This is a genomic window from Desulfurella amilsii, from assembly GCF_002119425.1.
GTDB lineage: Bacteria > Campylobacterota_A > Desulfurellia > Desulfurellales > Desulfurellaceae > Desulfurella > Desulfurella amilsii.
In genome coordinates this window covers 1-50,344 of sequence record NZ_MDSU01000010.1, presented here as the reverse complement: position 1 = coordinate 50,344, position 50,344 = coordinate 1, and the positions used below count along the sequence as shown (strand labels likewise).

At 32.1% G+C, this 50,344-nt stretch carries 52 protein-coding genes; 30 read left to right on the top strand and 22 right to left on the bottom strand.

What is annotated here, in order from left to right; genetic code table 11:
* Window positions 1–1,333: TolC family protein (locus tag DESAMIL20_RS02315; protein ID WP_143340228.1), on the bottom strand; the 1,333-nt coding region annotated here is incomplete at its 3' end.
* 316 nt (window positions 1,334–1,649) lie between these two features.
* On the opposite strand from DESAMIL20_RS02315, the gene DESAMIL20_RS02310 reads away from it, so the two are divergent.
* From DESAMIL20_RS02310 to DESAMIL20_RS02280, 7 genes are all read left to right on the top strand, one after another.
* Window positions 1,650–2,861, top strand: coding sequence for an SAM-dependent methyltransferase (locus DESAMIL20_RS02310; protein ID WP_158090483.1), 1,212 nt, complete (start codon window positions 1,650–1,652; stop codon window positions 2,859–2,861).
* 204 nt (window positions 2,862–3,065) lie between these two features.
* Window positions 3,066–3,836 (top strand): NRDE family protein, encoded by a 771-nt coding sequence (locus tag DESAMIL20_RS02305; protein ID WP_086033197.1) that lies wholly within the window; start codon window positions 3,066–3,068, stop codon window positions 3,834–3,836.
* Between the two features lie 123 nt (window positions 3,837–3,959).
* Window positions 3,960–4,628, top strand: a complete 669-nt coding sequence (locus tag DESAMIL20_RS02300) for a YggS family pyridoxal phosphate-dependent enzyme (RefSeq protein ID WP_086033196.1) — start codon at window positions 3,960–3,962, stop codon at window positions 4,626–4,628.
* Window positions 4,612–6,684 (top strand): flagellar biosynthesis protein FlhA, encoded by a 2,073-nt coding sequence (gene flhA, locus DESAMIL20_RS02295; RefSeq protein WP_204218551.1) that lies wholly within the window; start codon window positions 4,612–4,614, stop codon window positions 6,682–6,684. Before DESAMIL20_RS02300 ends, flhA begins: the two co-directional genes overlap by 17 nt.
* On the top strand, window positions 6,681–7,868 hold the full coding sequence (flhF, locus tag DESAMIL20_RS02290; protein ID WP_086033195.1) for a flagellar biosynthesis GTPase FlhF: 1,188 nt from the start codon (window positions 6,681–6,683) through the stop codon (window positions 7,866–7,868). Before flhA ends, flhF begins: the two co-directional genes overlap by 4 nt.
* The gene (locus DESAMIL20_RS02285; RefSeq protein ID WP_086033194.1) at window positions 7,861–8,709 is read left to right on the top strand and encodes a MinD/ParA family protein; all 849 of its coding nucleotides are present in this window, start codon (window positions 7,861–7,863) and stop codon (window positions 8,707–8,709) included. Before flhF ends, DESAMIL20_RS02285 begins: the two co-directional genes overlap by 8 nt.
* 5 nt (window positions 8,710–8,714) lie before the next feature.
* Window positions 8,715–9,374 (top strand): cytochrome c biogenesis CcdA family protein, encoded by a 660-nt coding sequence (locus DESAMIL20_RS02280; RefSeq protein WP_158090482.1) that lies wholly within the window; start codon window positions 8,715–8,717, stop codon window positions 9,372–9,374.
* On the opposite strand, the gene DESAMIL20_RS02275 is transcribed toward DESAMIL20_RS02280, so the two are convergent.
* Complete coding sequence (locus DESAMIL20_RS02275) at window positions 9,338–10,510, bottom strand: BaiN/RdsA family NAD(P)/FAD-dependent oxidoreductase (RefSeq protein ID WP_086033192.1); 1,173 nt, start codon at window positions 10,508–10,510, stop codon at window positions 9,338–9,340. The two genes, DESAMIL20_RS02280 and DESAMIL20_RS02275, sit on opposite strands and share 37 nt — an antisense overlap.
* Window positions 10,503–11,327, bottom strand: coding sequence for a menaquinone biosynthesis family protein (locus DESAMIL20_RS02270; protein ID WP_086033191.1), 825 nt, complete (start codon window positions 11,325–11,327; stop codon window positions 10,503–10,505). Before DESAMIL20_RS02270 ends, DESAMIL20_RS02275 begins: the two co-directional genes overlap by 8 nt.
* A gap of 78 nt (window positions 11,328–11,405) precedes the next feature.
* Between DESAMIL20_RS02270 and DESAMIL20_RS02265 the strand changes: the two genes are divergently transcribed.
* Window positions 11,406–12,443, top strand: a complete 1,038-nt coding sequence (locus DESAMIL20_RS02265; RefSeq protein WP_158090481.1) for a hypothetical protein — start codon at window positions 11,406–11,408, stop codon at window positions 12,441–12,443.
* 2 nt (window positions 12,444–12,445) lie between these two features.
* A complete protein-coding gene (locus DESAMIL20_RS02260) occupies window positions 12,446–12,976 on the top strand; it encodes a GTP-binding protein (protein ID WP_086033189.1) in 531 nt (176 codons plus the stop codon).
* Here the strand turns inward: DESAMIL20_RS02260 and DESAMIL20_RS02255 are convergent.
* The 9 genes from DESAMIL20_RS02255 to DESAMIL20_RS02215 all read right to left on the bottom strand — a co-directional run bounded on the left by DESAMIL20_RS02255 (window position 12,973) and on the right by DESAMIL20_RS02215 (window position 23,007).
* Window positions 12,973–14,010, bottom strand: coding sequence for a hypothetical protein (locus DESAMIL20_RS02255; RefSeq protein ID WP_086033188.1), 1,038 nt, complete (start codon window positions 14,008–14,010; stop codon window positions 12,973–12,975). The two genes, DESAMIL20_RS02260 and DESAMIL20_RS02255, sit on opposite strands and share 4 nt — an antisense overlap.
* A gap of 10 nt (window positions 14,011–14,020) precedes the next feature.
* A complete protein-coding gene (locus tag DESAMIL20_RS02250; protein WP_086033187.1) occupies window positions 14,021–14,386 on the bottom strand; it encodes a roadblock/LC7 domain-containing protein in 366 nt (121 codons plus the stop codon).
* Window positions 14,387–14,473: 87 nt separating this feature from the next.
* Complete coding sequence (locus DESAMIL20_RS02245) at window positions 14,474–16,090, bottom strand: SPL family radical SAM protein (RefSeq protein WP_086033186.1); 1,617 nt, start codon at window positions 16,088–16,090, stop codon at window positions 14,474–14,476.
* Window positions 16,090–16,581, bottom strand: a complete 492-nt coding sequence (locus DESAMIL20_RS02240) for a LolA family protein (protein WP_143340222.1) — start codon at window positions 16,579–16,581, stop codon at window positions 16,090–16,092. Before DESAMIL20_RS02240 ends, DESAMIL20_RS02245 begins: the two co-directional genes overlap by 1 nt.
* Entirely contained in the window at window positions 16,532–17,443 is a 912-nt protein-coding gene (locus DESAMIL20_RS02235) for a dihydroorotate dehydrogenase (RefSeq protein WP_086033184.1), read from the bottom strand. Before DESAMIL20_RS02235 ends, DESAMIL20_RS02240 begins: the two co-directional genes overlap by 50 nt.
* Window positions 17,437–18,147, bottom strand: coding sequence for a dihydroorotate dehydrogenase electron transfer subunit (locus DESAMIL20_RS02230; protein ID WP_086033183.1), 711 nt, complete (start codon window positions 18,145–18,147; stop codon window positions 17,437–17,439). The genes DESAMIL20_RS02235 and DESAMIL20_RS02230 overlap by 7 nt, the downstream gene beginning before the upstream one ends.
* A 2-nt stretch (window positions 18,148–18,149) precedes the next feature.
* Window positions 18,150–18,620 carry a transcription elongation factor GreA gene (gene greA / locus DESAMIL20_RS02225; protein WP_086033182.1) on the bottom strand — a complete coding sequence of 157 codons (471 nt, stop codon included), beginning with the start codon at window positions 18,618–18,620 and terminating at the stop codon, window positions 18,150–18,152.
* Window positions 18,613–21,813 (bottom strand): carbamoyl-phosphate synthase large subunit, encoded by a 3,201-nt coding sequence (gene carB, locus DESAMIL20_RS02220; protein WP_086033181.1) that lies wholly within the window; start codon window positions 21,811–21,813, stop codon window positions 18,613–18,615. The genes greA and carB overlap by 8 nt, the downstream gene beginning before the upstream one ends.
* Before the next feature lie 51 nt (window positions 21,814–21,864).
* On the bottom strand, window positions 21,865–23,007 hold the full coding sequence (locus tag DESAMIL20_RS02215) for an amidohydrolase family protein (protein ID WP_086033180.1): 1,143 nt from the start codon (window positions 23,005–23,007) through the stop codon (window positions 21,865–21,867).
* A 110-nt stretch (window positions 23,008–23,117) separates the two neighbouring features.
* Here DESAMIL20_RS02215 and DESAMIL20_RS02210 point away from each other — a divergent pair, with 110 nt between their 5' ends.
* Together DESAMIL20_RS02210 and DESAMIL20_RS02205 are read left to right on the top strand one after the other, a co-directional pair.
* Complete coding sequence (locus tag DESAMIL20_RS02210) at window positions 23,118–24,137, top strand: molybdopterin-binding protein (protein WP_086033199.1); 1,020 nt, start codon at window positions 23,118–23,120, stop codon at window positions 24,135–24,137.
* A 1-nt stretch (window position 24,138) separates the two neighbouring features.
* On the top strand, window positions 24,139–25,308 hold the full coding sequence (locus tag DESAMIL20_RS02205) for a molybdopterin molybdotransferase MoeA (RefSeq protein WP_086033179.1): 1,170 nt from the start codon (window positions 24,139–24,141) through the stop codon (window positions 25,306–25,308).
* 2 nt (window positions 25,309–25,310) lie between these two features.
* Here DESAMIL20_RS02205 and DESAMIL20_RS02200 read toward each other — a convergent pair whose 3' ends face one another.
* On the bottom strand, window positions 25,311–25,616 hold the full coding sequence (locus tag DESAMIL20_RS02200; protein WP_086033178.1) for a hypothetical protein: 306 nt from the start codon (window positions 25,614–25,616) through the stop codon (window positions 25,311–25,313).
* Between the two features lie 147 nt (window positions 25,617–25,763).
* Between DESAMIL20_RS02200 and DESAMIL20_RS02195 the strand changes: the two genes are divergently transcribed.
* Genes DESAMIL20_RS02195 through DESAMIL20_RS02165 form a run of 7 tightly spaced genes read left to right on the top strand, consistent with a single transcriptional unit; the run spans window position 25,764 to window position 32,065 of the window.
* Entirely contained in the window at window positions 25,764–26,306 is a 543-nt protein-coding gene (locus tag DESAMIL20_RS02195) for a SurA N-terminal domain-containing protein (protein WP_158090480.1), read from the top strand.
* A gap of 2 nt (window positions 26,307–26,308) precedes the next feature.
* Window positions 26,309–27,421 carry a glycoside hydrolase family 18 protein gene (locus DESAMIL20_RS02190; RefSeq protein WP_086033176.1) on the top strand — a complete coding sequence of 371 codons (1,113 nt, stop codon included), beginning with the start codon at window positions 26,309–26,311 and terminating at the stop codon, window positions 27,419–27,421.
* Between the two features lie 37 nt (window positions 27,422–27,458).
* Window positions 27,459–28,247: a flagellar hook-basal body protein gene (locus tag DESAMIL20_RS02185; protein WP_086033175.1), complete on the top strand. Its 789-nt coding sequence runs from the start codon at window positions 27,459–27,461 to the stop codon at window positions 28,245–28,247.
* A gap of 18 nt (window positions 28,248–28,265) precedes the next feature.
* The gene (flgG, locus tag DESAMIL20_RS02180) at window positions 28,266–29,054 is read left to right on the top strand and encodes a flagellar basal-body rod protein FlgG (RefSeq protein ID WP_086033174.1); all 789 of its coding nucleotides are present in this window, start codon (window positions 28,266–28,268) and stop codon (window positions 29,052–29,054) included.
* A complete protein-coding gene (gene flgA / locus DESAMIL20_RS02175) occupies window positions 28,993–29,898 on the top strand; it encodes a flagellar basal body P-ring formation chaperone FlgA (protein WP_158090479.1) in 906 nt (301 codons plus the stop codon). Before flgG ends, flgA begins: the two co-directional genes overlap by 62 nt.
* Entirely contained in the window at window positions 29,895–30,452 is a 558-nt protein-coding gene (locus tag DESAMIL20_RS02170) for a UbiX family flavin prenyltransferase (RefSeq protein WP_086033172.1), read from the top strand. Before flgA ends, DESAMIL20_RS02170 begins: the two co-directional genes overlap by 4 nt.
* Window positions 30,443–32,065 carry an ABC1 kinase family protein gene (locus DESAMIL20_RS02165; protein ID WP_086033171.1) on the top strand — a complete coding sequence of 541 codons (1,623 nt, stop codon included), beginning with the start codon at window positions 30,443–30,445 and terminating at the stop codon, window positions 32,063–32,065. Before DESAMIL20_RS02170 ends, DESAMIL20_RS02165 begins: the two co-directional genes overlap by 10 nt.
* Here the strand turns inward: DESAMIL20_RS02165 and DESAMIL20_RS02160 are convergent.
* From DESAMIL20_RS02160 to DESAMIL20_RS02120, 9 genes are read right to left on the bottom strand one after another with little or no spacing between them, the layout of a single operon-like run.
* Window positions 32,058–33,239 carry an HD-GYP domain-containing protein gene (locus DESAMIL20_RS02160; RefSeq protein ID WP_086033170.1) on the bottom strand — a complete coding sequence of 394 codons (1,182 nt, stop codon included), beginning with the start codon at window positions 33,237–33,239 and terminating at the stop codon, window positions 32,058–32,060. The two genes, DESAMIL20_RS02165 and DESAMIL20_RS02160, sit on opposite strands and share 8 nt — an antisense overlap.
* Before the next feature lie 6 nt (window positions 33,240–33,245).
* The gene (locus DESAMIL20_RS02155; RefSeq protein ID WP_086033169.1) at window positions 33,246–33,638 is read right to left on the bottom strand and encodes a PadR family transcriptional regulator; all 393 of its coding nucleotides are present in this window, start codon (window positions 33,636–33,638) and stop codon (window positions 33,246–33,248) included.
* Window positions 33,622–34,335 (bottom strand): tRNA pseudouridine(55) synthase TruB, encoded by a 714-nt coding sequence (gene truB, locus DESAMIL20_RS02150; RefSeq protein ID WP_086033168.1) that lies wholly within the window; start codon window positions 34,333–34,335, stop codon window positions 33,622–33,624. The genes DESAMIL20_RS02155 and truB overlap by 17 nt, the downstream gene beginning before the upstream one ends.
* Window positions 34,332–35,291, bottom strand: a complete 960-nt coding sequence (locus DESAMIL20_RS02145; protein ID WP_086033167.1) for a DHH family phosphoesterase — start codon at window positions 35,289–35,291, stop codon at window positions 34,332–34,334. Before DESAMIL20_RS02145 ends, truB begins: the two co-directional genes overlap by 4 nt.
* The gene (rbfA, locus tag DESAMIL20_RS02140; protein ID WP_086033166.1) at window positions 35,284–35,640 is read right to left on the bottom strand and encodes a 30S ribosome-binding factor RbfA; all 357 of its coding nucleotides are present in this window, start codon (window positions 35,638–35,640) and stop codon (window positions 35,284–35,286) included. The genes DESAMIL20_RS02145 and rbfA overlap by 8 nt, the downstream gene beginning before the upstream one ends.
* Window positions 35,637–35,927 (bottom strand): DUF503 domain-containing protein, encoded by a 291-nt coding sequence (locus tag DESAMIL20_RS02135; protein WP_086033165.1) that lies wholly within the window; start codon window positions 35,925–35,927, stop codon window positions 35,637–35,639. The genes rbfA and DESAMIL20_RS02135 overlap by 4 nt, the downstream gene beginning before the upstream one ends.
* Entirely contained in the window at window positions 35,928–38,033 is a 2,106-nt protein-coding gene (gene infB / locus DESAMIL20_RS02130; protein ID WP_086033164.1) for a translation initiation factor IF-2, read from the bottom strand.
* Between the two features lie 14 nt (window positions 38,034–38,047).
* On the bottom strand, window positions 38,048–39,301 hold the full coding sequence (gene nusA, locus DESAMIL20_RS02125) for a transcription termination factor NusA (RefSeq protein WP_158090478.1): 1,254 nt from the start codon (window positions 39,299–39,301) through the stop codon (window positions 38,048–38,050).
* A gap of 11 nt (window positions 39,302–39,312) precedes the next feature.
* Window positions 39,313–39,765 (bottom strand): ribosome maturation factor RimP, encoded by a 453-nt coding sequence (locus tag DESAMIL20_RS02120; protein ID WP_158090477.1) that lies wholly within the window; start codon window positions 39,763–39,765, stop codon window positions 39,313–39,315.
* A gap of 191 nt (window positions 39,766–39,956) precedes the next feature.
* Here DESAMIL20_RS02120 and DESAMIL20_RS02115 point away from each other — a divergent pair, with 191 nt between their 5' ends.
* The 12 genes from DESAMIL20_RS02115 to DESAMIL20_RS02060 all read left to right on the top strand — a co-directional run.
* On the top strand, window positions 39,957–40,757 hold the full coding sequence (locus DESAMIL20_RS02115; RefSeq protein WP_086033161.1) for a tetratricopeptide repeat protein: 801 nt from the start codon (window positions 39,957–39,959) through the stop codon (window positions 40,755–40,757).
* Window positions 40,757–42,166 carry a cysteine--tRNA ligase gene (gene cysS, locus DESAMIL20_RS02110; RefSeq protein WP_086033160.1) on the top strand — a complete coding sequence of 470 codons (1,410 nt, stop codon included), beginning with the start codon at window positions 40,757–40,759 and terminating at the stop codon, window positions 42,164–42,166. Before DESAMIL20_RS02115 ends, cysS begins: the two co-directional genes overlap by 1 nt.
* Entirely contained in the window at window positions 42,148–42,987 is an 840-nt protein-coding gene (locus tag DESAMIL20_RS02105; RefSeq protein WP_086033159.1) for a sigma-70 family RNA polymerase sigma factor, read from the top strand. The genes cysS and DESAMIL20_RS02105 overlap by 19 nt, the downstream gene beginning before the upstream one ends.
* A gap of 1 nt (window position 42,988) precedes the next feature.
* On the top strand, window positions 42,989–43,624 hold the full coding sequence (locus DESAMIL20_RS02100; protein WP_086033158.1) for a J domain-containing protein: 636 nt from the start codon (window positions 42,989–42,991) through the stop codon (window positions 43,622–43,624).
* The gene (locus DESAMIL20_RS02095) at window positions 43,569–44,036 is read left to right on the top strand and encodes a DUF2062 domain-containing protein (RefSeq protein ID WP_158090476.1); all 468 of its coding nucleotides are present in this window, start codon (window positions 43,569–43,571) and stop codon (window positions 44,034–44,036) included. Before DESAMIL20_RS02100 ends, DESAMIL20_RS02095 begins: the two co-directional genes overlap by 56 nt.
* Window positions 44,033–44,731 (top strand): UDP-2,3-diacylglucosamine diphosphatase, encoded by a 699-nt coding sequence (locus DESAMIL20_RS02090; RefSeq protein WP_086033156.1) that lies wholly within the window; start codon window positions 44,033–44,035, stop codon window positions 44,729–44,731. The genes DESAMIL20_RS02095 and DESAMIL20_RS02090 overlap by 4 nt, the downstream gene beginning before the upstream one ends.
* Complete coding sequence (locus tag DESAMIL20_RS02085; protein WP_086033155.1) at window positions 44,718–45,284, top strand: 50S ribosomal protein L11 methyltransferase; 567 nt, start codon at window positions 44,718–44,720, stop codon at window positions 45,282–45,284. Before DESAMIL20_RS02090 ends, DESAMIL20_RS02085 begins: the two co-directional genes overlap by 14 nt.
* Window positions 45,266–47,266, top strand: coding sequence for an NAD-dependent DNA ligase LigA (gene ligA, locus DESAMIL20_RS02080; RefSeq protein ID WP_086033154.1), 2,001 nt, complete (start codon window positions 45,266–45,268; stop codon window positions 47,264–47,266). Before DESAMIL20_RS02085 ends, ligA begins: the two co-directional genes overlap by 19 nt.
* Window positions 47,250–47,468 carry a hypothetical protein gene (locus DESAMIL20_RS02075; RefSeq protein WP_086033153.1) on the top strand — a complete coding sequence of 73 codons (219 nt, stop codon included), beginning with the start codon at window positions 47,250–47,252 and terminating at the stop codon, window positions 47,466–47,468. Before ligA ends, DESAMIL20_RS02075 begins: the two co-directional genes overlap by 17 nt.
* Window positions 47,469–47,474: 6 nt before the next feature.
* The gene (locus DESAMIL20_RS02070) at window positions 47,475–48,203 is read left to right on the top strand and encodes a sigma-70 family RNA polymerase sigma factor (protein ID WP_086033152.1); all 729 of its coding nucleotides are present in this window, start codon (window positions 47,475–47,477) and stop codon (window positions 48,201–48,203) included.
* A gap of 42 nt (window positions 48,204–48,245) precedes the next feature.
* Complete coding sequence (locus DESAMIL20_RS02065; protein WP_239393363.1) at window positions 48,246–49,643, top strand: amino acid permease; 1,398 nt, start codon at window positions 48,246–48,248, stop codon at window positions 49,641–49,643.
* A 69-nt stretch (window positions 49,644–49,712) separates the two neighbouring features.
* Window positions 49,713–50,344: TolC family protein (locus DESAMIL20_RS02060; protein WP_143340227.1), on the top strand; the 632-nt coding region annotated here is incomplete at its 3' end.

The window sequence follows — 50,344 nt, the reverse complement described above, 5'->3', positions numbered from 1 at the left end:
ATTTAAACCTAATCAAATAATCAAACTCATCTGACTTTCCAACAGCATTTGCAAGGTTTTCTAGCGCTATGCAGTACCCATATATAGCTCCATAGTAGTTAGACTCAGATTGAGTAAGAAGTGTTCTTGCATCAAGTATGTCTGTGGATGTTGCAAGTTGGTTTAGATAGCGCTCATTGGTTAGCTTATAGTTTTCATTTGCTTCTTTTAGGGCAGTTTGGGATACTGAGATATTGTGGTATGCTACTTCAGCTTGATCGTATGCGTTTAGTATTTGAGTTTTGGACTGTGTTTTTAGATTAGCCAGTTCATTTTCTAGGGCAATCTGTTGTAGCTTTGCGGCTTGTACATCATTTTTTGTTTTACCCCAGTCAAATATATCCCAGTTTGCAATTATGTTTAGGCTATAGATGGAGTTATCGGCGTATGGGTTATTGTTCATATCGAGGTTTTGACCATTGCGGTTGTAGTTTGCCTTTAATTGTACCTGAGGATAATAGCTAGACTCTACCATACCTACTTGAGCTTTGGCTTTGTTAATTGCAAATGATAGTGCTTTAATATCTGGACGGTTGTCTGTTTGAGCATAAAGTGAGTCAAGGGGTGTTTTTAAGTTAACAACATCCGCTACCTGATCAAATGTATGTGTTTTATCAATGGGCTCGTTGAGCAATTGGTTTAGCTGAGCTATAGCGTTTGTTAAGTTAGCATAAGCTTGTTTTAGCTCTTGCTTTGCATTTGAGTAGGCTACTTGTGATTTTAGTAAGTCTACTTTTGGGATAAGACCTTGTTTATAGAAACTTTCTGCGTCTTTTAAGTGTGATTCATACTGGGCAACAGCAAGCTGCCTAGTTTCTAGTATCTTTTGGTTATATAGGACGTTGAAGTAAGCATTTTTTGCATTTGTTATAATTTGGTTTCTTATTACTTCTAGGTTTGCCTGAGAGAATGATTCATTGTACTTTGCATACTTGTACTTGTTCAACAGATAAAAGCCTGTAAATAAAGGCTGTGTTATTGTAACATTCCACTGATAGTTATTAACAGAGCCCATAATCAATTTATTGCCGTTTGCAATCTGGTATGGTGGCTGATCAAGTCTTGTATATGAGTAATTTGTAGATAGGTTTGGCAAAAAGTTTTTAAAAGCACTTTGCTTTGACTCTTTTGAAGACTCATAGAGCGATTCGTACTGCTTTATCTGATAGTTGTTGTTTGAGCTTAAAGACTGCACTTCGCTTAAAGATAAAGCGTAAGAAGTATTTGCAAATAAAGCTAAGACCGATATGGAAAACAGGGTTTTTCTAAGGTGCATGAAAGAACCTCCCTTCATTTTGGTTATTATAATATCACTTATTATTTTGTCAATATATTAATTAATCATTTTTAGGATTTAAGCATTATTAAGAGTTTTTGTGTACCTTTATTAAGCTTTTTCAAGCTAGGCAATTAGCTAAAAAACATACAAGAACGTAAAAAAAAGCAACTTTTAAAAAATGCATCTTTAATAATACTCTTGAAAAATCTTATTTTGGCATACATTATAGACAATAGAAATAAGGTGTGTAAAGAGCTCTTAAATTTTTAGTACTTAAAAAATCTTTTGAATCAAACAAAAGTTTTTGTTTGATTGATCAGGAGGCTTTATCGTGAACACTACAAGAGAGTTTCAAAAATTTATTGAACAGGCTCTTGAAGAAGCAAGCAAGGAAGTTTCTTCACAGATTACCTATTGGGATGGCACAACCAAACATTTTGGGAGTGAACCGCACAAAATAAGTATAAAAATAAATGCTAAAAATGTACTTGAAGATTTATTTAGTGACTTGAGCTTGGGTTTTGGAGAGCACTACGTAAGCCAGAATATTGAAGTAACTGGAAATTTAAAGGATTTGCTGTATCTTGAAAATTTCATAAAAAAGAACAATATAAGGGTACCTGCAAAAACAAAACTTGCCATTGCAGTAAATAAGCTTTCAAATATAAATTCAAAAAAGGGCGCTAAAAAAAATATATCTTACCATTATGACTTGGGCAACGATTTTTTTGGTTTGTTTTTGGATAAAAGCTATACGTATTCTTGCGCTTACTTTAAAACTCCAGATGATAGTTTAGAGACTGCACAAAACAATAAATATGAACTTATATGCAGAAAGATCTACTTAAAAGACAATGATAAAGTTGTAGATGTTGGTTGTGGTTTTGGTGGTTTTTTGATATATGCAGCAAAGAGAAACAATATAAAAGGCTTAGGCTGCACTATATCTAAAAACCAGTATGAATTTGCAAAACAAAGAATAAAAGAGGAAGGCTTAAGCGATAAAATAGAAGTTGTTTATGAAGACTACAGGAACCTAACAGGGACTTTCAACAAATTTGTTTCAATAGGAGCATATGAGCATATTGGGAAAAATTATGCTGATGTGTTTTTTAGCAAACTCAAGGCCATTCTAGAGTCAGGTGCGCTTGGGCTTTTGCATACAATTGGGCATAATGAGCCACTGCCTACTGATCCATGGACGCTTAAGTATATATTTCCCGGCGGATACTTGCCTTCTTTAGAAGAATTGGTTAAAAGACTAAGGAAGAAAAAGTTTTATATTATCGATATAGAAAACCTAAGGCCTCACTACGCCAAAACAATTGAACACTGGATAGAGCATTTTGAAAAAAATATAGGCAAAGTCAAACAGACGTTCGACGAAAAGTTTATTAGAATGTGGAGGTTGTATTTAAATGGTGCCTACGCTTCCTTTAAGTGGGGTGATACTCAACTTTATCAGATAGTCTTTTCAAAAGGCCAAATTCAAATACCTTTATACAGAGGCCAAATATACAATAATTGGAAAGCAAATGTATGAAAAAGATTGTTTATTTGGTTAGAGCCATGTCCATGTTAAGCGTCAGAAAAAAAAGTTTTTGCGTTGAGTTTGCAAAAAATTTTATAGATTACTGCCAAAGAAAGCGCAACTAGACTTATAATAAAACAGTGGGCAGCGGTTTTTTTAGTTATTTGAGCTTATTTGTTTTCAATTGTTATATAAATTTATAGGGTTAAGATACGTATGTGTTTAGTTGTGTTTGCCTTAAACAAAAACCCCAAATACAAACTTATATTAGCAGGCAATAGGGACGAATACTACGCAAGAAAGAGTTTGCCATTTAAGTGGTATAAATCTGAAACTGATGAGTTGCTATCTCCAAGGGATTTGCTTGCACTAGGCAGCTTTTTTGGTATAACAAAAAATGGTAAATTGGTTTTTTTAACAAACTATAGAAATCCTGATTTATTTAAAACTAGCGCACCTTCTAGAGGGCGTATTGTATGGGACTATTTAACTGCTAATGTTGACCCAAAAAGATTTATTAGGAGTACAAATCCTGTTTTATATAATCCATTTAATTTAGTATTTGGCAGTATCGATTGCCTTTACTACTTTTCTAACATTCAAAATCAACTTATGCGAATAAAAAGTGGCTTGCATACCCTAAGTAATAGTTTACTGGATATATCGTGGCCTAAAACAAAGAAAGCCAAAGCTGCATTTGAAAATGACATTCTCTACGCGCAAGACAAAAAATTAATGATAAAACAACTATTTAAAATTTTATACGACGATACAGTATTTGAAGATAGTCTCCCATCTACAGGAATTGATTTAATGCAAGAAAAAATGCTCTCGTCTATATTTGTAAAAAGCAAGAATTACGGTACACAAACTTCTTATGTTTTGCTTATAGACTACAATAATAATGCTGTAGTTATTGAAAAGAACCATATCCTTCAAACAAACAATGAGTTTCATTTCTGTATTAGCCCAAAAGGTGTGACTTGAAAACCGCACCTTTCTGTGGTGAGTAGTAGTGTTCATCGTTTTAATCTTTTTTTTGTTACCCATTGATTCATAAATAATTGACTTATTTTAAAGCAAAAGTATAATCGTAAAAAGGAGTTTTTTATGGAAAATATTTGCAAAAACTTAAAAAAAATAAAGAGCGAAATAGAAAGTTTAAATCCTGATGTCAAATTAATGGCAGTATCAAAAAATTTTAATCTTAGCGTTGTAAAAAAAGCATATGAATGCGGCCAGCGTATCTTTGGTGAAAATAGGATGCAAGAGGCGATTGCAAAAATAGAATTAGCAAAGCAAGATAATTTAGATATCCAGTGGCATTTAATAGGTCATCTGCAATTAAATAAAGCAAAAAAGGCTGCAATGTATTTTGACTATATTGATAGTATGGATAGCTTAGAACTTGCAGATAAACTAAATAATTATGCATTTTCACAAAACAAAATTATAAATATAATGCTTGAAGTTAACATTGCAAATGATCCTAAAAAATTCGGTTTTTTTAAAAATGATGTTTTAGAGGCTACAAGAAGTATAGTTAATTTGAAGAATTTAAAATTGCACGGACTTATGTGTATTGGTCCTCAAGCTGATGAGGTTGAAATCAGAAAAGCTTTTAGAGATATGAAATCGTTGTTTGAAGATTTAAAGAAAAGCTTTTGCCCTGATTTAGCCGAGCTATCAATGGGTATGAGTGATGACTATAAAATCGCTATACAAGAAGGTTCAACTATAATACGTATTGGACGGGGAATTTTTGGAGAAAGAACTTAGTTTAATGGGTCAAATTACTCGCTTTAGCGATTTTCTTATACTAATTGCAGTAATTATAATACTTACGGTTTTAATTGTTCCACTGCCGCCTTTTTTGCTTGATTTTTTTATAACAATTTCGTTTGCTTCTGCACTATTGATATTTTTTGTTAGCATTTATACACAAAGACCACTTGATATATCCACATTTCCTACAATACTTTTGACTGTCACCTTATTTAGACTATCGCTTAGTATTGCAACCACAAGAGCAATTTTGCTACATGGTGCTCAAAGCGCTGACGCAGCAGGTAAATTTATAAAAACTTTCGGTTATTTTGTTGTTGGCGGGAGCTATATTGTCGGCTTTATAATATTTATTATCTTAGTAATAATAAACTTTGTTGTAATAACAAAAGGTGCTGGCAGAGTAGCTGAAGTTGCTGCGCGCTTTACGCTTGATGCTATGCCTGGAAAGCAAATGAGTATAGATGCTGATTTGAATTCTGGCATTCTTACTGAAGTAGAGGCCAAAAAACGCAGGCAAGAAATTACAAAAGAAGCAGATTTTTATGGTGCCATGGATGGTGCAAGCAAGTTTGTAAGAGGCGATGCAATTGCAGGCCTTTTAATAACTTTTATTAACATAATTGGCGGAATAATAATTGGTGTTCTGCAGCACAACATGAATCTATCAGAGGCAGCAAGCAGGTACACGGTGCTTACAATTGGCGATGGCCTTGTGGTACAGTTGCCTGCGCTTATCATATCAACAGCAGCTGGTATTGTTATTACAAAAAGCTCAAGCGAAGAAAGTCTTGCGCCAGACCTAATAAATCAACTTACAAAACAATATAAAGCACTATATCTATCTGCTGCAATACTGGGGATTTTGGCTTTGATTCCAGGCATGCCACATATTAGTTTAATCTTTTTAGCACTGATTTTTGCATATTTGGCATACTCTATTTCTCAAAAGAAAATTCAAGAAAAACTTGAAGAAGAAAAAAACATCCAAGAACAGGCAAAGGCGCCAATTGTTGAAGAAAATATCGAAGAAGCTATGAAAATTAATGTACTTGAACTTGAGATAGGCTATGGCTTGATACATCTAACAGAAGAAGCCGAAGGCGGTAATCTGCTCAATAGAATAAAATTAATGCGGAAGCAACTGGCGTTAGATATTGGCGTAATAATTTCCTCTATCAGGATAAGGGACAATCTCACATTAGATAAAAATGAATATATTTTTTTAATAAAAGGCATTGAAGTTGGTAGATATAAAATTGAACCAGATAGACTCCTTGCTATGTCACCTGCTCCATTAAAACAAATAGAAGGCATTTCTACAAAAGAACCAGCGTTTGGTTTGCAGGCAATATGGATTGAAAAAGAAAAGAAGAATGAAGCAATAGTAGCAGGATACACAGTAGTGGATCCTGTAACGGTAATTATCACGCATATAACCGAGCTTATTAAAAGAAACATTTACGACATATTTACCAGACAAGATGCAAACAAACTGCTTGAAAATCTAAAAGGTGATTACCCCAAAGTTATAGAAGAGTTAGGACAGTATTTATCGCTTGGACAAGTACATAGGATATTAAAAAATCTGCTTAAGGAACAGGTGCCTATTAGAGATTTATTAACAATTTTTGAAACGCTTGCCGACTGGGCACCGCACACTAAGGATTTGGATTTACTAACAGAACATGTAAGAAGTGCCCTAGCCTATCATATTACAAACAAATACAAAAATGAAAACAATGTGTTAAATGTAATACTATTGGGCTCTAGTGTAGAAGGCGTGTTAACTGCAAACATTAAAGAAGAAAATGGTTATTCATATATGAATCTTCCACCAAATATTGGTGATAAGCTTATGCAATCCACACAAAATCAAATTGCAAGAGCCGCAGAAAATGGGATTGAGCCTATAATTGTGACCTCACCAAGAGTCAGAAGGCATTTTAAAGCTTTTCTTGATAAATTCTTCCCAAGGATTATTGTTTTGTCTTACTCAGAAATTGCCAATAATGTAGAAATTAAGACGATAGACACAATTGAATTATGATAATAAAAACATTCGAGGCAAACAATCTTCAAGAAGCTATTAAAAAAATAAAAAAAGAGCTAGGCGAAGAAGCTGTAATTTTATCTACAAGAAAAGTGCGTAAAGGTTCATTTTTTTCTTTTTTTAAAAGAGAGGTTATTGAAGTTACAGCTGCTATCGAGCATCCAGAAAGTACCAAAAAAAAAGATTTTGCTAATTTAATCGAGTCCAAACAAAACGACCAATCCAAACAAGACCTTGAAAAAAAGATACAAGATTTAGAAAATCTGTTAAAAAATGCTACAAAAAATCCCTTACAAGAAGTGGTAGAAAGTATTAAAAGTGACCTAGACAACCTAAAAAGCAGCCTATCATACATGGCAAAAAAAGAAGGTGAGATTGATATTTACAATTTGCCCATTTCTGTTCAAAAGTATTTTAATTTTATGAATGAAAAAGGTATAAACAAAAAATATTCTTTTAAAATATCCAAAGCTCTTTATGATAATTTGTATGCCGAAAAACTCAAAGATGACAACTACACTATTGATTACCTAAGCGTTCTTTTGTCCCAGTTTTTTAAGACAGTAGAGCCAACTGAACAAATAGTCGTATTAACAGGTCCAACCGGTGTGGGCAAAACAACAACTATAGCAAAACTTGCAGCAATAGAAAAGTTAAAAAACAAAAAAAAAGTAAGCATCATAACTACTGACACTTACCGCATAGGCGCCGTTGATCAACTACTTACCTATTCAAAAATTATGGAAATACCTATGCAGGTATGTCTTGGAAGAGATGATTTACAAAAAGCCATAAATGAATTTAGTGGTTATGACAAAATTTTTATTGATACAGTTGGTCGAAGTCAAAAAGATATTAAGCGTCTTGAAGAATCATTTAGTTTATTTAATGATCAAAATGGTATGCATATCAGTTTAGTTTTAGCTTTAAATACTAAAGAAGAAGACTGTATGGAAATTTATGGTAAATTTTCTAGACTCAAGATTGATAGTTTGTTACTTACTAAATTAGACGAAACAAATACACCTGGCACAATGCTTAATTTTGCTGTTAAAACAAAAAAACCCATTTCTTACATTAGTTTTGGACAAGATGTGCCAGATGATCTCGTAAAAGCAGACCCTTTTGGTATATCTTCATTTATTATCAAAAAAGCAAAAATAGAGGGTGAAAATGAATGATCAGGCTAAAAAGTTGAGAGAATTGGTGGATACTAACAAAAAAAACCAAAAAGTCATAGCTGTCTCTAGCGGCAAAGGCGGTGTAGGAAAAACAAGTATAACTTCAAATATGGCTGTTGCGTTAAGCAATATCAACAAAAAAGTAATACTGCTTGATGGCGATTTAGGCCTTGCAAATGTAGATATTGTTTTAGGCGTAAAAACAAATTACAGCATAATTGATGTAATAAATAAATCAAAAAGATTAGAAGAAATTATAGTGGATTATAACCAAAATCTAAAAATTATACCAGCTGGTAGTGGCATAGAAGACATATCAAATGTTTCAGAAAATGACTTAATTGATTTGATGGATAAACTTAATGAACTAGCAAGCCAAACAGACGTGTTGTTGATAGACACAGGCGCTGGAATATCAAAAAAAGTCATGACATTGCTTAAAAATGCGATAGATATAGTTATTGTGGCTACACCTGAGCCTACTTCAATTGCCGATGCTTATGCAACAATTAAGATATTAACTCTAAACTACAAACGCAAAGATATAAAAATGTTTATAAATATGGCAAAAGATAAACAAGAGGCACAAAATGTTTTTAATAACATGAATAATATATGTGAGAAATTCTTAAATACAAAACTTGAAATGGCAAGCTATAGTGTGTTTGATAAAACTCTACCAAACTCAATTAAAAGCCAAAAACCAATTATTCAGTACTATCCAGACTCAAGTTTTTCTATTTCTATAAAAAGGCTTATAAATTACTTTTTCTCTCAAAATATTAAACTTATTGACAATCCAATCAAAATGTTTTTTAATAATCTATTTGGGAGGATGTGATGTATTTGAGTGCCTTTTTGGGTGGTATTTTATCTTTTATTAGTCCATGCATTTTACCATTAATACCAATTTATATTTCATATATTTCTGGTGTTACCATAAAAGAGCTTAAAAACTCCAAGGACAAAAATGTATACAAAAAGGCTATTATAAACTCTATAGCATTTGTATTGGGCTTTAGCGTAATTTTTACACTAATGGGAACAAGTGCAAGCTACATTGGCACTTTAATAGTTACAAATAAGATTTTGCTGGCAAAAATCTCGGGTATTTTAATAATAATATTTGGAATTTTTTATATATTAAAAATCGACTTTATTTACAAATTTTTGCGCATTGATGTAAAAATAAAAAGTGTTAATCTGTTAACATCTTTTGTAATTGGTATTTTATTCGCATTTGGCTGGAGCCCCTGCGTGGGTCCAATTTTATCATCAATACTTGTAATTGCAGCAAATACTGCTAGCCTCTCAGAAGGCGCAATGTTACTTTTTATATACTCACTGGGTCTTGGCATACCGTTTCTTTTGGCTTCTGTATTTATGGGCTTCTTTGTAAACTCATTCAATTTTTTAAAGACAAATTTAGTTACTTATATTATGAGCGTATTTTTAATATCAGTAGGTTTTTATATGTTTTTTAATGGCAGGCTTCCAAGTTTTTGAGAAACAAGATAACCTGTAGAAAATGCTGCTTGTATATTAAATCCGCCAATTGTACCAGCAATATCTAACACTTCACCGCAGAAATACAAACCCTTAACCAGCTTTGAAGCACAGGATTTTGGATCAACTTCTCTCAAAGATACTCCACCTTTTGTTACAAAAGCTCTTTCGAAACCACATAATTCTACAGTAACTTTATAATTAAATATCAAGTTCAATAATAAATTCAAATCTTTTTTGGAGACTTCTAATATTTTTTTCTTGATAAATGGTATTTTTTCTGACATATTTTCTGCGAACCTTTTTGGTAAATATTTTTTAATGATAGATTTTAAATTCTTATTTTCATCATTTAGATCTTTTAGCAAATGTTCCTTATCATTTCCTAAAAAATTGATATAAATTTTATCACCATTTTTTGTGTAACATGATAAATCTAAAATAGTTGGGCCACTCAAACCAAAATGGGTAAATAATAAATTTCCACTAAATATTTTATTTTTGTATTTAATTTCAACATTATCTAAAGATATGCCATCTAAATTTTTGAATAAATCATCTTTAATACAAAATGGTGTTTCAAAAGGTTGTGTAGGAGCGATGTTATGTCCAAAGGACTTTGCAAAATTATAACCATCTGCGCAAGCACCTAGTTTTGGGTAGCTCAAGCCACCTGTTGCAATAACAATATTTTTAGCCTCATAAATACTTTTCGTAGTATGCACAAAAAAATGTTTGTTTTGTTCAATTTTAGTTACCCTTTCATATTCATGTATTTGCGCTTTTCTACCTATAATGTAGTTTTTTATCCTTTTTACAAATTCTTCTCCATTTGAATTACTTAAAAATACTTTAGTGTTTTCAATCTGTGTTTTCAAACCAAGTTTGCTTACAAAATCAATCAGCTCTTCTCTAAAAAAAACCCCAAAGGCATCTCTTAAAAAATTCCCATTTGGAATATAAGCTTTTATAAAATCATCTAAATCTGCAAGATTTGTGAGGTTTACGCGAGAATTACCAGCTACGGATAACTTCTTGCCTATTCTTTGCTTATCTAAAACTAATGTATCCTTATTACAAAAACAGGCACAAGCAAGACCGCTTGTGCCACCACCAATAATAATTGCGTTATACAAGTGTTATTTTAACTTTCTTTTTAATTAAACCTGCGTAATAGGATTCATCCAACAAAAGCTGAGATGCTTTTATGCCATTTTCCCCCATATCTACAGTAAGTTTATTTACATACATACCAATAAATTGATCTGCCAGTGACTCTTGCATTCCTCTTGCAAATTGCAATGCGTATTTTACTGCTTCACTTCTATGCTCTAGAGAATACAAAATACTTTTTTGCAATATATCTGATATTAAACTTTTTTCTTCTAATGACTTTTTTATTGCATTAACACCCAAAGGCAGGGGTAATTTTGTTTTTTCAAACCACCATTTACCTAAATCAAAGATATTTTCTAACCCAGATTCTTTAAAAGTAAGTTGGCCCTCGTGAATTATAAGGCCAGCTTGGGCATCACCATTTATTACATGATCAAATACTTTGTTGAATGGCACAACGAGAGTATCTAGATCTTTACCAAGCAGCAATTGTAATTCTAAAAATGCACTCGTGTAAACTCCAGGTATTGCTATTTTAGACTTTTTAAGTTCATCTAAAGACATTTGTTTTTTTGCTACTATGATGGGACCGTATTTAAAACCCATGCTAGCACCGCTTTTTAGTATATCGTATTTGTCTTCAATTAATGGGTATGCTGCCAAAGAAATAGCTGTAATATCATATACACCATTAAGTGCTTTTTCATTTAATGTTTGGATATCACTTAAAACCTGATCAAACTCGTAGCCATGTGTCTCTATTGCCTTGATATTTAATGCATAAAACATAAAAGCATCATCTGAATCTGGGCTATGTGCCAGTGTTAGTTTCTTCATCTTACCTCCTTTTTTAGTTATTATAACACAAATATTTTTTTTATCAATTTTTTAACAATTTTCTTGACTTCAGTGGTTATGTTATATAAAATCATTCATAAGATGCAAAAAGAATTAGAAAAAACCAAAAAAGCTTATTTAGTAATAGATGATGATTTGCTTGCAAAAATCTTACAGTATATGCTTAGTGCTGATGGATGGTCTGTGGAATGGGTTGATGACCCACGCCAAATAAAGGATGACATAATAAACTATAATTTTATCATTATTGGAAACCACAAAGGTGTTACAACAAAAGTAAAACTTGCTGAAGCTTTCTTAGAAAAAATAAATACTAGCAATTTAGGGCCAGGTTTTGTTAGGCCATCTATTGTCATTTTAAAAGATGACTTAGACATTATACCAAACGGTAAAGATATAATAGCTATTTCATATCCATCTTTCCATAAAGAAATATTTACAGCTATCTTAAATATTGATAACAAACTAAAAACATTAGAAAAAATAACATTTGATAATTATAAAGAAGTTAGACTGGGTGAATTTTTAAATTCCATTAGAAGCAATCAAAAAATTAGTTTTTTAGTTGATAATAAACTGCTAAAGATTCTTATAGTAGGCAGCGAGATAAATTTCTTACACTCTGATTTTAATAATTTTTACGATATATTCAATTATTCAAGCCTTTATGTTTCTCAAGATATAATAGAAATATCAGATTTATCAAGTATATCGAATGAAAATACCCCTCGCATTAGTTTAAAATACTTTGTTTGGGAAGGTATAAAAAATATTACGAATAAAGATCACTTAATGGCACTTTTACCTAAAGATAGAGGTATTATAAATGTAAAAGCACCGTTATATGCTGTAAAAAGTTCCTTATTACCTGGTAGCAATTTAGATATAGAGTGGTTAACAAATAATTCTGATATAAGCCTTGACAAAATAATGAGACGCTACAACTATGACATAAAAGTTTTGCAAAACATTGTAATTATGTATATCCTGCGTATAATCGATTTATCTTCGGATCAAGATGCAAATGTAAAATTTGACGTAAAAATTAAAAAAGGTGTTTTACATAAGATATTAGATAAAATTAGAGGTTTGTAGAAATGGCAATTTACAAAATTATTGTAACAGGAAGTTTTAATTCAGGTAAAACAGAATTCATAAAATGTGTTAGCGAAATCGATCCTATTACTACAGATAAGCCCGTTACAGAAAGTGGATTAAAAGAAATAAAAAATTTTACCACTGTAGCTATAGATTTTGGAATAATAACTATAGATAAGGATATTATAATACACATTTATGCAACACCCGGTCAACAACGCTTTAAGTTTATTTACGATATTTTGGAAAAAAATGCTCTGGCAATTATAGTACTAGGTGACATAACCAGCGAAGAATCTGTTTCAAACATGTATAAATACTACCGCGAATTTATGAAAATTAAAAGACTGCCAGCTGTATTTGCTCTTACCAAAAAAGACCTACCAAATAGCATAGAAGATGAAACCATAAAGTCATTGCTTTCAAATAAACCGCAAGAAATACCTCTCATTAAAATTTCAAATAAAAATAAAGAGGAAGTAAAGCAAGCTATATTGCTTGCTTTAGAGCAGTTAATTGAAGAAGATTAATCTTTAAAACCAACTCTCAAAGCGCCCCAATGTTTTTGATTTATTATTATTGGCATAGAAATATCGTACATGATTTTTCCTAAATCTCGAGGATAGATCTGAAACAAAATAGGGTCTGTGTTTTTTGCAGCTGCAAACCCTGTTGGGTCGTTAAAGATACGCATTGAACGGTTCCCTGCAAGATCTTTTTTATAATCGCCTGTAAGGGGCTTGTCATAGATAGAGTTATGTGCTGGTAAGTAGCCGTTTTCATCAACCAAAACCACAAAGACAAATTTTTTATTCATACTTAGCACTTCATCTTCAATAGGCTGTATGTATGTTTTTATAAAATTAGTAAATTTAGTTTTGTATTTTTGTGGATTTGTATTTTCTATAGGTACATAGTTTCTGTCCCAAAGGTCTTCTTCTGTTATTTTGCCATCTTTTAGAGCATTTTCTATTGTAATTTGCACCCTTTCAGCTGACGATTTTAAAATTTCATAAGTAATTTTAAAAATTTCATCTTCTTCAAAAATAAAACTCATAATGCATCTTTCAGGCTCTTTTTTCATGTAGCCTTTTTCTTCTTTTTTCATTTTTGGTGTTAAAAATGAAAGTGTATTTTTTGCCAAAACATCTAGATATGTAGAAAAAAGTGGAGGATATGGACATACGCTTGTATCAACTGGCCCACCGCCTACGCCAACTGGACAAAACATACAGGAATCTTTTCTGATAGTAACCGTTGCAATCATTCTGGAATCTTCTTGCGAGACAGATACGTTATAATGATTGGCAAACAAAAGATACTCGTTTAAGGCATCCATTGCTTTGTTTATATTAATGTCTAAACTCTCTTGCATGCTAAATTTTGGGAGTAATTTTTTGTACATTTGGTGTAATACAAGCCTTTGCGCCGTAGCTTTCATAGCAGGCACTATAATAGCTTGGTTCATTATCCCTAAATCGTAAGAAGATCCAACAAGCGATGCCCAAAAAACATGAGCACCACTTAGCTTCTCTAAACGCTCTTTTTTATCTTCATCGCTCATTACACACCTCTTAATACATTAATTCTTTGAGTTTTTTTGAGGTATTTTTAATATCTAAGTAAAGCAATCCTAACTTAACATCTGATCTAGCAAGAACAATCAAAACTGCTTCACTGCCAGCTGATGTCAATATAATATAGCCTTTGTCTCCTTTTACGGTAACCTGCTCTGGCACGCCTTTTTCTAATTCATCCACAGCTCTTTCACCTAACGTTAGCAATGCAGCAGACATAGCAGCAACCCTGTCTTCATCGAAATTAGCAGGCAATTGGGAGCTTATCATTAAACCATCTGAGCTAACTAAAGCTGAACCCTCAATTTGAGGATTAAGTCTAACTAATTCAGCCAATTGTGCGTTAAGATCCTCTTCTTTCATTATTAACCTCCAATGTAATTTTTTAACTTATATAATAATTAATTAAAGATGTCAAGCATATAAAGCTTAATAGTATTTTTTAAAGACTTAAACAATCATGTTGTAGTATATTTTATCTTTGAAATTGCAAAGTAAGTTGTTAACAAGCGTTTTTATGTTTTTTTGGCTTGATTGGATGTACATATCATCTTTAAGAACTAAATTAGATAATATACCGGGATTTTTGGTTAAAAAGACTTTATATTCATTTTTTGAAAATCTTAACAGTCCAATCTCAATAGAATGTAGGTGTTTTATTTCATTTAACGCATTAATAAAATCTTTATAATCATCTGCATTGTCAACAAAAAAAGGATCAAAGCGAATCCCTATATTAAATCCAGCTTGATCCAATAATTTTATAGCATTCAGCCGTCTTACAAGACTTGGCGTATATGGTTCAAATTTATCTATAACATTTTGAGGGGTTAGAGAAAAAGCAATTATTGTATTTTTAAAAGGTTTTTCTTTTAATAATTTATCTATCATAACTGATTTTGTTCTAATTTCTAGAATTGCATCAAGTTCTTCAAAAAACCTTGCAAATTTTATATAACTTGCATCAAAAATACTAAGGGCTACAGGGTCTGAAAATGTTCCTAAGTAAAAGTATAATGGTCTTAGTTTGTCATTTTTAAGAGTTTTTTTAATAGCGCAAAAATAATCTTTGATATTTTTAAATATAACGGGGTTAAATGTTTTAAAATAGCCTTTTAAAAAACAATACGAACAATCATACATGCAGTTATAAGACTGAATAATAGAGTACCCGTATGTATTTGCAGGCGTATAATTATCAGGTGTTTTTCTCAAAAATTCACCTTTCTTTGTAGCATAAATTAGTGCACATTTGTCTTTTAGATTGTGAAAGTAACTTACATAGTCATTTATTTTTTTATCACAATCGCCTTTTAGCGGTTTTTCGCACAATATGTATTTGAGTTTAAAGGGTTTTTTGATGTTTTTTGCCGTATTTATTTTAATTTTTTTATAAACATTCTGACGCATTGTAAATGTGTAGCGTTTTTTTTCAAATAGCTTTTTCAAGTTAAAAAGTACATTTACATTAGCTATGGCAGTATTTAGGAATATCTCTGTTAAATTGTTATTTGCAATCTGTTTTAAAAGCTCAAGTATTTTAACAACTTTTGAGTAGTCGAACTTAAATTCTTTTGAAAATTGGTTATTATTATCGCTTATTAATTTTATTATAAAGCCATTTATACCCAACTCATTTAAAGCTTTTGCAAAAAAATATGCCTCCATATCAATGCAATCAGCAAGATAGCTTAAGTTTTTATCGAATGCATAATTACCTAAAACACTTAAACAATCAACATTTTTGAATCCATCTATAGAATTTATTTCAACAGGATTTAAGATGGGGTCTAAGCTAGAATCTAAAAGCTTTACTTTATTAACTACTACAACTTCACCTATTTTTAGGCTTGCTAGGTTTCCTGCAAGACCAAAAAGCACACATAGTTGTGGTTTGAGTTGTTCATTCAATTTTGCTATATTTAATGCTAAACTCAAACCACCTTTACCATAATTAACATATATTACAATGCCATCTGCGCAAAAAACACTGTGTCTTTTTTGCGCATCAAAGTGCTCTATAAATAATTTAGCTTCGCCAAGATGTTCAAATGCCAAAAGCAACATCAAAAATCAAATATAATAATATTGCCGTATATGTCTGTAATTTTAATCTCTTTTAGTTTTTGATTGTTAGGGTATAGCTCTACTTGAGCTATATTGGTTTTTCCTTTAGGAGTCAAAAGAAAATAATCGTTTACCTTCTTTATATTGAAAATTGAATTTATGTTGGTTTTTCCCAAAAACAGGTTATAGAGCACTTGATTAAAACCTTCAAGCGGGTATATTTTTGTGCTATTGCCAATCGTATCGTAAGCTTTTGAGTCTTTAAGCTTTATCGTTTCATTATTATACGCAAAAACCATGTATTGACCTTTTTTTATCGTTAATGTACCGCTTCTTTCAATTTTTTGTTTTGTCATTGCATTAATGGCAATTTGTTTAAAATGTAAAAATTGATAGTTATTAACCGATATGCCTAAATCTTTAAGCGTATATCCAAATGCGCTAGTTGTGAGCAAGACCAACAAGCTTATTAACATCATCAATTTCTTCATCTTCTAAGTACCTCCTTATTCCTTCAATTATTTTTAAACTTATATCTGGCTCTACAAAATTTGCTGTGCCAATTTGTATCATAGATGCGCCAGCCAGTATATATTGAACTGCAACGTCTGCGTTGTATATACCTCCAACACCTATTATCGGTATATTAACCTTTTCATAGGTTTCATACACCATCTTCAAACCTACAGGGTAAATAGCAGGACCGCTTAGTCCACCAAATTTATTGCCTAAAAACGGCTTCTTTGTTTTTGTGTCAATAATCATTCCTGTTAGAGTGTTAATTAAGCTTACAGCATCAGCTTTTGCAGATTGAGCTGCTTGAGCAATTAGTGCAATATCTGTAACATTTGGTGTTAATTTAACAATAATAGTTTTATCGCAGACTTTTTTTATACTAGAAATTAATACAAAAACAACCTCTGGATCTTTACCAAATGCTGCACCACCTGCTTTTACATTTGGGCATGATACATTAATTTCCAAAGCGGCGATTTGCTTATAATTATTTAGTCTACCTGCAAGCTCCACAAATTCTCCAATCTCGCTTCCATAAATATTCACTATTAAATTTGTTCTTATACTGTCAAATTGAGGTAAAACTTCACTTACAAATTTTTCTAAGCCTATGTTTTGCAAACCAATAGAATTTAGCATACCACATGGTGTCTCAACAATACGCGGTGGCGGGTTGCCCTGCCTTGGGTTTAGACTTAAGCCTTTAACAATTACGCCACCAAGCAAGCCTATGTCAAAAAAACGATTGTACTCAATACCCCAACCAAATGTACCTGAGGCAACTAATACGGGGTTTTTGAATCTTAAATTTGATAGTTTTACCTCTAAATTTACCATATAATCTCCGTATAGTTAAACGCTGGGCCATCTTTGCAAACCTGTTTGTAACCATTAATAGTGTTAATACTGCATCCCAAGCACACACCAAAGCCACAAGCCATGTTAGACTCAAGCGATATATCCATACTAAAACCTTTTCTATCTGCAAGCTCACACAATGCCTTCAACATGCCTTTTGGACCGCAAGCATAAACATGGAATGAATTGTCTAAATCTTCCAACAAATCAACCACACTGCCCTTTTTCCCTAAAGAGCCATCCAGCGTTGCAATTTCTCCAAAATCAACAAAACAGTCTTCTTTTGAGTTAAAACCAAAAAAGCAATGTGATGTAATATTTTTTGAATCTAAAAAATACTTTAAACCAATAAGCGGCGCAACACCAATACCGCCTCCACACAACACAATACGCTTGTTTCTTAAATCAAACCCATTACCAAAAGGACCAGTAAAATCAATTAAATCACCCTTTTTATACGATTTTAAAATGTTTGTTCCAAGACCTATAACTTTATAGTAAATATCTATTGTTTCATCTACTTTTGCTATACTGAACGGTCTTCTAAGCAATGGTTCGTTAAGCTTGTTTATTTTTAGCATTAAAAATTGGCCCGGTTCATACTTAAATCCTTCGGGTACTTGCAGTTGTAGATAGTAAGTATCTTTTGCAACTTGATCATTGTTTAAAACGATTGTTTTCATGATTAAGAGATATCCTCTATCTCAAAGTTTTTAATACCTGCTGGCACCTTAACGCTTACCACATCACCAACCTCTTTGCTCAAAAGTGCAAGCGCAATAGGGCTATTTACGGATATTTTGCCATCATTTGGGTTTGCTTCGTCTTCGCCTACAATCATGTATTCAACTTCTTCATCTGTGTCTGTATTGAGCAATTTTACCTTACATCCAAAGCTTATTTTATCTTTTGAAACACTATTTGGGTCTATTATACAAGCTTTATTAATTTTATTTGAGATTTCAGAAATGCGCTTTTCTATGAATACTTGTTTTTCCTTTGCAGCATGATACTCAGCATTTTCACTCAAGTCACCCTTTGCACGAGCTTCTTCTATTTCTTTTATAATTTTCGGTCTTTCGATTTTTTGCAATCTTTCTAATTCGTCAATGAGCTTATTGTATCCTTTTGGCGTAAAAAAAGCTTTATCACCCATTATTAGGCTCCTTATAGTAATCTTGTATTGCTTTTACATCTATAGTTTGTGAATTAATTTTTGCCGTTATGGCTTCTATGCTTGCCAAAGTTCCCCAAACAGTTGTGCAGTATGGTATATTTTTCAAAAGCGATAACCTCCTTATATGAAATGAGTCGCTAAAAGATACTTTACCAGATGGCGTGTTGATGACAAAGTTTATTTCATCGTTTATTATCAAATCAAGTATATTTGGCCTGCCCTCACTAACTTTTTTTACATAAAAAACATTGTGCAAATTTTTGATCATGTTGTAAGTCCTTTGAGTAGCAAAAACTTTGAAACCTAAATTGATCAATTTTTGGGCAATCTCACCCACATAGGATTTATCTTTATCAGCAAGAGACAAAAATACATTACCTTTTACGGGTAAAACCGAACCACTTGCATAAAAAGCTTTATAGTATGCAAGTGAGAAATCCTTATCTATACCCATAACCTCACCCGTTGATTTCATCTCTGGACCTAACACAACATCTACATCTGGAAACTTAGCAAATGGCAAAACAACTTCCTTAACAGCATAATATTGTGGAACTACTTCTCTAACATTAAGCTCTTTAAGCTTTCGTCCAAGCAATACTTTTGTGGCAATTTTTGGCCAAGCAATTCCTGTGGCTTTGCTAACAAACGGTATTGTCCTGGATGCTCTGGGGTTAACCTCAAGAATATAGATGCTTTTATCTTTGATTGCAAATTGAATATTTATAAAACCTTTAATATTCAATTCTTTTGATATAATTATTGTTTGGTTTGTTAGCTCATCAATCATTTGCTTACTCAATGTTCTTGGCGGCAGAGAACAAGCAGAATCTCCAGAGTGCACGCCAGCTGCCTCTATGTGTTCCATTATACCACAAATAACCGTATCAGTACCGTCTGATAGTGCATCAACATCAATTTCTATTGCATCTTCCAAAAACTTATCTATTAATATAGGATGCTCTCCAGAGACCTTTATGGCTTCTTTCGAATATTTTTCCATATGCGATTGATCGTAGACTATCGTCATAGCTCTTCCGCCCAACACATAAGAAGGTCTAACAAGCACAGGATAGCCAATATTGTTTGCTATGTTTATTGCTTGTTCGATTGTTGTAGCTGTTGCACTATTTGGCTGTCTTAAGCCTAACTGGTCAATTAGTTGTTTAAATAACTCTCTATCCTCAGCTAAATCTATACTTGATGAGTCTGTACCTAATATTTTAACATTATTTTTTTGCAAATCTTTTGCAAGCTTTAGTGGTGTTTGCCCTCCAAATTGTAAAATAACGCCTTCTGGATCTTCATTTTCTATAACGTTCATAACATCTTCAAATGTTAAAGGTTCAAAATAAAGTTTGTCAGAAATATCATAATCGGTAGACACAGTTTCTGGGTTGCAATTTATCATTATAGATTCATAACCTTCTTCTTTTAATGTGAGGCTTGCATGCACGCATGTGTAATCAAACTCTATACCTTGACCAATTCTATTTGGGCCACTGCCTAAGATTACGACTTTTTTGGAGTTAGATTTCTTTGACTCATTTTCATGTTCGTAGGTTGAATATAAATATGAAGTGTAGGATTCAAACTCAGCAGCGCACGTATCAACCATTTTGTAAACATTTTTAACATTAAGGTTTCTTGCAAAAGACCTTATGTCCTCTTCTTTTTTACCTGTAAGTTTAGCAAGATATTTATCAGAAAAACCATATTGTTTTATTTTTCTGATATTTTCTATATTAACACCAATTAATTTTATTTGGTTTTCCATGTCCAGTATTTGCTTTATATTAGCTAAAAACCATTTGTCAATAAATGAATATTTATATATTTCATCTACAGACATTCCCATTCTCATAGCCTTTGCAATATAAAAGAGTCTCTTGCTGTTTGGGTGCACAATTTTATCAATAATTTTTGATATATCATTTTCTTCTACATCTTCAAGGCCATAATGATCCATTTCTAAGGAGCGGATGGCTTTTTGTAAAGATTCTTTAAATGTACGCCCAATTGCCATAACCTCGCCCACGCTTTTCATTTGCATACCAATTTCATCTTTTGTATTAAATTTTTCAAATGTAAAGCGTGGTATTTTGGTAACAACATAGTCAAGCGTTGGTTCAAAACTTGCAGGGGTTTTTTTTGTTATGTCGTTGGATATTTCGTCTAAAGTATAACCAATACTTAAAAGCGTTGCAATTTTAGCTATGGGGAAACCCGTAGCTTTACTTGCCAAAGCGCTTGAGCGAGATACTCTTGGGTTCATTTCTATTACATAAAATTCTCCGTTTTGTGGGTTAACACAGAATTGTATATTGGATCCACCTGTTTCTACACCAATTTCTCTAATTATTGCAATACCTGCATCCCTTAACAATTGGTATTCTTTGTCTGTAAGGGTTTGCGCTGGTGCAACTGTAATTGAATCACCAGTATGAACGCCCATTGGATCAAAATTTTCTATTGAGCAAATAATCACAACATTATCCGCTTTATCTCGCATTACTTCCAACTCGAATTCTTTCCAGCCAATTACAGATTGTTCGACTAATATTTCTCTAATTGGACTCTGACCTAAACCCCATTTTACCACAGATTCAAACTCTTCTTTATTGTAGGCAATACCAGCACCAGTACCTCCTAGTGTAAAAGAAGGTCTAATAATTGCAGGAAAACCAATCTCGCTTACAGCAATATTTGCCTCTTCAAGGCTTCTAACAACTGTGGATTTTGGCGTTTTAAGGCCTATTTTGCGCATAGATTCTTTAAATAGTTCTCTATCTTCAGCTTTTTTGATAGATTCTATATTTGCACCTATGAGCTTGACATTGTATTTATCAAGCACACCAGCTTCATAAAGACCCATGGCAGTATTTAAAGCCGTTTGACCGCCCAATGTTGGCAATAAATGCGTTGGCCTTTCTTTTGCAATTATTTTTTCAATAAACTCTACGCTTATTGGTTCGATATAGGTTTTATTTGCAAGTTGTGGATCTGTCATAATTGTGGCCGGGTTAGAATTAACTAAAATAACCTCAATCCCTTCTTTTGATAAAGCCCTACAACTTTGAGTGCCAGAATAATCAAATTCACATGCCTGACCAATTACTATCGGACCAGAGCCTATAATAAGAACCTTTTTTATAGAGTTGTCTTTTGACATACATTAACCTCATTTTTCAAAGTGTCTTAAACATAATACAAATTTTTAAATTTATTGCAAAATTTCTTCAAGGGCATTGTTTGTAGTTGTTTCCATAAAGAACGGATAAGCATAAAAACCTTTTTTAAAACCAATGTGGAGGTTGAGTGCTGTATAACCCCCTGTGGTTGCTATCCCAAAAAAATAAGCAGGATCAATATGACTGTAGTGTTTGTATAAAAATTTTAATTCATTAATAATATTTAGATCCCAATTGCTTGCAAGCGAATCTGTGCCAATTGCAACATTTATGCCGCTATTTTTCAACAGTTCTAAATTTGGCAAGGATTTACTTATGTAATAGTTACTGCGCGGAGCTATTACAATACTAGCATCTATGCTTTTTAAATATTCAATTTCATCTGGCTTAATATGAACACAGTGAACAAATAAGCCTTTTTTTATATCTCCCAAGCTTTTTATGTACTCGATTGCGCTTGAAAAATGAAGCTGATTGTCTATTAAACCTTTTTCTTGTAGCATTTCAAATAAATCGCCTCTAGAGTTAACAAACGGATTTTCAAATTCACTTTCTAAAAAATGAAAGCTAAATAAATCACTGCCAAACTTTGGGTTGTTCTTTAGCATTGTATACCCCAATAAATCTCTATGTGTTGAATACACAGAATGTGCTGTAACATCAATTTTCATTTTGTATGTTTGTCTTATGTTTTCAATGTTATTTTCAATATAGGCTATTTTTTCTTGCGCTTGTTTTTTTCTTAAAGAATAGTTTTCAAAAAAAACAATAGCTTTTGGTATTTTTTTAAGATAATTACAGCTTTTAAGCGTATTGCTAATATCTGCAACTGCGCAAACGCCGCTTTTAATTAAGCTGTCAAGTGCTTTTTTTATGGCTTCATCCGTTTGAGTTTCGTTGGCTTGAACTTTAGTTTCTATCATCGTTTTTAGCCATTTTACAAAGCCTAAGTATGGCTCAATACTTACATTGGATAAATCAAGGTGCGTATGGGCATTAACAAAACCGCTAAATAAAACACCCTCTCCATAATCTTTTACTACTGCTTCAGGGTAAGTTTTTTTTGCAAGCTTAATTGGTAACAAGTCAACTACCATATTGTTGTGGCTTACACAGCCCAACCCTTTTAATATTTCTTTACCATTGAATAACCACTTTGCATAAAGCATTTCCATATAAAAGTTAATACTATATCAATTTTTTTATAATGTCAACTTTAAGCAACCGTTATATAATTTACAAAAAAACGCTTGACAAAAAAACAGCTTTAATTAGAATTTACCTTGTGAAAAAAATAAAAGTTCCTGTTGAAAAAAGCGTTGGATTAGCTTTAGCTCATGACATTACATATATTAACAAAGAAGAGGGTTTTAAGGGTGCTCGCTTTAAAAAAGGCCATATAGTTGGACAAAGCGATGTTGATATCTTAAAATCAATAGGTAAAAGCTATATTTATAAGCTAATACCAGATGAAAATGATATCCATGAAGATGATTTTGCTATTCAAATTGCCCCATACATTGCAGGAGAAAATATTTTTTATGATAAGTCTCCTACCGAAGGCAAAATCAATTTTTACTCGGCAATTGATGGCTTATTAAAGATAGATAAAAACAAATTGTTTAAAATAAACGCTATCAGTGATTTATCACTACCTTGCATCCACAATAACTTTGCATGCAATGAAAACAAAACCATTGCCGCTTTTCGCATTATTCCACTTTATACAAAGAAAAAAGTATTAGAAAAAGTAAAAAAAATTCTCGATACATCAATTTTTAATGTTATTGCCTACAGCGTCAAAACAATTAATGCGATAATTACTGGAAATGAAATTTACTATGGTTTGAGAAAAGATTTATTTAAAAGTCATATTGAGGGCAAGCTAAAAAAATATGGTTGCATAATTAACGATTGTAGAATAGTTCCAGATGATACAAAAGCCATTATTGAAGCTTTAAATCAATTAAAAACAGCTGATTTGATATTTGTTTGCGGCGGAAGCAGTGTTGATCCAGACGATGTAACAAAACAATCCCTATCAAAAGCCAAAGTGAAATTTGTATTTAAATCTAATCCAATACAGCCAGCAAACAATTTAAGCATTGGATACCTTGAAAATAGCACGATTTGCGTTGTGCCAGCAGGTAGTCTATACTATAAAGCAAGTGCCTTAGATATTTTTTTGCCACGACTGCTTGCTAAAGACCATATTGATAAAAAAGAGCTAAAATTTTATAGTGAAGGGGGATTATGCCACTTTTGCGATTACTGCACATATCCAATATGCCCATTTGGAAAGTAATATGAAGAAAAATGTCTTAGAAGCGCTAGAGATTGTACTGGATTGCTCTAAAACAAAGCCGTCACAAACGGTTTTTTTGAGCGATTCTTTGGGGAGGGTAGCTTGCATTGATATTCTAGCAAAGTCAGATTACCCTTGCCTAAATAAAACGGCAATGGATGGATATGCAATAGTTTATAAAAATAAAGACAAACCATTAAAAGAAGTATTCGATATTAACCAGTTTGATGAAAATAGCGCCTTTAGATTAAACACAGGCAATGATATACCCCAAATATGCGACTCAGTTATTGAAGTAGAACTTATTGAAAAACATGATGGTTATATAAAACTAAGCAAAAATGTAGAAAAGTATAGAAATTTTGTTTTTGCTGGATCTGAAATCAAAAAAGGTGAAATTGTAATAAAAAAAGGAGAGCTTATTAACGAGCAAAAAATGGCTCTGCTTGCATATGTGGGAGAAGTTTTGATTGAGGTATATCAAAAACCCATAGTTGGCATTATTACAACAGGTGATGAAGTTGTTTTTCCTGGTGCAACAGCTCAAAAAGGGTCTGTTTACAACACGAATTACTTTTATCTAAACGGCTTTGTAAAAAAGCTAAATGCCGAGTGCATATATTTTGGGCACATAAGAGATAATATCAATGAGCTGGTTGAAACTTATCGTTATGCGTTATCACGCTGCGATATACTTGTTAGTACAGGTGGTTCATCAAAAGGCACAAAAGACTTTACCAAAAAAGTTTTTGAAGCTTTAGGAATTGATATAAAATTTGATGAAACAACAGTTAAGCCGGGTAAGCCTTTAATTTTTGGTAATTTAGGTGATAAATTAGTATTTGGCATGCCGGGTTGGCCTTCGTCTTTGGTAGTAAATACCCAGGTATTTTTAAAACCCGCTTTAAAGAAATTATCAGGCTTAACTAACTATAAAAACGCTATTTATTATGCCTCAACAACAAAATCAATGCATTCTAGAATGGGCAAGGACTACTTTAATCGCGCAATCTTAACATATAATAATAAAGGTCTATTTATAGAACCACTCGAATCTCAAGACACAAGCAATTTTTTTTCAATGGCAAAGGCAAATTGTTTGGTGTGGCTTGATGCTTCGACTGGCGATGTAGAAAATGGCACGCTTTTGACAGTTATTACAATTGATTAAAACTATTTTATCAGATTAAAATCTAAGTCGGATCCTGGTATTGTTGAGCTTATTTTAATGTCACTTTTTGCTTCTAAATATTTATTCTTTATGTCTTCTGGCACATCTTCGAATTCATAAACAATTTTATCTACAGAAATTTTACCACCAATTTTTTCCTCAAAAGGAAAACCATAAGGCAATATTGCAAGTTGGATACTGCCAGATGATGGTATTACCTGAATAAGAGCAACATCCTCTAAATAATCTAACACTTTTGTACCTATAACTGTTTCTCCCGTAACAATCTTTACAATTTTAATTTCCATACAAACCCTCCTTACCTCACTAAGATTATACAATATTGAGACTTTGTCAATAATAAAATTAAACAGATATTTTAAGGTTGACAAAACCGCCTATTGTAGTCTACAATTGGATAGCTAAAAAAATTAATGTTTTTTAAAGGAGGGCGTATGAAGCTTTTGGCAAGTTTGTTTTTGGTGACGTTTTTTTTAACAGCTACTGCTTTTGCTCAAACTCAAGATAAAGTATTAGCTACGGTTAATGGTTACGAAATTACTCAATCGGCTGTGGATAATATTATAAAATCTCTTCCTGCTGGTGCTGTAAACAATAAAAACACCGCGCAAGTGAGAGAAAACGTTTTAAATTCACTTATTAGCGAAAGGGTTTTGCTTAATGAAGCAAAAAAACTCAATTTAGAAAAAGACCCGCAGGTTACGCAAGAAATTAAAACTCAAACAGACAATATTCTAATTAATGCTTTATTGCAAAAGAAATTTGGCAATCAAAATTTTACACCAACAGATAAAGAAATAACGGACTTTTATAATCAAAATAAATCAAAACTAAAGGATTCAAAAGGTCAAATATTGCCATTAAGTAAAGTAAAACCTGAGATTTCACAGTATTTGGCAAATTTGAAGAAAAAACAAGCATTGGACAGTTATATTGAAGAATTAAAAAAGCAGGATAAAATTATTATAAACAAATAAAAATGAAATTATTAACGCTAATTTTAGCGTTAACTCTACTTGCTGGCTGTAGCTACAAAGAAAAAGTTTCTGTAATTCCAACGCTTCGGCCAGCAGTAGAAATAAAAACGCAAAATAAGCCTTCAAATTTTCTAATTGCAGGTTTCTATCCTTATTGGGAACAATCAAAATTTCCTCCTCAAATTGCAATAAATAATAGTATAAATGTATTATACCATGCTTTTGTATGGCCGGATAGAAATGGCAATCTTGTTGTACCAAAAAGTTTTAACAATAAAGAAATTGTAGATATTGCTACAAGCAAGAACATAAAAGTTATTTTGTCTGTTGGCGGCGGTGGCAATTCTGGTTATTTATCAAGTGTGCTAAACAACCCTCAATTATTTCAAAATTTTGCTGATCAATTAATAAATTTTATTAAGAAAAACCAGTATAATGGCGTTGATATAGATTGGGAATTTCCAAAAAATTCAACTGATGCTTTAAATTTGAACAAATTTGTTCAAATTTTGAAACAAAACCTTGGGAATGACTATATAATTTGCGTCGATTTACCTTATGCAAATTATAGTGGCAGATATTTTGACATTGATTTTTTAAAATATTTTGTAAGCTACTTTGTCGTTATGTCTTATGATTATTCTGGGGCTTGGAGTCACATTAGTGGTTACAATGCTCCGCTCAAACCAGGTTTTTGCAACACACACGATATACAAAAAAGCATTGAGTACTGGCTTGCAAGAGGAATTGATTCTAAAAAAATACTTCTTGGTATACCATTTTATGGCAGGGCTTTTAATGCTGACGAACCATGTCAAGAATTCAATCAATCTTTTGCTACTACATATAGAAATATATTATCCCTTCTAAAAAACGAAGATTATCAATATTTTTGGGATTTTATGACAAAAACACCATATTTAGTAAATAAAAAAAATAAGATCTACTACAGTTTTGACGACTCATCATCAATTAATGATAAGATACGCTATGCTTTTGAGATGAATTTAGGCGGTATTGCAATATGGGAAATAACTCAAGATATCGTAGATAACCATCATCTCTTGCTACCAGATCTCGTTCAAACAATAAAAAATAATCAGTTATTAAACTAGAACAGATTTTGCTACACTTAGCTTTGGAGGTGCTTTGATGCTAAGTGGTATTTACACGTCAGCTAGTGCAATGATTATTGCAGCCCAAAGGGTAAACAACATTGCAAATAATATAGCAAACTCAAATACAATTGGTTTTAAAAGTGAAGGTATTAATCAGAAAAGCTGGTCAGAATTTAATGGCTATGGTGAAGCCAAACTACCCATTGCGCAAAACACACAATTAGCGGCAAATTTTATAAATGAAGCTGTAAATTCAGTTGTTCATATGGATAAAGACTACATAAATTTTACGCAAGGCTCTCTAGAAAAAACGGGCAATAAGCTAGATTTTGCAATCGAAGGCAGAGGCTTTTTTGCTGTGCTTACTCCAAATGGTATAGAATATACCAGAGGCGGTCAATTTGGTATAAATAGTCAAGGAATATTGGTTCAAAGAGGCACAAATTACCCTGTGCTGGGTGAAAATTATTTTAAGAATGGAAAATTTATTAAAGTTGATTCTCAAACAGCTTTTTCTCAAACTGGTGCAGTTCTAGACAATGGAGCGCAAACAGACACTATCGCAATTAGAGATTTTAGCAACTATGGAAATTTGAGAAAAGTGGGCGATAATTGTTTTGTGCCAGTAAATAACATGCAGCCACAATTAACAGCAAACTTTATGCTAAAAGAAGGTTATTTGGAACAATCAAATGTTAATATTGTAAAAGAAATGGTAGAGCTTATACAAAATCAACGCTCATATGATAGTTATCAAAAAGTAATATCAACATTTGCAAACCAACTGATACCTAATACAATCCAGATAGGCAGCGTTACTTAAAAAAGGAGGAAATAAAAAATGATAAGGGCATTGTGGACAGCATCTACTGGCATGCAGGGCCAACAAACAAACATAGATGTTATAGCAAACAACCTAGCAAACGTTAACACAGTGGGTTTTAAGCGTTCTAGAGCTGATTTTGAAGATTTAATATATCAAACGCAAAAGGAAGCTGGTGTTAACACGACCTCCAATACAGTTGAACCAACAGGTATACAAATTGGTTTGGGTACGCAATTAGCAGATGTATCAAAAAATTTTATGCAAGGTAGTTTGCAAGAAACAGGAAACCCACTTGATTTAGCATTACAAGGCAGCGGTTTTTTCCAAATTACAATGCCAGATGGAACAATCGCATACACAAGAGCCGGTGATTTTAAATTAGACAATAACGGTAGAATCGTTACAACAGACGGCTATCCTTTATCACCAGAAATTACTGTGCCGCAGGATACAACATCGATAAGCGTGGGAAACGATGGTACAATTTCTGTGTTGGAAGCAGGTCAAACTACACCCACGCAGCTTGGTCAAATACAACTTGCTTTTTTTGCTAATCCAGCAGGTCTTAAAGCAATTGGTCAAAATTTATTTCAACAAACTGTATCATCAGGCACACCAACGCTGGGTACACCAGGTATAAACGGTCTTGGGACAATTAATCAGGGTTACCTTGAAATGTCAAATGTTAGTGTTGTTCAAGAAATGGTCGATATGATAGCAGCTCAAAGGGCGTATGAGACAAATGCAAAAGTTATACAAACATCTGATCAAATGTTGCAAACTGCTAATAATCTCAAGCAGTAGCTTTATATTTATATTTGTTAGCCTCTCAATAGCTTGCGATATTAATTTAATAAAAAATGTTGAAGTAAACTCAGATAGGGTGTTTATATCAGACATAGCTTCAAAATATCCAAAAAATATTGAAAAAATGCCCATTTCGTTGGCTCCTATGCCAAATGAAACAACAAAAATCGATGCTGATTATTTAAAAAGCATATTAAATGGTAACAATATGCATTATAATATTTGCGGATCGTATTCTATAGTAAAACGAAAGGCATTTTTAATAACAGCTGACACTATATACAAATTAATGGACGAAAAAGACTTAATCATACAGACAAAACTCCCGATCGCCCTGCCCTATAATCACTATACTTTAAGCATTAGCAGTATAAAAAATTATGGAGAATATAGCTGGATACAGTTAACCGTTATGCTTAATAATCAAGTTTATAGAAATTTTTTTATACAATACGTAAAAAAGATTGATTCGCTTGTACCCATAGCAAGCCAAGACATTAGAAGCTACCAAGTAATCTCAAAAGATGACATTGAATATAAAAGGGTTGACTATGTACCTTCTTATGTAATAACAACCAAGGATTCGATTATTAGCGCAAAAGCATTGGGCAATATTAAGGCAGGTAGTTTTTTTACATTTTACAATACACAAAGACAAATGCTAGTCAATATTGGTGATATTGTAAGTGCTATGTATGACAAAAATGGCATAGACATACAAACAAGCGCCAAAGCTTTGCAAATGGGCTATAAAGGTGATATAATAAAAGTAGAATTTAATTCAAAAAGGATTGGAAATGCAAGAGTGATTGGCTTAAGAAAAGTTGAGGTAATCCAATGAAAATTGTCATTGGCATAAGCGGTGCAAGTGGAATTATATATGCAAAAAAATTATTAGAATATCTAAGCGCTTTAAGAAAGTTTCAAATCTTTGCTGTAGCGTCAATTGATGCTATAAAAATAGCAAAAACTGAAATGCAGACAGATTTGATTGAATTTTTTAAATCACTTAAAGTTGAATATTTTAACAATGATGATTTTTACGCTCCACTTGCAAGTGGTTCGTTTTTAATCGACAAAACAATTGTAATACCATGTTCAATAAAAACGCTCTCAAGTGTTGCTATGGGTTTTTCGCAGAGCTTAATTGCTCGAATGTGCGATGTGGCTATCAAAGAAAAGCGCACGTTAACAATCTGCCCAAGAGAAATGCCATTTTCTGCAATACACCTAGAAAACATGCTAAAATTAGCGCAGCTTGGTGTAAATATTGTCCCACCTGTACCTGCTTTTTATAACGAACCCAAAACTATAGATGATTTAGTTAATTTTGTTGTTGGTAAAGTATTAGATGTTACAGGTATAGAAAACGACATTTCTAAACGATGGAAATAAGAAGAACTTTTGGTAATATAAGGCGATTTCGCGAAATATCATTTATTCTTGCAAAGTATGGTTTTGGTTTTGTCACAAAAAATATAAAATTTAGCAAAACTAAACCTTCAACAACCCCAGAACAATTTAGAAAACTACTGGAAGAATTAGGTCCTACTTTTGTAAAATTTGGACAGCTTTTGTCTACTCAAGAAAATATTTTACCGTATGAATTTATAGAAGAGTTAAAAAAACTCCAAGATGATGTAACACCTTTTGAATTTAGCAAAGTGAAATCAATTATAGAAACAGAATTTAAAAAACCATTAAATGAAATTTTTTCTTATTTTAACGAAAATGTAGAAGCAAGCGCTTCATTGGGCCAAGTACACAAAGCGATTCTTACTAGTGGTCAAACTGTTGCAATTAAGGTAAAAAGACCAAACATAGAAAAAACCATACAAGCCGACATAGAGTTATTAAAACAAATTGGCGATTATCTAAACTCAAAATTAAAACTTTATTTTAATTTTGAGATAAAGCCTTTCATAATAGAATTTGAAGAAACTATTAAAAAAGAACTTGACTACGAAATAGAAGCACAATACATGCAAACATTCAAAGAAAACTTAAGTCAATTTAAAAACATTTATGTGCCAAAAGTTTTTTGGGAATACACTTCACGCAATGTACTAACTATGGAGTTTATAGATGGGTATAAGGCAACAAATATAGAGTCTATAAGATCTGCAGGTTTTAATACGGAAAAGTTAGCCACAGAAGGCGCAAAAGTATTCTGGATACAAATATTTGATATAGGCTTATTCCATGCAGATCCTCACCCAGGCAATATCATTATTATGCATGATGGCAGGATTTGCTATTTGGATTATGGGATGGTCGGAAGAGTAACAGAAGAGGATAAATTAAATTTAGTTGAAATGATACTGGGCTTTATACAAAAAGATGCTGATAAAATTTTATTGTCTGTATCTAATTTCACACTAAATACAAATATTTTAAACAATGCTTATCTCAAATCAGATATTGTAGAACTAATAGATATATATCATTCTCTACCTTTAAAAAGAATATACATATCAAAAGTATTAAAAGATTTATTCAAAATTTTAAAGAAATACAATATAATTATCAGCAAAAATTCTTTAAGATTGCTTAGGGCTATTATTATAGCAGATGGTGTCGGAAAGCAATTTTACCCGGATTTTAATTTTACAGAAACAGCAAAACCTTACTTTGAGAGTTTTGCAAAGAAACTTTACTCACCATTTAGAATTTTTAAAAAAATTCTACAACCTAATGCAACTTATGCAATTTTAGCAAATAAAATACCCTTTTTGTTTAAAAAAGCCGAAGGTGCTTTGGAAAGCGGCCATATTAAAGTTGAAATAGAAATTAATGGACTTGATAAGCTTATAAATACAATACGCTTAGTTGCTAAACAAATTGGTATCAGTTTAATAATTAGCGCAGTAATACTTGGTAGCTCAATTTTAATAAAAGATCACTTAGGCAAAACATTTCTCGGCTTACCGATTAAGTTAATTATACCCATTGTTATTATAATAATTTTAGGTATTGGTATTTATAAAGCAGATAAAGATCTCAAATAATTACCCCAGTGATATTCAAAATGGGGTTTTTTATTAGGTCTATTTCAAGTGGAGATATGCGTCTTTTTGAGGCATTATACAATAGCCTTACTGTTGGACGGGTTAGATTTTCTTGATTTATCTTAGAAACTACGCCTATAAAATTCTTGTACCTACCATTTAAAATATACACAGTCGTACCAATAGGATAGGCAGGTATCATGTCAGAAAAAACCCTAAAAGCCTCTATGTTTAATTGTTTGCCAGCCATTCTTTTCATTATAAAAAATGCTTGATCTGGAGTATAGGCGGATCTGTATACGCGAGGTGAGACTAAAGCATCATAAACATTTGTAACGCAAACGATTTCGGCTAAAGGCATAATGTATCCTTCTTCTGCAAGTTTATCTGGCACTGGAAGCAAATTATTGCCTTTTAATCCTCTTGGATAGCCAAGGCCATCTTGTTGCTCATGGTGCTGATAAGCAATGTGAGAGGCAATTATGCCTACTTGAGAAACGTCTTTTAATACTAAATAGCCTATTTGAGGATGTTTTTTGATAAGATCAAACTCTGTACTAGAAAGTTTTCTAGGTTGAGTATAAAGACTTTTGTTTATTAAAATCCTTCCTATATCGTGCAATAAACACCCTTTTGCAAGTTCAACGAGTCTTTTTTTTGTATACAGTGACTTACTTGCAAGGGCTACAGAAAGAATAGTTACATCAAGGCAGTGCTGATATGTAAAATTGTCTTGTCTTTTCAGACTTGCCATGCCATTTAAAACCTTAACATCCCCTAAAGAATTTACAATATCGTATGATATGGATTCTATTGATTTAATAAATGGAGAGTCTGCTAATTTTTTTTTGATTTCACCTTTTTCTATTTTTTTTATAATTTGTTTAAAATCGTCTACATTATCATCTTTTGCAGGCGTTACAATATCAAAAACTTTTTTTATTGTTTTAATTGCTTTTGTTTTAAGCTGATCACTAATGTCATCTTCTACTGTAATATCTTTTGTATCATCATCTTCAATATACACAAACTGATAACCGTATTTATATAGTATATGGATATAATGCTCGTCCAGTTTTACACCTTTATTTAAAAGAACCTGCCCTTTTTCACTAACAATGGCTTTGCCTAGTATATCGTTAGGTTTGAGCGATTTTACAGAAATTAAATACATAGAAAGCTAGTCTTTTTGCTCTTTTTTGTATATCCTTTCATATTCACTAAGAAAACTATTTATGCTATCGCGAAGATTTGTGAGTATTTCAGCCCACTTATCTAAATTATCTCTGCCTGCTTTAGTAATGGCATAAATCCTTCTTGCATTACCTTTTTCTTGTAGGTTCCATTTAGACTTAATAAGCCCCTCTTTTTCCATTGAGCGAAGGGTTTTGTACACATAACCTAACTCGTAATTCTCATAGTGTATCCCCATTTTTTTAAGCTTTTCAATTAAGTCATAGCCGTGAGATTCTTCAATGCCAATAAAAAATAGCAAAAAAGCTCTCAAAAACCTAGGAGGGCGTTCTCCTGGGTATTCTTTGCACCAGCCTTTTATTTTAATTTGCGATTCCATTAAACACCTCCAACGTATCTATTTTAGTCATATATTTTACTTTTTCAAATGGAATTACATGCTCTTGACTCACATAAGATAAATCAACAGCTTCATTTATACTAAAGGGGTATATATAGAGCCTTTCTAAGTAAGTAACAGTAGCATAAGCATTAAGAGATCTTGCAATATCTCTTGAAAGTGCTCTAATGTATGTACCTTTTGAGCAAACTACTTTGATTTCCAAAACACCCTGATTGTAACTTAATATATCGATGCTTGATATGTAAATTGTTTTTGTCGGTAGATCAACATTTTGTTTTGAAAGTGCATATTTGTATAGCCTCTTGCCTTTCACTTTAACATTTGAGTATATTGGCACAGTCTGCTCTGCTTTTCCAATAAATTTTTGATTTATAGTTCTGTAGATTTCTTCAATGTTTGGCAAATAATCATTATTATGTACGATATTTCCTGTAATATCTAAACTATCTGTTTCATACCCAAAGATTATTTTTGCTTTATAAACTTTGTAACTCTTCTCAAAAAAAGACAAAAGCTTTGTAGCCTTACCTATCCCAATAACCATTAAACCACATGCAAATTTATCTAAAATTCCACTGTGGCCAACTTTCTCGTTAAATTTTCCCTTTACTTTTTTTACTACATCAAATGACTTGATACCACTTGGTTTATTGATAAGTAATAAACCGTTCATTTCAAAAAAGAAAATGCTTGAACGAGTTTTTCTTTGATTTCTTCAATACTGCCAGTTAATTCAAAGCCTGCAGCATTTTTGTGTCCACCACCACCAAAAGTTAAAGCAATTTTGGAAACATCAACTTCATCTTTTGAACGCAAACTTACTTTTATGTAATTTGGTTTATCCTCTCTTAGAAGTGCTCCTACTTCGCAGCCCCTGACACTCCTTGCAATATTAACAAATCCTTCTGTGTCATCTGCAGTAGTGTTTGAATCTTTATACATGTTTTGAGTTATGTACATTATTGTAAGCTTATTATTGTAATGAGTTGTGATTGTATTTATAGCCTGACCCATTAATTTTAAAGTTGTGAGTTTTTTAGATTCATATATATTATAGGCTATTTTCCACGGCTTAACACCTAAGCTTATAAGCTCTGCAGCTATCCTAAAAGCATTTGAGCTGGTTGATGAGTATCTAAAAGATCCAGTATCCGTTAATATACTCAAGTACAAATACTCTGCTGTTTTTGAACTAATTGGGATATCGTTAAATTTTAAAATCTCATATATTAAACACCCCACTGCAGAAGCTTGTGACATAACATAGTTGATATTTCCAAAATATGTATTTGTTGGATGGTGATCTATGTTGATCAAAATTTTGTCCTTAATATAATTTTTATCAAGATTTGTACGTTCAAAATCAGCACTATCTACTGTAATGATAACTTGTGCCCGTTCATTGTTTTGAAGTAATTTGATATTTTTTGTATCATCTAAAAAAAAGTACAAATCAGAAATTTTGGATGTATTTGCAACAATTGCATTTTTACCAAATTCGCTAAGTGCTTTGTAGAGTGCAAGGCTTGAGCCTATTGCATCACCATCTGGATCTTTATGCCCCACTATAAGAAAATCGTTGTAGTTTTTTAGATAATAACCAACCTTTTCTAAAATATTCTCACTCATTTTTAATTTGCCTCAAAATTTCCTCAATTTTTAAACCATTTTCTACGGATTTGTCGTAAACAAACTTAAATATTGGCACAGTACGCAAGTTTATTTTTTCACATGTTTTTTTACTAATAAAGCTACTGGATTTATTAATCAACGTAGCAATTTCTTCTTTGGATAATTCGCTTAACTGTGAGCTAAAGTAAATTTTAGCAAACTTAAAATCTTTACTCAACTCAACATCTGTAATTGTAACGTTTTTTAAACGTTCATCATTAAGATCAAATTCAATAACGTTTGATATTATTTTTTTGAGTGTGCTTGAGACCCTTTGTGTTCTCTTATATGGTTTTGTTGTATTCATAATATTTGCCTTTCTATATGTAAAATTTCTATTGAGTAGTTATTAGAAATAAAATTATAAACCTTATCCATAAATTTTTCCACTGCACTTTTGCTATTTGCAACAGTACTAATAGCTATGGTAGCTTTGTTGTAAAGTATTTCTTCTGAGATATCTGCTATCGAAGCATTGTATTGGCCGCGAATTTTATTTATTATGCTAGATAATATATTTCTTCTGTCTTTTATATTGAATGCATCTTTTAACAATAATTCAATAATAATAACACCAATAAACAAATCTATCACCTAAAGAGTTTTTTGAATTTCTTTTAAAATATAGGATTCAAGCTGATCACCCACATTTATCTCGTTGAATTTATCAATTCTTATCCCACACTCAAAGCCTGAAGTAACTTCATTAACATCGTCTTTAAATCGCTTTAGTGATGCAATTGAGCCTTCAAATATTATAACTCCGTTTCTAATTACGCGGATTTTTGAATTTCTTGTAACTTTCCCGTATGTTACATAACAACCTGCAATATTACCGACCTTAGGAACACTAAAAACCTCTCTAATATCGGCTCTACCTAAAATTTCCTCTTCTATTGTAGGAGACAATAAGCCAGACAGTGCCTTTTTAATATCTTCTATAATATCGTATATGATTTTGTAAGTTCTAATTTCTACTTTTAAATCGTTTGCAAGCTTTAGCGCATCGTTTGATGGTCTTACATTAAACCCAATGATAATTGCATTTGAGACACTTGCTAAGTTTACATCTGATCTTGTAATCTCTCCAATGCCAGAATGTATTATTTTAACAGCAACTTCTTGCGTTGATATCTTTTGTACAGAGGAAGAAATTGCTTCAATTGAGCCAAAAACATCAGATTTTATGAGTATTGGTAATTCTTTTAGTTGACCTAAAGATAGGTTTTTAAAAACAGTTTCCAGACTTACAGTAGTTTTTTTCTGCATACTTGCTTTGTATTTTTCTTTTCTTTCTTCAGCTATTGATTTGGCTATTTTTTCATCTTTTACAACAAATAGTACGTCGCCAGCTTCTGGTACTTCATGAAGACCCAATATCTCAACTGGCATAGAAACCGTCGCTTTTTTTATTCTTTTTCCTTTATCATCAATAAGAACCTTTGCTTTGCCATAGGCAATACCAGCTACAATACTATCACCTAAATTTAGCGCGCCTTCTTGTATAGCAACATCACAAACAGGACCACGCTGTTTATCTAATCTAGCTTCGATTACAATACCTTTTGCTCTTTTATTTGGGTTTGCCTCTAATTCCATAATTTCTGCTTGAAGTAAAATACTCTCAAGCAAATCATTAATACCAATATTATTTTTCGCACTAACATTTACGAATAAATTTTCGCCACCCCACTCTTCTGGCATTATGTTATGATGAGATAATTCCTGTTTTACTTTATCTGGGTTTGCATTTGGCTTGTCAATTTTGTTTATAGCTACAACTATGGGCACATTTGCAGCTTTCGCATGGTTTATAGCTTCGATTGTTTGTGGCATTACACCATCATCAGCTGCAACAACAAGTACAACAATATCAGTTAATAGTGCACCACGTGCCCTCATCTCAGTAAAGGCTTCATGTCCAGGCGTGTCAAGGAACGTAATTTGCTTACCATTGTAATTAACAGAGTATGCACCAATATGCTGTGTAATACCACCTGATTCTTTAGCAACAACATGTGTATGTCTTATTGCATCCAAAATAGAAGTTTTTCCATGATCTACATGGCCCATGACCGTAACAATCGGGGGCCTTGGTTGCAAGTCTTTTTCATCATCTGGAGCTTCAAATTCTTCCATGATTGTTTTTTCTAAAGTTTTTTCTTCAACTTCTACTCCATAGTCTTGAGCAATAATTTTAGCTGCGTCTAAGTCAATAAAGTCGTTTTTTCTAACCATTACACCAAGTGAAAATAGCTTTTGTATTATTTCTGAAAAGTCTATATTAAGCATTGTTGCAAATTCAAAAACTGTAGTGTTTTTGCCAATTTGTATTTTGCTTAGCTGTTCTTCTTGCTCTTCTTTGGGAGCTTTTTTATAGTACCTTTTTTTACCTTTTAACTTTTGTGGCAATGAGGCTTCAATGAGCTCCTTTTTTTTAGCGCTTACAAACTCTGGCTGTTTTTCTTTTCGTTTTTCCTCGATTGTTGGTTTTTCTTCAATTTTAACTTTTTTTTGTTTTGGAATCCGATCTTTTGTTTCTATAGTTTTCGGGGGTATCTCTTTGTGTTCTAATTTTTCAATCACATCATCTGATACTGTACTAAAATTACTCTTAATATCTAAACCTAAATTACGCAGTCTTTGTAAAAGTATGCTACTTTTTATATTAAGCTTTTTTGCTGCTTCATACACTCTCATTAAACCATTACCCCCTAAGTAGTTTGATTTAGTAATTCAAAGATCTTTTGAGCTCGTTTTTCTCCTATACCTTTGATGTTTTTTAGATCATCTAAGGTTAGGGTTTTGAGTTGTTCAACTGATCTAATGCCATTATCATAAAGTTTATTTGCAAGATTCTCAGTAATAGACTCAACAGAAATCAGATCTTCAATGACTTCTTCTATTGTTTTTTCATGTTCTTCTTCGCTAACGCTCTTATCTATCTCAGATTCTTTTATGATATCAATATTGACACCTGTTAGTTTTGCAACAAGCTTTGCATTAACGCCCATTTTACCAATTGCAGCCGAAAATTCTTCATCAGGTACATAAACTTTTGCTCTTTTTTCGTCTTCAAAAAGCTCAATATAAGAAACCTTGCTGGGTGCAAGTGCATTTTTTATATAAATGCTTAAATTTGCGCTCCACCTTATTACATCAACCTTCTCATCACCTAATTCTTTAACGATTGCAGAAATACGTGTGCCTTTTGCGCCAACACATGTGCCAATCGGATCAATCTTGGAGTCTTTTGAATAAACTGCCACTTTTGTGCGCTTTGAAGGCTCCCTTGCTATGGCTTTTATCTCAACACTGCCATCCCTTACCTCTGGGACTTCTTTCATGAACAATTCTTTCACAAAACCTGGATGAGTTCTCGAAAGGATTAGCTTTACACCTTTTGGTTCTTCTAAAACGTCCATAACGTAAGCTTTTATAGTTTCTCCAACAACGTATTTATCGCCTGGTGACTGTTCTTTTTTTGGCAAAATGCCTATGGCATTCTTAAAATCCACGATACAATCATTATATACGCCAACACTCCAAATTTCACCTGATACAATCTTGCCAATTTTTTTCGTGTAATCTTCATATGTTACACGCTTTTCTAAATCTTTAAACATTTTGGACATAACATTTTTTGCAGTAGAAACCGCAATCCTGCCCAATTCTTCGGGGTCAAACTCAACATCAATGTAGTCTCCAATACTTGCATTTGGATCAATTTTTTTAGCTTCCTCAAGCGAAATTTCGTTGTGATTCTTTGGTTTATCAACAATCTTTCTTTCGATTAAAATTGAAAATATTTGTTTTTGAGAATCAAGCGATGTTTTCACCACACTGTCCTCTCCATATTTTTTAGCAATAGAAATTTTTATAGCTTCAGCAAGTGATTCAATAACCGCCTGCGAATTGATATTGTGTTCTTTTGCTATTACATTGGCAATTTCAAATATTTCTCTCACTTTTTCCCCCACTAAATTAAGTTCAGTTTAGCTTTTTTAATATCATTAAAGTCAATATAAACTACTACCTGATCGCTTTTTACTTCAACGCCTCTATCGGTTACACTTATAATCTGTCCTTCTATGTTTTTTTTATTATCAATTGGATTAAATAGGTTAATAATACACTCTTTGCCAATTGAATCTTCATAGTGTTTTTTTGTTTTTAGGTTTCTATTTATGCCTGGACTTGAAACTTCAAGTATGTAGCTTTCTTCCATAACATTTTCGACATCAAGTACAACTGAGATATGTTTACTTACCACTTCACAGTCATTTAAACTAACGCCGCTTTGTCTGTCTATATAAACGGTCAGTTTTCCTCTTTTAGAGCTTTTTGAATATGTTAAATCATATAATTCATAACCCATAGCTTCTATTGAACTTTTTAAAATTTTTGTAAGAGTCTCTTCAAAAACATTCATTTTAAAACCTTTGCCGCCCTCATTATAATGTAGGGAGAAATTTACGCATAAAATAAAATCAAAAGTGACAATAACAATATACATAATTTAAGATATAAGTCAAGATATAGAAGAAAAATAGATTTAAAAAGTTAGTAGCTTGACTTATATAGAAAATTATTTACAATGATTAAAAAGTGGCGGGAGACCTTATGAGTAAAAAATTGTTTCTGTTATTTGTGTTAGTTTTGTTGTCTTCTTGTGCCTCCAACCAACAGATAAATAATATAAATGATAGGTTGGGAAAAATTGAAAGTGCCATAAGTAAAAATACATCGGATCTAAATAAAATAAAACCAAAAGTAAGCGAGGTTGAAGAAAAATTAAATATACTTGCCAAAAAAATAAATACGCTAGAAAATAACACAAATTCAACAAAGAAAGTGAAAATTTCGCAAAAAACAATCGTTGAAGCTAACCTTGACAACAACACAAACGACATAACAAGCAAAATTCCTCCAGCAAGCGTCGTATTTTCAAATGAAACTCAAGAAAAACTTGAAAATAAACAAATCAAAGAAACTGAAGAAGAAAAACCCAAAGAAGCAATAGAATCAAAATTACAACCACCATCTGTTGAAGCTTTAAAATCTTATGAAAATGCCCTTGCCATATATATGAAGAGAGATTTTGCTGGAGCATTAGATAAATTCTTACAATTTTTGAATAATTACCCACATACGACATTAGAGCAAAATGCATACTTTTGGATAGGAAATAGCTATTACAATCTAAATGATTATGGCAAGGCTTTAAATTATTTTTCTGTTTGTCTTAATAATTTTTCTAAAAAACCTACATCTGATGGTGGTAAAACGGATGCTTGTATATTTATGCTTTACAAAACTTACAAATCAATGGGAAATACCCAAAAAGCCTATGATTGCTTGATGCAGTTAAAAAGAGAGTATCCTGTAAATCCGTATTTTGAGTTTAGAGGTGTAAAAAACTGATGCTAAAAGTATTTAATACTCAAACAAGAAAAATAGAAGATTTTGTGCCGCTTAACGACAATATTGTTACAATGTATGTTTGTGGCGTAACTGTTTACGACTACTGCCATGTAGGACATGCAAGAAGCGCCATATGTTTTGATGTAATATATAGATATTTGTTGTATAGAGGCTATGAGGTAAAATTTGTTAAAAATTTTACCGATATTGATGATAAGATAATAAACAAAGCAAATGAAGAACATAAACCATTTGATGCAATTAGTGAAAAATATATTAAAGAATTTTACACGGATATGAATGCGATAGGCATTAAAAAACCTTCATTTGAACCAAAAGCAACGATGCACATAAATGATATAATAGTATTTATCTCAAAATTAATAGAAAAAGGGTTCGCTTATGAATCAGATGGCGATGTCTATTATAGCGTAAGCAAATTTGAATCTTATGGCAAATTGTCTCACAAAAAAATTGAAGATTTAAAGTCTGGTGCAAGGGTAGATATAAACGAAAAAAAGAAAGACCCTTTAGATTTTGCTTTGTGGAAAAAATCAAAGCCCAATGAACCAAGCTGGGATTCACCGTGGGGCAAAGGTAGGCCCGGATGGCATATTGAGTGTTCTGTTATGAGCATGTATTATCTAGGTGAGACAATAGATATACATGGCGGTGGTGAGGATCTGGTTTTCCCACACCATGAAAATGAGATAGCCCAAAGTGAAGCTTTAAGCGGGAAACAGTTTGTAAGATACTGGATACATAATGGATTTATTAAAATAAATAATGAAAAGATGTCAAAGTCTTTAGGTAATTTTTTTACGATTAGGGACGTTCTAAAGGAGTTTAACGGTGAGACACTTAGATACTATATGCTCCTCACACACTATAGAAATCCAATAGAGTTTTTGTATGATGGGTTGCTTGCCGCCAAAGAAACGCTAAATCGATACTATTCATTTTTAATGAGGCTTGATAACACTCAATTTCAATATGAAAATGACAAATTAGACTCACTTGAAACATTAATTTCAAATTTTGAAAGAGCTATGAATAATGATTTTAATACGCCTCAAGCCATAGCTGAAGTTTTTAATTGTATAAAAGAATTTAACCTTTATCTGGATAATTGCCAAAAAAGCAATAAAACGCCAGCTCTTGAATTAAAAGAAAAATTTCTAAATTTTATGTCTAAAGTAGCTTGCGTGTTAGGAGTATTTGATAAATCATACAAAGAATGGTTTAATGTTGAACAAAATCAATGGATTGACGAAAAAATTGAACAACGCAATAAAGCAAAAAAAGAAAAAAACTACGCTCTTGCAGATAGCATACGCAATGAGCTATCAAATGCTGGCATTGTTTTAGAAGATCGCAAAGACAAAACTATATGGAAAAAAGTAAAATAAAATTTAAAGAAAAAGATACAGAAGTTAAAGATTCAATCAATCAATATTTAGATGAAATATCAAAAATATCCATTTTAACAAAAGAAGAAGAAATTGAACTAGCAAAAAAAATCCAAAAAGGTGATAAAGAGGCTATAAAAAAACTTGTAAAACATAACTTAAGGTTTGTAGTATCCGTTGCTCAAAAGTACAAAAATTTTGGCGTACCACTTTCGGACTTAATCAATGAAGGTAATATTGGCTTGATTAAAGCAGCATCAAAGTTTGATCCAGATAAAAACATAAAATTTATATCATATGCTGTATGGTGGATAAAACAAGCTATCTTAAAAACATTAAGCGAGCAGACATCACCTATTAAGATCCCTGTTAAAGCAAGAGCAAAATCAAGCAAATTAAACTATATCAAAGATGCATACTTTAGAGAATTCGGTGAAGAAATGGATAATGAAGTAGCTTCCAAAGTCAGTGGCTTTAGTGAAAAAGAAATTAATGATATTGAAGCTGGTAGGTTAAAATTTAACTCACTAGATAAAGCAATAGGTGAAGATAGTGACAATAGCCTACTGGATGTTTTGGAAGATGAGAATGTGTCTGTGGAAGATAACTATGTTTATGAATCAAGCGTTAGCGCTATAAAAAAACTTTTAAAACAGTTACCCAAAAGGCAGCAGGATATTATAAAAATGCGTTTTGGACTTGATTTAGATAGACGCTATACATTAGATGAAATTGGAGAAAAATACCATATATCAAAAGAAAGGGTTAGGCAAATCGAAAAAGAAGCCCTAAATAAACTTAAAAAAATGTTTGATAGATGATATGGAACCTTACAAGGTATTAGGATTAACAAATGATGCTAGCATAGATGAGGTAGTTAGAACTTATAGGGAACTTGCTAAAAAATATCACCCCGATTTAGCAAAAGATGAAAAAGAAAAACAATATTTATTGAATATTTTTCAAGATGTTACAAATGCGTATAACCAAATTAAAAACTCGCCGCGCAACAAAGAAACTATCTCTAAAACTGAAATAGACAGCGATTATTCAAAATACCTTATTTTAAAAGTGGAAGAATTTTTAAATAAAAATGAATTTGATAATGCCCTAAATACACTAAAAATACTCGAAAAAAGCCAAAAAAATGCAAAAATTTTTTTTCTGTTTGCAAAGACATATAATGCAAAAAACTATTACAAACAGGCCATTGACTATTATAGAAAAACATTGGAATTAGAAAACTACAATGTGGAAGCTTTACTTGGACTTGCAAACTGTTATGAAAAAATTGGTTTAAAAAACACGGCGATTAAAGTATATTATGAAGTTTTAGAATGGGACTCCAATAATAAAGTCGCATTAGATAAACTAAATAATTTACAAAAAAAAGAAACATTCTTTGATAAACTATTTTCCAGTTTGGGGAGTAAAAAAGATCAAAAAACTAATACGTAGCCTATTTGCACTTAAAGATACACCAAAAAAAATTGCACTTTCATTTGCCATAGGAGTTTTTATTTCTATAACACCAACTTTCGGTTTTCATACAATACTTGCGCTTATTATTGCCTTTGTATTTAAACTAAATAAAATCTCTCTAATCGTTGGGACATTGTTAAACAACCCATGGACCACAGTTTTCGTTTATGCAATAGCATATAAAATTGGTGCCATTTTGCTAAATGCTAAGCTTAATGTAGTAAACAACTTTTCTGTAAATTTTTTATTACATAAAGGCTTTCATATTTACTTAATAACATGGCTTGGAAGTTTAGTATTAGCAATTCCAGTATCTATATTTTTTTATATAATTGTTAAATTTGCACTTGAAAAGCGCAAAAACGCTCAAGCCAAAGAGGTTGCATGAAACTGCTTTTTTTGTCTGATGTTCATTATAAACACAATGAAATATTTTTGGATTTTTTAGGTTCAATTTACAAAAAATATGATAGAATTTACATAGTTGGTGATTTGTTTGAGTTTTATTATGGTTATGATTTTTTGTTTTGCCATCAATCAAAGCTTGTTGAGCTTTTAAGAAAAATATCGGATGAAAAAAAAGTATACTTATTTGAGGGCAATCACGAGTACAAGCTAGAAGCTATAAAGAAATTTTTGCCAAACGTTGAAATTGTTAAAAAGGAGTTGATAGAAAATATTGATACAAAACTATTTTATATAGAACACGGCGACTGCATTGATAAAAAGGACAAAACATATCGGATTTTTAGAAATATTCTTAAAAATTCTTTTACGCTTAAAGTACTAAAACTTATCTCTCCTGTTTTTCTACTTAAACTTGCCGATATAGCTTCAAAAATCAGCAAAAACAACGTAAAAAACAAGGCATTAAGAAGAACGGATTTTGCTTTAGAAGAATTTGCAACTCAATTAATAAAAAAAGGTTTTGATTATGTTATACTGGCCCACACGCACAACCCATTATTAAAAACTATCGATAATAGCGTTTATGCAAATATTGGCGATTTTTGCGAACATTTTACATATGTAGAATACGATAAAACTTTAACAATGAAGGAATACCATTATGAAAATAGTTGAAGCAGGTGATTTTGAAATCTATAATATCAAGCGTAGTACGATACCTATTGTTTTAAATTGTAACGCATTTGGCAGCGGCGAACATGAAACTACAAGAAGCTGCTTAGAAATTATCTCAAAACTCGACTTTTCTAACAAAACAATCCTTGACATAGGCGCTGGCACAGGAATTTTGAGTTTTGCAAGCCTCAAAAAAGGTGCAAAACAAGCAATTTGCTTTGATATTAGCTTTGAAGCTTGCAAAAACTTAAAAGAAAATGCACATTACAATTGCTTAAACAATATTTACTCAGTATGTTCTACAATTGATGCAATAAATTCTCAGTATGACGTAATTTTTGCAAATATTTATTCTAGTATAATTTTGTCAAATGTTAATAACATTGATAAATTACTAAAGGAAGAAGGCTTACTTATTGCATCTGGTATCAATTATGAATATAATTTCGAAACAAGGCACGAATTTGAAAAATTGGGTTATGAAACACAAGAAGTTAAATTTTTAGAAGATTATGTTACAATGGTGTTGAAGAAATGCAAAACCAAAATATAAAAAACGAAATTGAACAATTAAGAGAAGAGATCAATCGCCACAACTATTATTACTATGTACTAAACCAACCTATTATTTCTGATGACGAATATGATGCACTTATTAGAAAGTTGATAAGCTTAGAAGCTCAATATCCACAGTTTTTTGATGAAAACTCACCAACTCAAAAAGTTGGATCTGATATTTCCGAAAAATTCGAAAAAGTCGAACACAAATACAGGATGTATTCTCTAGAAGATGCATTTAGCGAAAAAGAAGTGATAGAATTTGACAATAGAGTAAAGCGCAATCTAGATATCAACGATTGTCTTGCATACAGCGTAGAGCCAAAATTCGACGGTGTATCAGTTAATATAATTTACGAAAATGGTAAACTCAAGGTCGCTTCTACAAGGGGCGATGGCATTATAGGAGAAAACATTACAAAAAATATAAAAACATTAAAAAACTTACCGCTTGTTTTAATTGTTAAAAACCCACCTAGTTTTTTGGATGTACAAGGCGAAGTGATACTCACAAAAGAAGAATTTAAAAAGATTAATGAATATAGGGAAGAAATTGGATTAGCGCTTTTTGCAAACCCACGAAACGCAGCAGCTGGTTCCTTAAAACAACTAGATCCTAAAGAGACAGCCAAAAGAAACCTTAAAGTCTTTGTTTACTATATAAGGGGTATTGAAGCCTACACTCAACCAAAAACTCAAACACAAAGCCTTCAAATATTAAAAGAACTGGGTTTGCCTGTTAGTGAGTTAAATAGATATTGCAAAAATATACAAGAGGCTATTGCTTATCGTCAAACATTTTTAAAAGCCAGGGAAGAGTTGCCTTATGAAATTGATGGAATGGTGTTCAAAGTTGACGATTTTTCGCTTCAAGAAAAACTCAGCTACACAAGCAAATATCCCAAATGGGCTATTGCTTTTAAATTTCCTCCCATGCAGTCATCTACTACTGTAGAGGATATAATTTTTAATGTAGGCAGAACAGGTATTGTAACACCAGTTGCAATTTTAAAACCCGTTAAAATCGGTGGCGTAACAATATCAAGGGCAAGTTTGCATACATTTGATGAATTATTTAAAAAGGATATAAGAATAGGAGATTATGTTTTTGTTCAAAGAGCGGGCGATGTAATACCAGAGGTTGTCTCAAGCATACCAGAAAAAAGAAACGGCAAAGAAAAACACGTAGTAAAACCCACTAATTGCCCTGTGTGTAGTTCACTGTTGCAAGAAGAAGGCGCATATTTGATTTGCCCAAATATTGATTGTAGAGCACGAATTGTTGAATCACTTAAGCACTTTGTACAAAAAAATGCTTTAAATATAGAAGGCTTGGGTGATAAAATCATTCAACAACTAGTAGCTAAAAAAATTGTTCAAAGTGTTAGCGATATTTACAAATTAGATAAAAATAAACTATTGCAGCTTGATAGAATGGGCGAAAAACTAGCAAACAAAATATTAGAAAACATAGAAAAAAGCAAAAGAACAACTTTTGCTAAATTTTTATATGCGCTTGGCATAAAGCATGTGGGCGAATTTGTGGCAAATAAACTTGCAAACAATTTTAGTTTAGAAGGGCTAATGGAGCTTAAAGACGAGGAAAAACTTATGCAAATAGAAGGTATTGGTCCAGAGATAGCTAAAAGTGTAGTTGCTTTTTTTAAGGAACAAAGAAATATTAATACAATTAAAAACTTGCTTGAAAATATTAGTTTTATTGATAATAAAAAATCCACTAAACTGCTCAATGAAACATTTGTTTTTACTGGAATATTAGGTATACCAAGAAGTAAAGCAAAAGAGATTGTAGAAAATCTCGGCGGCGTTGTCAAAGATAGCCTATCAAAAGATACAAACTATTTAGTTGTTGGAGATGAACCTGGAAGCAAGCTTGAAAAAGCAAAAAAATTAGGCATTTTGATAATTAGCGAAGATGAGTTTTTAAAGTTGGTTGGCAATGAATTACGAGATTGATCCAAAATGGCTTGGTTCATTATTTGGCATAATAGCTTTTATCGCAAGCTGTCTTGTGCTCGTATACTTAGGTAGCGATTTCTTTTATTCAACACTAAAAATTATAGTAACTTCTATATGTTTTTATATTTTTGGTATGATTTTAGCAATCATTTTTAATTATATTGCAAGTTCAAATGAAAGCAATCAAAACAATATTTAGCGCTCTATGAATTCAAATAAACCGTACTTTAACGAAGAGCAAATTGAATATTTCTACCCTATTGTCAAAAGAATGGTTAGAAAAATCGTTGTTAAAATGCCAGAATCTTATGATGAAGAGGATTTCGTCCAGATTGGCATGATGGGACTTTTAAAAGCTATTGACAATATCGACATAACAAAAGACGAAAACGCCTTTTATAAATATGCATTATTAAAAGTAAGAGGCGCTATACTTGATAAATTACGCAGTGTGGATTTAGTGTCTAGATACACAAGAGACAAATTAAAAAGTATATCCAAAGCACACAAAGATTTTTTAAAAGAAAATATATTTGATGCATCAGAAAAAAGTGTTGCAAAAAAAGCTGGTATATCAATGAAAGAATACTACAAAGCGATGTTTGAGCTATCTAACCTAGATATCGTCAGTTTGGATAACATAATAGAAGATGAAATAAGCTTGCAAGAATCAATAGAAGACAAAAATATTAAATCGGCAATTGAAGTTATCGAAAAAAATGAACGCTTAGGGATCTTAAAAAAAGCTTTAAGCAAACTTACAAAAATTGAGCTTGATGTTTTATCTATGTATTACTACGAAGACTTTAGCGTCAAAGAAATTGCCCGAATAATAAAAAAGACACAAAGCCGTGTCTCTCAGATTAAAATAAATGCCATTATAAAGCTGAAACATCTAATTGAGCAAGAGTATATAAATCGCAAAATTAATTAATAATTTGACTAAACTATAAACTTATAGTAAAATTAGTTAAAAATGGGGGTGTTCATGTCAAACCAAACGCAAGAAAGCTACCTTAAAGAAAACTTAAAAAGAGACCTAAAAAATCGTCACATCCAATTAATTGCTTTAGGATCTGCAATTGGCGTAGGTTTATTTTTGGGCTCTGCAACGGGTATAAAATTTACCGGCCCATCACTAATTTTATCTTATATATTGGTTGGTTTAATTGTTTTTGTTGTTTTGAGAGCACTTGGCGAGATTGCTGTGGTTTATCCTGTCTCTGGAAGCTTTAGCGCATGGGCAGATCATATAATGGGTCCATTAGCTGGTTATATTACTGGGTGGACTTACTGGTTTATGTGGACAGTTACAGTCATGGCAGAAATCACAGCTGTAGGTATATATGTTACCTATTGGTTTCCAAGCGTGCCTCAGTGGATACCTGCACTTATATCTGTAACCTTGATCACTCTATTAAACCTTATTGCAGTAAAAGTTTATGGAGAAACTGAATTTTGGTTTTCAATTATAAAAATAGTAACAATTTTATTTTTTATAGTAGTAGGAGCCTTTATAATATTTTTTGGTATTGGCAATCACGGTATTCCGACTGGGTTTAGTAATTTATACAAATATGGTGGTTTTTTTCCAAATGGCTTAAAAGGTTTTTTATTTTCTTTAATAATTGTAGTCTATGCTTATTTGGGTATAGAAATTGTGGCAGTTACTGCTGGAGAAGCACAGAACCCAGGCACTACATTGCCATCTGCAATTGATAAAGTAATCTACAGAATAATTTTGTTTTACGCTTTACCAATGATTGTAATACTGTCAATATACCCCTGGTTTAAAATCGGCACATTTGGAAGCCCGTTTGTGGAAAGTTTCTCAAAACTAGGCATAGCTGCAGCTGCAAGCATTATAAATTTTGTGGTTATTACAGCTGCACTTTCTAGCACAAATGGTGGCTTGTTTGCAACAGGCAGAATGCTCTATTCTCTTTCTCTCCAAAAAAACGCTCCATCGGCCTTTTCAAAATTAAGCAACAATAAAGTACCATATATAGGAATTATTTTTTCTTCAATTGTAATGCTTATTGGCGTAATATTAAACTATTTTATACCAAAACAAGTATTTACAATTATAACAAGTGTAGCTACAACAGGCGCTTTGTATGTGTGGTTGCTCATACTCGTTATGCATATGAAATTTAGAAAATCTTTGAAAGAAAGTAAGTTACCAAAATACCATTTGCCTTTTTATCCGATTTTAAATATTTTGTGTATTGTCTTTTTAGTTTTAGTAATCATAGTAATGGCATTTATGCCAGATGGCAGGATTGCTTTGTATGTAGCAATACCGTGGTTTGGAATACTAACTGCAGCTTATTATATTTTTGGACTTGATAAGAAAAATAAAAGTAATATTTAAATAGCTTGACATTGCTATAATAAAAATATAGACTAAACAATTGATTAATAGTCCAAGGGAGGTTCTTTCATGCACCTTAGAAAAACCCTGTTTTCCATATCGGTCTTAGCTTTATTTGCAAATACTTCTTACGCTTTATCTTTAAGCGAAGTACAGTCTTTAAGCTCAAACAACAACTATCAGATAAAGCAGTACGAATCGCTCTATGAGTCTTCAAAAGAGTCAAAGCAAAGTGCTTTTAAAAACTTTTTGCCAAACCTATCTACAAATTACTCATATACAAGACTTGATCAGCCACCATACCAGATTGCAAACGGCAATAAATTGATTATGGGCTCTGTTAATAACTATCAGTGGAATGTTACAATAACACAGCCTTTATTTACAGGCTTTTATCTGTTAAACAAGTACAAGTATGCAAAGTACAATGAATCATTCTCTCAGGCAAACCTAGAAGTAATAAGAAACCAAATTATAACAAATGCAAAAAATGCTTACTTCAACGTCCTATATAACCAAAAGATACTAGAAACTAGGCAGCTTGCTGTTGCCCAGTATGAATCACACTTAAAAGACGCAGAAAGTTTCTATAAACAAGGTCTTATCCCAAAAGTAGACTTACTAAAATCACAAGTAGCCTACTCAAATGCAAAGCAAGAGCTAAAACAAGCTTATGCTAACTTAACAAACGCTATAGCTCA

Coding starts and splice junctions, on each gene's coding strand:
- DESAMIL20_RS02305 (WP_086033197.1), top strand. CDS start 3,066: ATGTGTTTAGTTGTGTTTGCCTTAAACAAAAACCCCAAATACAAACTT.
- DESAMIL20_RS02300 (WP_086033196.1), top strand. CDS start 3,960: ATGGAAAATATTTGCAAAAACTTAAAAAAAATAAAGAGCGAAATAGAA.
- flhF (WP_086033195.1), top strand. CDS start 6,681: ATGATAATAAAAACATTCGAGGCAAACAATCTTCAAGAAGCTATTAAA.
- DESAMIL20_RS02285 (WP_086033194.1), top strand. CDS start 7,861: ATGAATGATCAGGCTAAAAAGTTGAGAGAATTGGTGGATACTAACAAA.
- DESAMIL20_RS02270 (WP_086033191.1), bottom strand. CDS start 11,327: ATGAAGAAACTAACACTGGCACATAGCCCAGATTCAGATGATGCTTTT.
- DESAMIL20_RS02265 (WP_158090481.1), top strand. CDS start 11,406: ATGTTATATAAAATCATTCATAAGATGCAAAAAGAATTAGAAAAAACC.
- DESAMIL20_RS02260 (WP_086033189.1), top strand. CDS start 12,446: ATGGCAATTTACAAAATTATTGTAACAGGAAGTTTTAATTCAGGTAAA.
- DESAMIL20_RS02255 (WP_086033188.1), bottom strand. CDS start 14,010: ATGAGCGATGAAGATAAAAAAGAGCGTTTAGAGAAGCTAAGTGGTGCT.
- DESAMIL20_RS02250 (WP_086033187.1), bottom strand. CDS start 14,386: ATGAAAGAAGAGGATCTTAACGCACAATTGGCTGAATTAGTTAGACTT.
- DESAMIL20_RS02245 (WP_086033186.1), bottom strand. CDS start 16,090: ATGTTGCTTTTGGCATTTGAACATCTTGGCGAAGCTAAATTATTTATA.
- DESAMIL20_RS02240 (WP_143340222.1), bottom strand. CDS start 16,581: ATGAAGAAATTGATGATGTTAATAAGCTTGTTGGTCTTGCTCACAACT.
- DESAMIL20_RS02235 (WP_086033184.1), bottom strand. CDS start 17,443: ATGGTAAATTTAGAGGTAAAACTATCAAATTTAAGATTCAAAAACCCC.
- DESAMIL20_RS02230 (WP_086033183.1), bottom strand. CDS start 18,147: ATGAAAACAATCGTTTTAAACAATGATCAAGTTGCAAAAGATACTTAC.
- greA (WP_086033182.1), bottom strand. CDS start 18,620: ATGGGTGATAAAGCTTTTTTTACGCCAAAAGGATACAATAAGCTCATT.
- carB (WP_086033181.1), bottom strand. CDS start 21,813: ATGTCAAAAGACAACTCTATAAAAAAGGTTCTTATTATAGGCTCTGGT.
- DESAMIL20_RS02215 (WP_086033180.1), bottom strand. CDS start 23,007: ATGGAAATGCTTTATGCAAAGTGGTTATTCAATGGTAAAGAAATATTA.
- DESAMIL20_RS02205 (WP_086033179.1), top strand. CDS start 24,139: ATGAAGAAAAATGTCTTAGAAGCGCTAGAGATTGTACTGGATTGCTCT.
- DESAMIL20_RS02200 (WP_086033178.1), bottom strand. CDS start 25,616: ATGGAAATTAAAATTGTAAAGATTGTTACGGGAGAAACAGTTATAGGT.
- DESAMIL20_RS02195 (WP_158090480.1), top strand. CDS start 25,764: ATGAAGCTTTTGGCAAGTTTGTTTTTGGTGACGTTTTTTTTAACAGCT.
- DESAMIL20_RS02190 (WP_086033176.1), top strand. CDS start 26,309: ATGAAATTATTAACGCTAATTTTAGCGTTAACTCTACTTGCTGGCTGT.
- DESAMIL20_RS02185 (WP_086033175.1), top strand. CDS start 27,459: ATGCTAAGTGGTATTTACACGTCAGCTAGTGCAATGATTATTGCAGCC.
- flgG (WP_086033174.1), top strand. CDS start 28,266: ATGATAAGGGCATTGTGGACAGCATCTACTGGCATGCAGGGCCAACAA.
- flgA (WP_158090479.1), top strand. CDS start 28,993: ATGCAAAAGTTATACAAACATCTGATCAAATGTTGCAAACTGCTAATA.
- DESAMIL20_RS02170 (WP_086033172.1), top strand. CDS start 29,895: ATGAAAATTGTCATTGGCATAAGCGGTGCAAGTGGAATTATATATGCA.
- DESAMIL20_RS02165 (WP_086033171.1), top strand. CDS start 30,443: ATGGAAATAAGAAGAACTTTTGGTAATATAAGGCGATTTCGCGAAATA.
- DESAMIL20_RS02160 (WP_086033170.1), bottom strand. CDS start 33,239: ATGTATTTAATTTCTGTAAAATCGCTCAAACCTAACGATATACTAGGC.
- DESAMIL20_RS02155 (WP_086033169.1), bottom strand. CDS start 33,638: ATGGAATCGCAAATTAAAATAAAAGGCTGGTGCAAAGAATACCCAGGA.
- truB (WP_086033168.1), bottom strand. CDS start 34,335: ATGAACGGTTTATTACTTATCAATAAACCAAGTGGTATCAAGTCATTT.
- DESAMIL20_RS02145 (WP_086033167.1), bottom strand. CDS start 35,291: ATGAGTGAGAATATTTTAGAAAAGGTTGGTTATTATCTAAAAAACTAC.
- rbfA (WP_086033166.1), bottom strand. CDS start 35,640: ATGAATACAACAAAACCATATAAGAGAACACAAAGGGTCTCAAGCACA.
- infB (WP_086033164.1), bottom strand. CDS start 38,033: ATGAGAGTGTATGAAGCAGCAAAAAAGCTTAATATAAAAAGTAGCATA.
- DESAMIL20_RS02120 (WP_158090477.1), bottom strand. CDS start 39,765: ATGAATGTTTTTGAAGAGACTCTTACAAAAATTTTAAAAAGTTCAATA.
- DESAMIL20_RS02115 (WP_086033161.1), top strand. CDS start 39,957: ATGAGTAAAAAATTGTTTCTGTTATTTGTGTTAGTTTTGTTGTCTTCT.
- cysS (WP_086033160.1), top strand. CDS start 40,757: ATGCTAAAAGTATTTAATACTCAAACAAGAAAAATAGAAGATTTTGTG.
- DESAMIL20_RS02105 (WP_086033159.1), top strand. CDS start 42,148: ATGGAAAAAAGTAAAATAAAATTTAAAGAAAAAGATACAGAAGTTAAA.
- DESAMIL20_RS02100 (WP_086033158.1), top strand. CDS start 42,989: ATGGAACCTTACAAGGTATTAGGATTAACAAATGATGCTAGCATAGAT.
- DESAMIL20_RS02090 (WP_086033156.1), top strand. CDS start 44,033: ATGAAACTGCTTTTTTTGTCTGATGTTCATTATAAACACAATGAAATA.
- DESAMIL20_RS02085 (WP_086033155.1), top strand. CDS start 44,718: ATGAAAATAGTTGAAGCAGGTGATTTTGAAATCTATAATATCAAGCGT.
- ligA (WP_086033154.1), top strand. CDS start 45,266: ATGCAAAACCAAAATATAAAAAACGAAATTGAACAATTAAGAGAAGAG.
- DESAMIL20_RS02075 (WP_086033153.1), top strand. CDS start 47,250: ATGAATTACGAGATTGATCCAAAATGGCTTGGTTCATTATTTGGCATA.
- DESAMIL20_RS02070 (WP_086033152.1), top strand. CDS start 47,475: ATGAATTCAAATAAACCGTACTTTAACGAAGAGCAAATTGAATATTTC.
- DESAMIL20_RS02065 (WP_239393363.1), top strand. CDS start 48,246: ATGGGGGTGTTCATGTCAAACCAAACGCAAGAAAGCTACCTTAAAGAA.